This window comes from Helicobacter sp. 11-8110, from assembly GCF_003288905.1.
Classification (GTDB): Bacteria; Campylobacterota; Campylobacteria; order Campylobacterales; family Helicobacteraceae; genus Helicobacter_D; species Helicobacter_D colisuis.
In genome coordinates, this window is the sequence record NZ_NHYL01000008.1 from 1 (window position 1) to 55,819 (window position 55,819).

At 34.6% G+C, this 55,819-nt stretch carries 48 protein-coding genes, 2 tRNA genes and 3 pseudogenes; 17 read left to right on the top strand and 36 right to left on the bottom strand.

What is annotated here, in order from left to right; translation table 11 throughout:
• On the bottom strand, positions 1 to 1,446 hold a 1,446-nt coding region (locus tag CCY98_RS06860; protein ID WP_146743785.1), incomplete at its 3' end, for a hypothetical protein.
• Between the two features lie 124 nt (positions 1,447 to 1,570).
• Positions 1,571 to 2,134, bottom strand: coding sequence for a dCTP deaminase (gene dcd, locus CCY98_RS06865; protein ID WP_112057828.1), 564 nt, complete (start codon positions 2,132 to 2,134; stop codon positions 1,571 to 1,573).
• Positions 2,135 to 2,244: 110 nt separating this feature from the next.
• On the opposite strand from dcd, the gene accB reads away from it, so the two are divergent.
• Genes accB through CCY98_RS06880 form a run of 3 tightly spaced genes read left to right on the top strand, consistent with a single transcriptional unit; the run spans position 2,245 to position 4,887 of the window.
• Positions 2,245 to 2,718 (top strand): acetyl-CoA carboxylase biotin carboxyl carrier protein, encoded by a 474-nt coding sequence (gene accB / locus CCY98_RS06870; RefSeq protein ID WP_112057829.1) that lies wholly within the window; start codon positions 2,245 to 2,247, stop codon positions 2,716 to 2,718.
• Entirely contained in the window at positions 2,718 to 4,085 is a 1,368-nt protein-coding gene (locus tag CCY98_RS06875; protein ID WP_112057830.1) for an acetyl-CoA carboxylase biotin carboxylase subunit, read from the top strand. Before accB ends, CCY98_RS06875 begins: the two co-directional genes overlap by 1 nt.
• A gap of 49 nt (positions 4,086 to 4,134) precedes the next feature.
• Positions 4,135 to 4,887, top strand: coding sequence for a flagellin (locus CCY98_RS06880; protein WP_112057831.1), 753 nt, complete (start codon positions 4,135 to 4,137; stop codon positions 4,885 to 4,887).
• An 81-nt stretch (positions 4,888 to 4,968) separates the two neighbouring features.
• On the opposite strand, the gene CCY98_RS06885 is transcribed toward CCY98_RS06880, so the two are convergent.
• Together CCY98_RS06885 and CCY98_RS06890 are read right to left on the bottom strand one after the other, a co-directional pair.
• Entirely contained in the window at positions 4,969 to 5,235 is a 267-nt protein-coding gene (locus CCY98_RS06885) for a hypothetical protein (protein WP_112057832.1), read from the bottom strand.
• A gap of 231 nt (positions 5,236 to 5,466) precedes the next feature.
• Complete coding sequence (locus tag CCY98_RS06890; protein ID WP_112057833.1) at positions 5,467 to 6,657, bottom strand: aspartate aminotransferase family protein; 1,191 nt, start codon at positions 6,655 to 6,657, stop codon at positions 5,467 to 5,469.
• A 152-nt stretch (positions 6,658 to 6,809) separates the two neighbouring features.
• On the opposite strand from CCY98_RS06890, the gene CCY98_RS06895 reads away from it, so the two are divergent.
• Entirely contained in the window at positions 6,810 to 9,461 is a 2,652-nt protein-coding gene (locus tag CCY98_RS06895) for a phosphoenolpyruvate carboxylase (RefSeq protein WP_112057834.1), read from the top strand.
• Between the two features lie 68 nt (positions 9,462 to 9,529).
• Here the strand turns inward: CCY98_RS06895 and CCY98_RS06900 are convergent, their stop codons facing one another.
• The 6 genes and pseudogenes from CCY98_RS06900 to CCY98_RS06925 form a co-directional block, all read right to left on the bottom strand.
• Positions 9,530 to 10,417 (bottom strand): carboxymuconolactone decarboxylase family protein, encoded by an 888-nt coding sequence (locus tag CCY98_RS06900; protein WP_258439709.1) that lies wholly within the window; start codon positions 10,415 to 10,417, stop codon positions 9,530 to 9,532.
• A complete protein-coding gene (locus CCY98_RS08480; RefSeq protein WP_112057835.1) occupies positions 10,366 to 10,629 on the bottom strand; it encodes a hypothetical protein in 264 nt (87 codons plus the stop codon). Before CCY98_RS08480 ends, CCY98_RS06900 begins: the two co-directional genes overlap by 52 nt.
• Positions 10,622 to 10,999 carry an antibiotic biosynthesis monooxygenase gene (locus tag CCY98_RS06910; RefSeq protein ID WP_112057836.1) on the bottom strand — a complete coding sequence of 126 codons (378 nt, stop codon included), beginning with the start codon at positions 10,997 to 10,999 and terminating at the stop codon, positions 10,622 to 10,624. The genes CCY98_RS08480 and CCY98_RS06910 overlap by 8 nt, the downstream gene beginning before the upstream one ends.
• Before the next feature lie 7 nt (positions 11,000 to 11,006).
• Entirely contained in the window at positions 11,007 to 12,200 is a 1,194-nt protein-coding gene (locus CCY98_RS06915; RefSeq protein WP_220101904.1) for an aldo/keto reductase, read from the bottom strand.
• 252 nt (positions 12,201 to 12,452) lie between these two features.
• Positions 12,453 to 12,888 (bottom strand): annotated as a pseudogene (locus CCY98_RS06920) (cupin domain-containing protein).
• A 164-nt stretch (positions 12,889 to 13,052) separates the two neighbouring features.
• Positions 13,053 to 14,282, bottom strand: a complete 1,230-nt coding sequence (locus tag CCY98_RS06925) for a multidrug effflux MFS transporter (protein WP_112057837.1) — start codon at positions 14,280 to 14,282, stop codon at positions 13,053 to 13,055.
• Positions 14,283 to 14,490: 208 nt separating this feature from the next.
• Here CCY98_RS06925 and rmuC point away from each other — a divergent pair, with 208 nt between their 5' ends.
• The gene (rmuC, locus tag CCY98_RS06930; protein WP_112057838.1) at positions 14,491 to 15,834 is read left to right on the top strand and encodes a DNA recombination protein RmuC; all 1,344 of its coding nucleotides are present in this window, start codon (positions 14,491 to 14,493) and stop codon (positions 15,832 to 15,834) included.
• Here the strand turns inward: rmuC and fliR are convergent.
• The 8 genes from fliR to panC form a co-directional block, all read right to left on the bottom strand.
• Positions 15,823 to 16,593, bottom strand: coding sequence for a flagellar biosynthetic protein FliR (gene fliR, locus CCY98_RS06935; protein WP_112057839.1), 771 nt, complete (start codon positions 16,591 to 16,593; stop codon positions 15,823 to 15,825). The genes rmuC and fliR overlap by 12 nt on opposite strands.
• Positions 16,594 to 16,600: 7 nt before the next feature.
• The gene (locus tag CCY98_RS06940) at positions 16,601 to 17,242 is read right to left on the bottom strand and encodes an ABC transporter ATP-binding protein (RefSeq protein ID WP_112057840.1); all 642 of its coding nucleotides are present in this window, start codon (positions 17,240 to 17,242) and stop codon (positions 16,601 to 16,603) included.
• 8 nt (positions 17,243 to 17,250) lie between these two features.
• Positions 17,251 to 18,318, bottom strand: a complete 1,068-nt coding sequence (gene tsf, locus CCY98_RS06945; RefSeq protein ID WP_112057841.1) for a translation elongation factor Ts — start codon at positions 18,316 to 18,318, stop codon at positions 17,251 to 17,253.
• A 3-nt stretch (positions 18,319 to 18,321) separates the two neighbouring features.
• Entirely contained in the window at positions 18,322 to 19,122 is an 801-nt protein-coding gene (gene rpsB, locus CCY98_RS06950; protein ID WP_006655167.1) for a 30S ribosomal protein S2, read from the bottom strand.
• Positions 19,123 to 19,349: 227 nt separating this feature from the next.
• Complete coding sequence (locus tag CCY98_RS06955; RefSeq protein ID WP_112057842.1) at positions 19,350 to 20,216, bottom strand: PhnD/SsuA/transferrin family substrate-binding protein; 867 nt, start codon at positions 20,214 to 20,216, stop codon at positions 19,350 to 19,352.
• A gap of 3 nt (positions 20,217 to 20,219) precedes the next feature.
• The gene (locus CCY98_RS06960) at positions 20,220 to 21,353 is read right to left on the bottom strand and encodes an acyl-CoA dehydrogenase family protein (protein ID WP_112057843.1); all 1,134 of its coding nucleotides are present in this window, start codon (positions 21,351 to 21,353) and stop codon (positions 20,220 to 20,222) included.
• A gap of 14 nt (positions 21,354 to 21,367) precedes the next feature.
• Positions 21,368 to 22,555: a DUF455 family protein gene (locus CCY98_RS06965; protein ID WP_112057844.1), complete on the bottom strand. Its 1,188-nt coding sequence runs from the start codon at positions 22,553 to 22,555 to the stop codon at positions 21,368 to 21,370.
• Between the two features lie 132 nt (positions 22,556 to 22,687).
• Entirely contained in the window at positions 22,688 to 23,533 is an 846-nt protein-coding gene (panC, locus tag CCY98_RS06970; protein WP_112057845.1) for a pantoate--beta-alanine ligase, read from the bottom strand.
• A gap of 286 nt (positions 23,534 to 23,819) precedes the next feature.
• Between panC and CCY98_RS06975 the strand changes: the two genes are divergently transcribed.
• Positions 23,820 to 24,047 (top strand): hypothetical protein, encoded by a 228-nt coding sequence (locus tag CCY98_RS06975; protein WP_112057846.1) that lies wholly within the window; start codon positions 23,820 to 23,822, stop codon positions 24,045 to 24,047.
• 78 nt (positions 24,048 to 24,125) lie between these two features.
• Entirely contained in the window at positions 24,126 to 24,443 is a 318-nt protein-coding gene (locus tag CCY98_RS06980) for a hypothetical protein (protein ID WP_112057847.1), read from the top strand.
• 39 nt (positions 24,444 to 24,482) lie between these two features.
• On the opposite strand, the gene CCY98_RS06985 is transcribed toward CCY98_RS06980, so the two are convergent.
• A complete protein-coding gene (locus CCY98_RS06985) occupies positions 24,483 to 25,031 on the bottom strand; it encodes a hypothetical protein (protein WP_112057848.1) in 549 nt (182 codons plus the stop codon).
• 103 nt (positions 25,032 to 25,134) lie between these two features.
• Between CCY98_RS06985 and CCY98_RS08485 the strand changes: the two are divergent.
• Positions 25,135 to 27,594: pseudogene (locus CCY98_RS08485) on the top strand (autotransporter outer membrane beta-barrel domain-containing protein).
• A 365-nt stretch (positions 27,595 to 27,959) separates the two neighbouring features.
• On the opposite strand, the gene CCY98_RS07000 reads toward CCY98_RS08485, so the two are convergent.
• The 3 genes from CCY98_RS07000 to CCY98_RS07010 form a co-directional block, all read right to left on the bottom strand.
• Positions 27,960 to 28,036: transfer RNA gene (locus CCY98_RS07000), tRNA-Arg, on the bottom strand.
• Between the two features lie 3 nt (positions 28,037 to 28,039).
• Positions 28,040 to 28,117 (bottom strand) — tRNA-Met (locus CCY98_RS07005).
• 172 nt (positions 28,118 to 28,289) lie between these two features.
• Complete coding sequence (locus CCY98_RS07010; RefSeq protein WP_112057849.1) at positions 28,290 to 28,883, bottom strand: hypothetical protein; 594 nt, start codon at positions 28,881 to 28,883, stop codon at positions 28,290 to 28,292.
• A gap of 192 nt (positions 28,884 to 29,075) precedes the next feature.
• On the opposite strand from CCY98_RS07010, the gene nusA reads away from it, so the two are divergent.
• The 4 genes from nusA to ftsZ all read left to right on the top strand — a co-directional run bounded on the left by nusA (position 29,076) and on the right by ftsZ (position 34,356).
• On the top strand, positions 29,076 to 30,188 hold the full coding sequence (gene nusA / locus CCY98_RS07015; RefSeq protein ID WP_112057850.1) for a transcription termination factor NusA: 1,113 nt from the start codon (positions 29,076 to 29,078) through the stop codon (positions 30,186 to 30,188).
• Positions 30,189 to 30,261: 73 nt separating this feature from the next.
• On the top strand, positions 30,262 to 31,731 hold the full coding sequence (locus CCY98_RS07020; RefSeq protein ID WP_112057851.1) for a peptidylprolyl isomerase: 1,470 nt from the start codon (positions 30,262 to 30,264) through the stop codon (positions 31,729 to 31,731).
• A gap of 35 nt (positions 31,732 to 31,766) precedes the next feature.
• Positions 31,767 to 33,173 carry a cell division protein FtsA gene (ftsA, locus tag CCY98_RS07025; protein ID WP_181566567.1) on the top strand — a complete coding sequence of 469 codons (1,407 nt, stop codon included), beginning with the start codon at positions 31,767 to 31,769 and terminating at the stop codon, positions 33,171 to 33,173.
• 22 nt (positions 33,174 to 33,195) lie between these two features.
• A complete protein-coding gene (gene ftsZ, locus CCY98_RS07030; protein WP_112057853.1) occupies positions 33,196 to 34,356 on the top strand; it encodes a cell division protein FtsZ in 1,161 nt (386 codons plus the stop codon).
• Between the two features lie 15 nt (positions 34,357 to 34,371).
• Here the strand turns inward: ftsZ and glmS are convergent, their stop codons facing one another.
• The 6 genes from glmS to CCY98_RS07060 all read right to left on the bottom strand — a co-directional run bounded on the left by glmS (position 34,372) and on the right by CCY98_RS07060 (position 40,213).
• On the bottom strand, positions 34,372 to 36,162 hold the full coding sequence (gene glmS / locus CCY98_RS07035; protein ID WP_112057854.1) for a glutamine--fructose-6-phosphate transaminase (isomerizing): 1,791 nt from the start codon (positions 36,160 to 36,162) through the stop codon (positions 34,372 to 34,374).
• Positions 36,163 to 36,254: 92 nt separating this feature from the next.
• Positions 36,255 to 37,199, bottom strand: coding sequence for a thiamine pyrophosphate-dependent enzyme (locus CCY98_RS07040; protein WP_112057855.1), 945 nt, complete (start codon positions 37,197 to 37,199; stop codon positions 36,255 to 36,257).
• Between the two features lie 10 nt (positions 37,200 to 37,209).
• Positions 37,210 to 38,427 (bottom strand): 2-oxoacid:ferredoxin oxidoreductase subunit alpha, encoded by a 1,218-nt coding sequence (locus tag CCY98_RS07045; RefSeq protein ID WP_112057856.1) that lies wholly within the window; start codon positions 38,425 to 38,427, stop codon positions 37,210 to 37,212.
• A 2-nt stretch (positions 38,428 to 38,429) separates the two neighbouring features.
• Positions 38,430 to 38,828 (bottom strand): 4Fe-4S dicluster-binding protein, encoded by a 399-nt coding sequence (locus CCY98_RS07050; protein ID WP_112057857.1) that lies wholly within the window; start codon positions 38,826 to 38,828, stop codon positions 38,430 to 38,432.
• A 9-nt stretch (positions 38,829 to 38,837) separates the two neighbouring features.
• Complete coding sequence (locus CCY98_RS07055; protein WP_112057858.1) at positions 38,838 to 39,398, bottom strand: pyruvate flavodoxin oxidoreductase subunit gamma; 561 nt, start codon at positions 39,396 to 39,398, stop codon at positions 38,838 to 38,840.
• Positions 39,399 to 39,565: 167 nt separating this feature from the next.
• Positions 39,566 to 40,213 (bottom strand): HAD family hydrolase, encoded by a 648-nt coding sequence (locus CCY98_RS07060; RefSeq protein ID WP_112057859.1) that lies wholly within the window; start codon positions 40,211 to 40,213, stop codon positions 39,566 to 39,568.
• Between the two features lie 114 nt (positions 40,214 to 40,327).
• Here CCY98_RS07060 and CCY98_RS07065 point away from each other — a divergent pair, with 114 nt between their 5' ends.
• The 5 genes from CCY98_RS07065 to CCY98_RS07085 all read left to right on the top strand — a co-directional run bounded on the left by CCY98_RS07065 (position 40,328) and on the right by CCY98_RS07085 (position 48,140).
• Positions 40,328 to 41,080, top strand: coding sequence for a 3'-5' exonuclease (locus CCY98_RS07065; RefSeq protein WP_112057860.1), 753 nt, complete (start codon positions 40,328 to 40,330; stop codon positions 41,078 to 41,080).
• A 12-nt stretch (positions 41,081 to 41,092) separates the two neighbouring features.
• Positions 41,093 to 42,304 carry a carboxynorspermidine decarboxylase gene (nspC, locus tag CCY98_RS07070; protein WP_112057861.1) on the top strand — a complete coding sequence of 404 codons (1,212 nt, stop codon included), beginning with the start codon at positions 41,093 to 41,095 and terminating at the stop codon, positions 42,302 to 42,304.
• A 192-nt stretch (positions 42,305 to 42,496) separates the two neighbouring features.
• Positions 42,497 to 43,609, top strand: coding sequence for an efflux RND transporter periplasmic adaptor subunit (locus CCY98_RS07075; RefSeq protein ID WP_112057862.1), 1,113 nt, complete (start codon positions 42,497 to 42,499; stop codon positions 43,607 to 43,609).
• A gap of 12 nt (positions 43,610 to 43,621) precedes the next feature.
• Entirely contained in the window at positions 43,622 to 46,747 is a 3,126-nt protein-coding gene (locus CCY98_RS07080) for a multidrug efflux RND transporter permease subunit (protein WP_112057863.1), read from the top strand.
• On the top strand, positions 46,740 to 48,140 hold the full coding sequence (locus CCY98_RS07085; protein ID WP_112057864.1) for an efflux transporter outer membrane subunit: 1,401 nt from the start codon (positions 46,740 to 46,742) through the stop codon (positions 48,138 to 48,140). The genes CCY98_RS07080 and CCY98_RS07085 overlap by 8 nt, the downstream gene beginning before the upstream one ends.
• 26 nt (positions 48,141 to 48,166) lie before the next feature.
• Here CCY98_RS07085 and CCY98_RS07090 read toward each other — a convergent pair whose 3' ends face one another.
• The 8 genes and pseudogenes from CCY98_RS07090 to CCY98_RS07125 all read right to left on the bottom strand — a co-directional run.
• Complete coding sequence (locus tag CCY98_RS07090; RefSeq protein WP_112057865.1) at positions 48,167 to 48,889, bottom strand: SIMPL domain-containing protein; 723 nt, start codon at positions 48,887 to 48,889, stop codon at positions 48,167 to 48,169.
• 72 nt (positions 48,890 to 48,961) lie between these two features.
• On the bottom strand, positions 48,962 to 49,315 hold the full coding sequence (rplT, locus tag CCY98_RS07095; protein ID WP_006655207.1) for a 50S ribosomal protein L20: 354 nt from the start codon (positions 49,313 to 49,315) through the stop codon (positions 48,962 to 48,964).
• A 93-nt stretch (positions 49,316 to 49,408) separates the two neighbouring features.
• Positions 49,409 to 49,603 (bottom strand): 50S ribosomal protein L35, encoded by a 195-nt coding sequence (gene rpmI, locus CCY98_RS07100; protein WP_006655208.1) that lies wholly within the window; start codon positions 49,601 to 49,603, stop codon positions 49,409 to 49,411.
• Positions 49,604 to 49,628: 25 nt separating this feature from the next.
• The gene (infC, locus tag CCY98_RS07105; RefSeq protein WP_112057866.1) at positions 49,629 to 50,144 is read right to left on the bottom strand and encodes a translation initiation factor IF-3; all 516 of its coding nucleotides are present in this window, start codon (positions 50,142 to 50,144) and stop codon (positions 49,629 to 49,631) included.
• A complete protein-coding gene (gene thrS / locus CCY98_RS07110; RefSeq protein WP_258439766.1) occupies positions 50,141 to 51,961 on the bottom strand; it encodes a threonine--tRNA ligase in 1,821 nt (606 codons plus the stop codon). The genes infC and thrS overlap by 4 nt, the downstream gene beginning before the upstream one ends.
• A gap of 101 nt (positions 51,962 to 52,062) precedes the next feature.
• Positions 52,063 to 54,855 carry a cytochrome c biogenesis protein CcsA gene (ccsA, locus tag CCY98_RS07115; protein WP_112057868.1) on the bottom strand — a complete coding sequence of 931 codons (2,793 nt, stop codon included), beginning with the start codon at positions 54,853 to 54,855 and terminating at the stop codon, positions 52,063 to 52,065.
• 64 nt (positions 54,856 to 54,919) lie between these two features.
• A complete protein-coding gene (locus tag CCY98_RS07120; RefSeq protein WP_112057869.1) occupies positions 54,920 to 55,516 on the bottom strand; it encodes a thioredoxin family protein in 597 nt (198 codons plus the stop codon).
• Between the two features lie 39 nt (positions 55,517 to 55,555).
• Positions 55,556 to 55,819, bottom strand: a pseudogene (locus CCY98_RS07125) (alpha-2,3-sialyltransferase); the annotation flags it as partial.

A 55,819-nucleotide genomic window follows, 5' to 3' on the forward strand; every position in this document is an offset into this window, starting at 1 on the left:
GAAGTCTTTATTTGTGATTGCACCTATACCCACACTAGCATTAATATTAGAGTTAATCAAACTATCAAAGATACCTTGTGCTTCGTTTAGGTTGCCGGAAGTTTGCATAGAATCTGCTGTTTTAGCAGTGTTTGTAGCACCACCCATAATGCCTGTTGTGAGGAGTGCGATGTAGTTGTTCTTTTGTGCTCCATTAGAATTTTTTGTATTCTCAAAGATATATTTTGTGGTATCAGTAACCTCTATCCCTATCGCACCCATAGCCTCATCTGTGCTTAAAGAACCTTCGCCACTGCTAGTAATTTTATCAATCATCTCTTGTTTGGCTTGTATTTGCTTATTGAAATCCTCTACAACTTTCTTTTCAATCTCTGTTGCGTTTTCTTTTGCTTGAAGTAGCCCATTTATACCATTAACATCTTGTACGATTTCAGATTCCTTAGCTGCCGCTTTTAGATAATCAATCTCAAATTGCAACAATGCTTTCGTATCAGAAATCTTATCACTAAAGCCACCGCTAACAATTAAAGATTCTTTGCCATTGCTTTTATCTACACTTAGCTTATAATCTGTAAAATCTTTCACATCCATAGGAGTAAAATAAGAATAATTTTGCTCTTTTATAAAATCATCTGCAAGATTTTTATCGCTAATCACTTCACTTGCATGTTTCATGACTGACCCACTTGCTACATTGCTTGTAGTTATATCACTATTAAATTTATCTGCACTTGCAAAAACGAATCTATCTAGCACAAGACTATTTAGGCTAGTATTTCCTACAGAAATTACAGAATTTTTAATGTTTGCTTCGCCATTAATATTAAAATTTAAATAGTTTTTTCCAACATTAAAACCATTAAAATAAGTTTTATCTGCATTAAAATTTCCATTAATAGTTAAAGAACCATTGATTGTATCTAAATCGGGCATGTTTGTAGCTACAGTTACCACTGAACCAAATTCATCAGGGCTTCTATTGATTGTAATTTCACCATTACTATTAGTGAATACATCTGTCTTTCCACTTATAGTAGTATCGCCATTAATCACACTGCCTCCATAGATAGCTTGTAAGTGCATATCTTCTAGTGTGATAGTTTTAGCAGTGAAATTCACATTTCCGATATAATTGGAAAGTTGTGGATCAATAGTAGTAGCTTTAAAGATTAGATTATTTTCCCCTAAATCAATGTTTAATTTAGTTTTATCTTCGTTTTCTTCACTTGCTACATCATTGTTTAAATCGCCATTATAAGCCATATTAATGGTTAAATCTCCATTTTTATAGCTATCTTTTATACTAAGATTTTCGTTTTGATCAATATCAAAATATGTGCGAATCTCTCCAGATGAATTAATTGTAATCTCTTGTGCGCAAATACTCACACTCCCTAACGCTCCTAAACCAAATATTGCTCTTGATGCAATAAGAGATAATTTCATTCTTACTCCTTAGAAATTAAATAAAGCACTTATTCTATCCCCCCTTTTTTTATTTTTTGCTTAAATATGATTTACAAATGGTTTTATTTTTTAAGTAAATTAGCAAAACAAAAAATTTTGCTAATTAATTTTTTAAGATTCTTGGGAGTGTAATTCCAGTTTGAGATTGATATTTGCCTTTTTTGTCTTTATAACTTATTTCACAAGGTGCATCACCTTCCAAAAATAAAACTTGCGCAATTCCTTCATTGGCGTAAATTTTGGCGGGAAGTGGAGTGGTATTGCTAATTTCTATAGTAATATGTCCTTCAAATTCGGGTTCAAAAGGTGTTACATTGACAATGATACCACAACGCGCATAGGTGCTTTTGCCAAGGCAAATAGCTAGGACATTGCGAGGGATTTTGAAGTATTCTATGGTGCGTGCAAGCGCAAATGAATTTGGGGGGACAATACAGATATCACCTACAAAATCAACTACATTAGCAGAATCGAAATTCTTTGGATCGACTACCATTGCATTGATATTGGTAAAAATTTTAAATTCATTGCTTACGCGTATGTCATAGCCATAGCTTGATAGCCCATAGCTTACTACGCCTTTGCCCACTTGATTTTCACAGAATGGTTCAATCATCTTGTGATCTATTGCCATTTTTCTAATCCAAGCATCTTCTTTTAATCCCATTTTGTTATTCCTTTTAACTTTTTTTGCAAAGAAATGTGCTATTATAACAAATTAAGTTCAATTAGTCTAAACAAAGACTTTTGGGAAAATTTAATTAAAAAGGCTTAAATATGGATTTTAAGGAAATAAAAGAGCTGATTAAAATTTTTGATTCAAGTTCATTGAGTGCATTAAGCATTACTCAGGAGAATTCCAAAATTAAATTAGAAAAAGGCACCAAGAGCGCACAAATCGTAGAATCTCAAAATATGCAGGTTTTATCTCCTATTCAAATCCCTCAAAACACACCTCAAGTGGAAGTAGCAGCCCCAACTTCTTCCGCTCAAAGCTCTAAAGTTGCTCAAGGAGAAACAATAAATTCCCCAATGGTTGGGACATTTTATCGTTGCCCTTCTCCAGATGCTCCTGCTTATGTTAATGTGGGCGATAAGGTTAAAAGGGGGCAAACTTTAGCAATTATTGAAGCAATGAAAATTATGAATGAAATTGAAGCAGAATTTGATTGTGTGATTAAAGAGATTATCCCTAATGATGCACAACCAGTAGAGTATAATTCTCCTTTATTTGTGGTGGAGAAAATCTAATGTCTCCAACCAAAGAAATTAATACTATTTTAATTGCTAATCGCGGAGAGATAGCGCTAAGAGCTATCCGCACCATTAAAGAAATGGGTAAAAGGGCGATTGCAGTGTATTCAACAGCTGATAAAGATGCTCATTATTTAGATCTTGCAGATGCAAAAATTTGTATTGGCGGGGATAAATCTAATGAAAGTTATTTGAATATTCCTGCTATTATTTCAGCTGCAGAGCTGTTTAATGCTGATGCAATTTTCCCAGGCTATGGTTTTTTAAGTGAGAATCAAAACTTTGTAGAAATTTGCAATTACCACAACATTGAATTTATTGGTCCAAATTCTGAAGTAATGGCATTAATGAGTGATAAAAGTAAAGCAAAAGAAGTTATGAAAAATGCTGGAGTGCCTGTAATACCAGGAAGCGACGGAGCGGTAAAATCCAAAGAAGAAGCATTGAAACTCGCAAAAGAAATTGGCTATCCTGTGATTTTAAAAGCAGCAGCGGGTGGGGGCGGTCGCGGAATGCGGATTGTTCAAAATGAAGCAAATATGTTTAATGCCTATTTAGCAGCAGAAAGTGAAGCAATTAGTGCTTTTGGAGATGGGACAATTTATATGGAGAAGTTCATTGATAAGCCAAAGCATATTGAAGTGCAGATATTAGCAGATAAATATGGTAATGTTTTACATGTAGGGGAGAGAGATTGTTCTCTCCAAAGAAGACACCAAAAATTAATCGAAGAATCTCCAGCACCAACATTAGAGCCAGAAACGCGTAGAAAGCTTTTGGAAACCGCAATTACTGCAACAAAGGCTATTAAATATGTGGGAGCAGGAACTTATGAATTTTTGCTTGATAATAATCAAAATTTTTATTTTATGGAGATGAATACACGTTTGCAAGTTGAACACCCTGTGAGTGAGCTTGTAAGTGGATTAGATATTATTGAGCTAATGATACAAATTACCGAGGGCAAAAAGCTTCCTAAACAAGAGGAAGTGAATTTTAAAGGTTGTGCGATTGAATGTCGAATCACAGCTGAAGATCCAGTAAAATTCTATCCATCTGCAGGAAAAATTACTAAATGGATTGCACCAGGTGGTAATAATGTGCGTATGGATACTCACGCGTATGCTGGGTATGTTGTTCCTATGTTTTATGATTCGATGATTGGCAAATTAATTGTATGGGGTAAAACTCGTAATGAAGCTATTGCTAGAATGAGTAGAGCCTTAGATGAGTTTTGTGTGGAGGGTATTAAAACAACGATTGACTTCCATAAAAAAATGATGCAAAATGACGATTTTAAAAGAGGCGTTATCCATACCAAATATTTGGAACAAAAAATGGAAAATGGAACGAAAAATGCTTGATAACTTAAAAATGCAAGGAAGCAATTTTAAGCATTAGAAAGGAGATACTATGAAAATTGGAAATACACAAGCTAATGAAAGTCTAATTAATCTTAACAAAGCAAAAGAAGATGAAGAGAAAGCACTAAAGAAAATCGCTTCACCTCGCCCTATTGAAGCTACTGATGGTGCGAGTTTGGCTATTGCTAATGCGCTTTTAGCACAGGCAAATTCAATGTCTCAAGGGATTCGCAATGCTAATGATGCTATTGGTATGATGCAAATTGCAGATGGCACACTCTCTACTTTGAGTGATTCTGCTATTAGAATGAATGAACTCTCTGTGGCAATGGGGAATCCCACGCTAAATAGTTCTCAAAGAGCAATGATTGAGAGTGAAGCAGCAGCTTTAACACAATCAATGAATGATGCTGTGTCTCAAGCGACTTTTAATGGTAAAAATGTTTTTGGTGGGCAAATGGATTTTATGACAGGCAATGGATTAGAAAGCATTAACTTGCAATCTCCAAACACTGCTAATTTAAGTGTTAATAATCAGCAAAGCATTTTAAGTTTCATTGAGGATTTAGGAATGAGGCGTGCTGATATTGGTGCAGCAATGAATGGAATACAATCAGGTATTGATTCAAATATGCAAACAATTGTTAATCTTAAAGCAGCAGAGGGTAATTTACTAGATGATGATTTAGCGGAAAACTACAATGAATTAAATAATGCTAAATTAAGAGCTAATGCAGCTTTATACGCATCTTCATTTAATACACAATATTTGCAAAACCGATTAGACGCACTTTTGGGCTAGTTAGCCTTTGCATTGTTTTTAATCTTTCTAAAATTCTCCACTAAAGCAGAGAATTTACAAAATTTCTCTGCTATTGTTCAATTAATTCTTTAAGCAAAGTCCATATTTTAAAAGGATATTGGTTTTCAAACTCCCATTCATTAAAGCTTGGATTCTTGCTTGATTGTTATTTTCTCTTTTTTCTAATCGCTTCAATCGCGTATTATCATCGCTTATAAGAAGAATTAAAATATCTGTAAAATCAATCCTTTGTAAGTTTGCAGAAATATAAAAGATAATTTTAACATAAGGGGGAAGAAATTTTATAAAGGGCTTAAGATTGTCATTAGCGGGGGGGGGGGGGTGCATTATAGCGTATTTTTGGGCGTATTATAAATAAATTTAGACTCATTACATTATCATCAAGCAATTTGATAGGGTTTGAAATTGCCAAAGCCTTGTTTGCGGATGCACTTCCCTAAAGTGCTTTTTCCGCCCCCACATAATCCACTTATGCTAATAATAATGCGAGATTTTTTTTAGTTCTCTAGTGCAGATTTCATCAAGATTACTTAGCAATTCCATTTGAGTTAAATATCATTAAAAGTCCTTGAGGGAACGATTAATGCGTTCAAAACCTTCATCAATTTCTTCTTTGCTAATAGTTAAGGCAGGTAAGAATCGCACTGTATTTTTACCGCTTTTTAGCACCAAAACTCGATTCTCACAAGTTTTTTGCAAAAAGAGATTAAAGGATTCTGTATCTTTTAATCTAAGTCCGCGCATAAGCCCTAAGCCCACTTCTTGTGTAAAAATTTCTGGATAAGATTTTTGTAAATTTTGGAGTTTTTGGGCGAAGTAAGAGATTGTTTGCTCTAATCTACCACTTTGTTTCTCTTCTTTAAGAATCTCTAAAACTTCTAGTGCTGCTCTTGTAGAGAGGAAATTTCCCCCAAAGGTGCTTCCATGATCACCTGGAGAGAAAATATCTTTAAGGCTTGTCATGACTGCGCCAATTGGGACGCCACCAGCTAATCCTTTAGCGGTTGTGATGACATCAGGAGTGATTTCATAATAATTAGAAGCAAAAAGCTCTCCGCTACGATAGATTCCTGTTTGCACTTCATCAATCATTAGCAAAATATTTTTTTCTTTTAAAAATTTAGCTAGTTTTTGAATTTCTGCTTTATCAAAAGGTGTAATGCCCCCTTCGCCTTGAACAAGTTCCAAAAGCACTGCGCAAGTAACGGGGCTAATTTTGTTTGGAATATCTAGAATATCCTTGGCATACACAAAGCCATCTGGAAAAGGTCCAAAATAATGGTGCATTTTATCTTGAGCAGTGGCTTTTAGCGTGCTAATAGTGCGTCCATGAAATGAAGAATCTAAAGTAATTACTTGATAACGCTTGGTTTCTCCATTAACTTCGCCAAATTTTCTAGCAATTTTTATAGCACCTTCATTTGCCTCTGCACCAGAATTTGCAAAAAATACACGCATATCATAGCCACTTTGTTTTATAAGCTCTTTAGCTAGTTTAGCTTGGGGTTCAATTAAATAAAGATTGGAAGTGTGAATGAGTTCTCTTGCTTGCTGGCAAATAGCATTGGCTAATCGTTCATTGCCATGACCTACGCTACAAACGGCGATTCCAGCACCAAAATCAATGTAATCTTTACCCTCACTATCAAACAGCCTTGAACCCTCTCCCCTTACAAAATGTGTGTAATTGCGCGCATAAGTGTGTAGAGTATAATCTAAATCCATTTGTTTTAAGTCTTGTGTTGTCATTTGCATTGCCTTTTATAATTTTTGTGTGATTTTACAAAAAATAAATAAAAACAAGTTGATTAAAGGCATTTAAAATAAACATTATTCTTTTTTACATTATCTTTACAATAAAGCGTTATAATTTTGAAAAAATAGATTTAAGGAGTGCGAAAGTGAAAAGTAACCAAACTCAAGAAATAGAGTTTATTTTTTCATTAATGAGAGAGTTGTTAGAGGAAGTAGCACCAGAGATTAGAGAAATTTTTATCGCCCTAAAAGAAGATAAAACTGCAGATTATGCTGCTAAAAAGGAAGTGTTAAAAGAGCTAGAATCTAAAGATATTTCAAAGCTTATTAAAGCTTTTACTTTGTATTATTTGTTGCTTAATATTGTGGATGAGCGACATTTATTGAGTTTTAATTCAAAGGAGCATATTGGCTTAATGTTAGATGAACTAAAAGCCCAAAGCTACGATGAAGAAGACATTAAAAGTGTGCTTAAAAAAATCAGATTTTATCCCGTCTTTACTGCGCATCCAACAGAATCACTACGACGAACTTTTTTAGAGAGTTATCATGAAATGTATGATGATTTAAATCTTTGGTTTGGATTTGGAGAGAGTGCAGCTAAAGAGCATTTAAAATATCGCCTTAATTTACTTTGGCATAGTCATATTGTAAGAAGTGAGAAGATTGAAGTGCTTTTTGAATTAGACAATCTTTTGTATTTTATGGAAAGTTCAATTTTACAAAGTGGAACTAATATTTTAGAAGAAGTGCAAAATGCCTTGCAAACACCACTTAAAAAATCTCCCATTAGGCTTGGAAGCTGGATAGGTGGAGATAGAGATGGGAATCCTTATGTTACTAATGGAGTGATGCTAGAAGTGATGAAGCGACAGCATCAGACGATTATTGAGCATTATTTAAAACAAATTGATAAACTAAGCCGAGAACTCTCCATTGCTCAAGAATACGCCAATCCCACACAAGAATTGCTAGAGAGTTTGGAAAAAGAAAAAGATCATCTTGATGAAATGGCAAAAAAACTTTTTTTGCAAGAACCTTTTAGGGCTAAATTAACTTGTATGCGACAAAAATTGCAGAATCGAATTATGGCTTTAAATCTCCCACAATCTGCGCTTTATGAAAATAAGCCTTATATGTATGAAAGCCCAAAAGAGTTTATTAAAGATATTGATATGATGTTAGAATCGCTAGACAAAAGGAGTGGAATCTATCTTAAAAAGCTTAAAAATCTCGTGCTTTTAGCAGGATTTCATTTAATGCAATTAGATTTTAGGCAGCATCGTGATGTATTTTGGAGGGCGCTTGCTGAAATTTTTTCATTATTGGGCTATGTGCAAGGAGATTTGTTGTTATTATCCAAAAAAGAACAAGCAGAGATTCTTAACAATGCCCTTGCTGCGCCACTTTTAGATCTTAATTCTTTATATGGGAAGCTAAGCAAAGAATCGCAAGAAATGTTGATGGCATTTATGAACTTTAGGTGGGCAAAAGATCGCATTAGTGATAATATTATTGATTCGTGTATTATCTCTATGTGTCAAGGAGCAAATGATTTATTGTGTGTGCTTTGGTTTGCAAAGCAATCAGGGCTTTGGAAGCAGGGCAAGAAAACTCGTATTTGCATTGCGCCTTTATTTGAGACAATTGGGGATTTAGAAAACGCCCCAGTGATTTTGCGTGAATTATGCTCTAATCCACACTATACAGAGTATTTGCAATCGCGCAAAAATCATCAAGAAATTATGATTGGTTATTCTGATTCAAGTAAAGATGGCGGTATTTTTACTAGCAATTATTCTTTGCGTAAAGCAATTAATAATTTAATTGTTTTAGAAGAAGAGTTAAAGATAAAATTTCGTCTTTTCCACGGGCGTGGAGGGAGTGTTAGCCGTGGAGGTGGAGCGCTAGAGGATGCCTTGCTTTCTGCGCCAGATAATAGTGTGGCAGGATTTTTGAAAACAACTGAACAAGGAGAAGTGATTAGTGAGAAATATTTGAATCCCAAAAAGGCGGAATTTAGTTTTGCAAGTGCTTTGGCAAATTTGTTAAAAAAATCGGTGTATGACAAATATGGAACAAATAAGCAAGTTTGCAATCGTGATTTTGAGGGTATTATGCAAAAGATTAGCGAAGAATCATTTAAAGCTTATAGGAATCTTGTCTATGAAACAGAGGGGTTTATTGAGTATTTCAAATCTGCAACGCCTATTGAGTTTATCCAGCAGCTAAATATTGGATCACGCCCATCAAAGCGCAAGAATACACAAAATGTAGAAGATTTACGAGCGATTCCTTGGGTGTTTGCTTGGACGCAAAATAGGGCAATTATTCCAGCGTGGTATGGGCTTGGAAGTGGGTTAGAGTTAGCTAGTGCAAGGTTTGATAAAGAAATTTTGAGAAATTGTTATAAAGAAGATTTATTTTTTAAAACTACAATTGATAATATTTCACAAGCTTTTTTAAAAGTGGATTTAGAGATTGCAAAGTATTATAATAAGTTTGTGGAAAATAATGAGCTTAGGGAGAAAATTTGGCAAAAGATTAAAAATGAATATCATTTAACGCTGAAGTGGTTGTTGTATGTGCGTGGAGAAGAAACATTGCTTGAAACACAAAAACATATTCAAAAGTCTATTTTATTACGAAAATCTTTTTTAACAAGTCTTAATTTTTTTCAACTTTATTTAATGGAGCAATACAAAGATGCGACTTATGTAGAACAAAAACAAAGGATTGCTAAACAAATTATTACTACCATTGTAGGAATTGCACAAGGCATTAGAAATACAGGTTGATTAAAAGTAGCTAAAATCTATTTTAATAGATTTTAGCCCTTTTTTATTTTGCTATTTCATCAATGGCATTAAGGGCATTTAAGCTTTTTGGATAGCCTATGTATGGGACTAAAGCAGTGACTACTGCGGAGCTTTGTTTTGTCATTTCCCATATTTAAATTTCCTTGTATATGGGCTTTAACTTGAGGTTCTACTCCCCCCATAGAGATTAGATAAACAAAGGTTATAAGCTCTCTAAAAGCCAGATCCAATCCTTTTCGCGTGTAATAATCGCCAAAGCAATTTGCACTTAAAAATTCATTGATATGTTTTTTATGAACAGGTGTGGAATCATAGCTTTTTTCTATGGCTGCACCAAAGATATTTTTTTGTATTTCAAAACCTTTTTCTCTGCGATTTTGTTGGTTAGTAGTGCTTTGAGATTCTAAAGGTAGTTTTACTCCTTGTTGTTTAAAGATTTTGTTTGTAATGACTAAAGCATCTGCTACCTTTGCTATCCCAACATAGGGGGTGGCTTGGTAAATAATTTCTTTAATTACTATGGGATTTATTTTACTCTTTAAAGTTGCCTTTAACATAATCTCAAATTCTTCTTTTGCAGATAGGGCTACTAGAGAAGCTAGAATAAGCAAAAGTCTTTCATTTTCTTTTAAATTTGACTTTTGCCAAACTTCATCAAAAGCAAAATTGGCATAATTGGTAAAAAATTCTAAATCCTCTTTTGGTAAGGTACTAGTGCCAAAAAGTTTTTGTAAATTTTCTTTAGCTTGTGGTGTTAGGGTATTCATATTCTCTCCTTTAGATAAATTTAAAGAATAATTTCTTTCTTTAATTTCTGTAGAAAAAAGATGTGTTCCTAAAGAACTCAATGCGGTTGCACCAAGTAAAATTTTACTTGAAGTCTTTAAAAAGTCTCTACGCGATTCTTTGTTGTCTTGTTTTGTTTGATTTGGCATTGTTGTTTCCTTATTGTTGTTGTTTCTAAGAATCCTATTAAACAATGTTTTCTTCGCTCTCTTGCTTTTATATTTTTTGTGCTTGATGGTTTCCTTATAATATCTTGATAAAATGAAAATTTTATAAGAGAATAAAGTAAAGCAATGACAATTTCACTTTGGAAACCATTAAAAAATTCTGTATAAACTAATGGTATCTCAATTTTACTCATCAATATTTTTCTCCAAAGCCATTTGTGGATTCAAGGCTTTCATTGGAATAAATTTTAAATCCCTTATCATATGCAAAGTGCTTTGTTTATAAAGTTGGAAATGCGGACTTGTTATGTGATTTTCATAGCTTTGTTGGTCTTTATATGCTTCTATGATGCTAAATTGACAAGGATTATTTTCGTGTTGCATAGCATAGAGCATAAGAACCCCATTTTCTAATTTTACACTTTGTTTGCTCTCTGTTTGCAGAATATTCTTATATTCCTCAAGATATTGGCAATCTATTAGAATTTCAGAAATTTTTACTAAAGGCTCTTTTGATAGTGCTAGGGTGCATACTCCCAATATAATACTTAAAATTTTTTTCATATATTTCTCACAATCCAACACTTTTAGCTTGATCAGACCCTATAGGGTAACGCTCCCCAACTATTTTTATTGTTTTTATTTTGGAATCTATTTGCATTAATTCTTCTTTGCTGAATTTTATCTTCAAAGAATCTAAATTTTGCTTTAAGTGGGTAATTTTTGTGGTTTCTGGAATTGGCATTATAAAGGGTTTTTGTGCTAGTAACCAAGCTAATGCAATTTGTGCAGTAGTTGCTTCCTTGCCATCTATTTTTTTATTTTTTGCTAATTCTCTTACATAATTTATGAAGCTTTGATTTGCTTTGAGTGCTTCTGGTGTAAATCTTGGAAAAGAAGATCTCATATCAAGTGTTGGATGAAAAGTTGTGTTTTCATTCATTAGACCCCCTAAAAATCCTCTTTCTAAAGGTGAATATGCGGTGAAACCTATACCTAACTCCTCGCAAGTTTTTAGCACATCATTATCTTCAACTTCTCTCATCATCATTGAATAGTGGCTTTGTATAGAAGTAATTGCACAAACTTTATTGGCTCTTCTTATTGTGTTTGCTCCTGCTTCACTTAATCCATAATGCCTAATTTTACCCATTTTTATAAGTTCATTCATAGTGTCAGCCACTTCTTCGATGAGTATGTCAGTATCTACTCTATGTTGAGTGTAAAGATCTACATAATCAGTATTTAATCTTTTTAGGCTCTCATCAATGGCTCTTAAAATAGATTTTTTGCTTGAGTCTTGTTGTTGTTTTCCAAAGGGATAATAAAGTCCAAATTTAGTTCCAATTATTACTTTATCTCGTCTATCCCTAAAAGCTTTACCGAGCAATATTTCATTGGTATGTGGTCCATAAATTTCAGCTGTATCAAAATATCTCACTCCAAGTTCATAAGCTTCATGGAGTAGTTTTATCATATCTTTTTCTTGTGGGGGTATTCCATGGTTTGCACTCATTCCCATACAACCTAATCCTAATGCTGAAACTTCTAAGGCTGCATTTCCTTTGCCTAAAATCCTATTTGGCAGTTTATTCATATTCTCTCCTTTAGATAAATTTAAAGAATAATTTCTTTCTTCAATTTCTGTAGAAAAAAGATGTGTTCCTAAAGAACTCAATGTGGTTGCGCCAAGTAAAATTTTACTTGAAGTCTTTAAAAAGTCTCTACGCGATTCTTTGTTGTCTTGTTTTGTTTGATTTGGCATTGTTGTTTCCTTATTGTTGTTTCTAAGAATCCTATTAAACTAGGATTTTGTATTATAAAAGATGAGAGTTAGTCTAAGTCAAGAGAAAAGAGAATAAAATTAAATACAAGAATGTAAAAATAAAATGAATATTAAGTTAGATAAGGAACTAAAAAAATATTCTTTTTATCATTAAATTGTTTGGCAATGAATCAAGGAAAGGCAAAAATGGCTTAGAATCCTATTTTGGTTACCATTTGCCTACGCTTGTATTTATTGTTTGCTTCTTGCCTCATTGAGAGCTTCTTGATATTCAACATCGCTAACGAGATTTTCCCAAGTTACATTTTTGCCATTTTTTTTCTTGAGTAAGTGCGATATGTGCTCCCTTGCTACTATCAGTTGCTCCGTGGAAATGTCGCACATTTGGGGGACAAGAAATCACATCTCCTTTTTTTGCGATACTTGCTTTTTGTCCAGGGACTTTAGTTAGAATTTCTCCATCTGTTACAATAAGTGTTTGCCCTGCTGGGTGTGTGTGCCAGGCACTTCTAGAGCTTTTTTTAAATTCTACTAATGCTCCTCCAAATTCTCTCCAAGTTTCTGAATTAAATAGCATAGAAACTTTGACTTTACCGCTAAAGATTGTAGAATTTCCCTCAAAACTTCCTAACTCTCCACTTTTTATGATTGCTTGTGAATTTGCCATAATGAAACCTCCTAAGAAAATTAAACTAAATAGTGTTTTTTTCATTGCTTCTCCTTATTAAAAATATTAAATCTTCAAGAAGAAGATTTTAAAGAAAGATTATAAAAGATGAGAGTTAGTCTAAGTCAAGAGAGAAAGAGTTTTTTTAATGGTTTTTTACAAAATTATTTTAAACCCCATTGTCTTTTGTATTGCTTTATTCTTTTTGCGTTAAGAAGGAGATAGATTCTACAAGCAATGATGAGACATGTTGTAATAATGAATGCTAAAGGTAGTGGGCTATTTGCTTCTAAATAACTTACAACAAAGGAAATTCCTCCAGCTAAAGTAAATTGAATCGCGCCAAGCATTGCAGAAGCACTACCGGAATTTTCTTTGAATCTAGCCATTGCTAAAGTGGTGGTATTAGGGATAATAAATCCAAGCATTCCAATCATAAAAAAGAGTAAAATCTCAAAAACCAAAAATCCTAAATCAAAAAAACCAGCAATGGTAAGTAAAAGTGCGATTCCAAACATTGTAGTAAAAGAAAATGGCAAGACATAATAAGGCGAATAGCGACGCACGATTCTAGCATTGATATTGGCAAATATCATAAAGTTTGCTGCGTTGATACCAAAAAGAATCCCATAGCTTTTCTCACTCAAACCATAATAATCTATAAAAACATACGATGATCCAGTGATATAGGCAAATATTGTAGCCATAGCAAAGCTAGAGGAAAAAACATAGATTTTAAAGCGACGATCTTTGAGTATTTTGATATAGTTGTTAAAAATTTCTTTAGAGTTAAATTTAAGAGAAGCTGTATTTTCTTTTATGTTATTAAGTCCTAAAAAAATAAGAAGAAGCAAAAAGATTCCAAGCCCAAACAATACCGCAAAAATACTTTTCCACGAAAAATAATCTAGCAAAATACTTCCAAGTCCTGGTGAGAGCATTGGAACTAAAGAAGAAATAACCATCATAAGAGCAAAAACGCTTGCAGCTTCTTTAAGTTCGAAGTTATCATTCACAATTGCCCTTGCAATAACTACACCAGCGCAACCCCCTAGAGCTTCTAAAAAGCGAAAAAAGATAAAGGTGTAAATGGAATCAAAGCTAATACACGCAAGGCTTGAGAGTATAAAAAGTAAGATTCCAAAATAAAGCGGTTTTTTGCGTCCATAAATATCGCTAAGCGGTCCATAAAGTAATTGTCCTAGTGCAAAAGCAATGAAAAAACTTGCTAAAGAAAGCTGTGCGTAAAAAGAGTTTGTAGAAAATGATTTTTGCACTTCTCCTAGGGCAGGCAAATACATATCCGTAGAAAGAGGTGCAAGAGATGACATAAATGCCAAAATAATAATAAGATTAAATTTCTTAAATCCCTTTAAGCTAGTTTGCTTTTGCATAGTAATCCTTTTTGAAGTTTATAGGGTTTAAAAATGAGAAAATATAAAAACAGGGTTTATAAGAATAAGCTTCACAATTTTAGGTTAAATAATATAAAATTATAATTAAGTTTGCTTTGCAAAAAATAAGTAAAATATCCATAAGTTTGGCGCTAGAGAAATTAGCATTAGCAAAAGCAATAATAAGAAAATAAAAGAGGATTAGCAGATGGAGTATGTGGTTTTAATACTTGTTGTGACACTCGTTGCTTTGGTGGCGTGGGTTGTATTTCAAAAATATCATTTAGGTAAAGAGATTTGGAATCTAAAGACTCACTTAGAAGCTTTACAGAATCTTGAAGGGGAGCAAAGACAAAAGCTAGAAGCAATCACTCAAAGTTATTATGAATCTTTGCGAAACAATACAAAACTTCAAGGGCAATTAGAGCGAATGGAAGATTTGCAAAAAATCAATGTAGAACAAAAAGAAAAAATAGAAGAAATGATAATCCTTTATCAAAATACACTCGCCAAAAAGGCAGAAGCACAAACTCAACTTGAATCTCAAACAAAGCTTTTAAATTCTCTTGAACAAAAATACGCACAAAGCCTTGCTACTCTTAAAGCCGAGTTTGAACAATCAATTCAGAATCAATCACAGCGAATGTTAGAACAAAATAAACTTCATCTTATGGAGGATTCTAAAAAGATACTTGATTCCATCTTTTCTCCCGTGCAAGAAAGTCTAAAAGAGTATAAAGAAAGTTTGGTAGCCAATGAAATAAAACTAGAGACAAATATTAAAAATATGTTTGCTTATAGTCAAGAAATAGGGCAAAATGCTGATAAACTCGCGCAGATTCTAAAAGGAGATAAAAAAATCCGCGGAAATTTTGCAGAGATTCAACTTAAAAATGTGCTAGAGCATAGTGGATTAATAGAAGGGGAGCAATATAAACTTGAAGCACATTTTGTGCATGAGGGAAGTGGGTATCGTCCTGATGCGGTGGTATATTTGGATAAACAAAAGAGTATTATTATTGATTCTAAGTTTCCTTTGCCTAATGGCTTTAGCTTTGAATCGCTAGATAGGAGTGTGTGTCAAGAGATTGCCCAAAATCTTAAAAATCGAATTGATGAACTTGCTAAAAAACCTTATGCTAATTTTGAGACTTACACTTATGAATTTGTGCTACTTTTTATCCCTTATCAAAATATCCTTGATCTTGCACTAAGCGTGGATAATGGAATTTATCAATATGCTTATTCAAAAAAGGTTTATCTCACTACTCCACATACGCTTTTTATGGCATTAAAGACCATTGAAGTTAGCTGGACTTACATTGAAAGTGATGAAAAAGTCATGAAGGCTTTGGGGGATATTAGAAACTTCTATGGGAAATTTGAAGGGATTGTGGAGGATTTTGAAAAGCTAAAAGCGCTCATTGGAAAACTGGGAAAACAAAGTGATGAAATGGAGGCTAAAATGATAAGTGGGCGAGGCAGTCTTGCATCAAGATTTCAAAAGCTTGGGGAAGTGGAAAAAAAGATTGGCAAAAAATTATTGGAATAGAATCGTAAGTGCATCAATGGCGCTTAAGAATTCTTTCTTAAAGTGAATCATAATGGCAGGAACAATAACAATTAAAACAGCAAAGGCAACAGCGATTTTTACAGGAAAACCGATGGCAAGAAGGTTAAATTGAGGGTGAGCTTTCATAATCATTCCAAAAATAATATCAGAAAGTAAAATGAGGGCAATAATAGGAAAAGACATAGTTAGTCCGATGACAAAAAGATTAGAAAAAGCTTTTATGATATAAGAAATATAATTATGAGAATATAAAAAGCCACCCAATGGAATCTCTTTAATGCTTTCTCCTACAAAATACAAAAATAAATGATGATAATCAAGTGCTAGAACAACCATCAAAGCAAGAAGTGTGAGAAGTTGCCCCACAATTGGTTTTTGTGCGCCTGTTACGGGATCATAGGCATTAGCAATGGTTAATCCCATAGCAAAAGAAATCACTTCTCCGCCAAAAGAAATCATTCCAAAAACAATTTGTAAGGCAAAGGAAGCCAAAAAACCTAGCATAATTTCGGTGATTCCTGCGATAATAAATTCTAAAATAGATAGATTGCTTGGTGGCATTGTTGTTACTAGTGGAAGAAACAAAATAGTTAGCCAAAAAATAAAAATACCTTTGATTTGTGTGCTAATGAGTTGATTTTCAAAAAAAGGAAAAAAGGCGATGATACCAGCAAATCGCAAAAGAAGCAAAAGGAAGTTGATAACATTCCCTTCAGTAAGATAGGCTAAAAACTCCATAATTGGATTATTCCAAAGTTTTTAGAGTTGCATTTTCTAGTTTATAGGCACGGGAGGCTTTATGCGCCAAAAGGGGATCGTGGGTAACAAAAATTAAGAGTGAATGATTGGAGCGCACATAAGCAAAAAGTGATTCCATTACATTCATAGCTGTTTCTCTATCAAGATTGCCTGTAGGCTCATCAGCAAAAATAATTTGTGGCTTTTTAGTTAGGATTCTAGCAATGGACAATCTCTGCTGTTGTCCGCCACTCAAAGCGCCGATATTGTGATCTAAAACCTGTTCAATCCCAAAGAGTTTAAGTAGGGATTTATCAATTTTTTCTCCACTTAAAAGCGACGCAACTTGCAGATTCTCATAAGCACTAAAGCCTAAAAAAAGATAGTGGGATTGAAAAATAATACCAATTTTTTTACGCCTTAGGGCTAAAAGTTCTTTTTGTGGGAGAGAATAAATGTTTAAATCAAAGAGAGAGACTTCACCATTTTGAGGCTTTAAAAATGAAGAAAGTAAGTGCAAAAGAGTGCTTTTTCCACTCCCACTTACACCCATTATGGAGATAATCTCACCTTCTTTAGCTCGGAAGTTAAGATTCTCTATAATTGGCTTTTCATAGCCAAAAGAAAGATTTTTGGCTTCTAACAACATTGTAAAGATTAACCAAGCTGTGCAGCTACTTCATCAGCAAAGTTGCATTCTTGCTTTTCGATTCCCTCACCCAATTCAAATCGCACATATTCAACTACTTCAATAGAGTCGCCAAGTTCTTTACCTTTTTCTGCTAAAACTTGCGCGATTGTTTTTTTGTCATCCATTACAAAGAATTGTCCAAGTAAAGTTAATCTTTGATCAAGTAAAGTTGAATCAGCTTTAAAGCGTTCAATTTGTCCAGGAAGGATTTTATCCCAAATAGCTTCAGGCTTACCTTGTGCTTTTAGGTCTGCCTTGAGTGCTTCTTCTTGCTTTGCGATAATTTCATCAGTAAGTTCTAGCTGACTAATGTATTGTGGGATTTTGTGAAGCGGCTTTCCTAAGCGTTTTAATTCTTCGTTTTCTTTTTCAAGTTCTGCAATGAGAGCGGTTTTTTCGCTCTTGATAAAATCCATATCAAAAGAATGGTAGCTAATTACTTGTGGCTTCATTGCCGCAGCGTGCATACAAAGATTTTTAGTTAGATCTGCTAGTTTAGCTACATTATCTTCTTTTTGGCATTTAAGAGCAATGATAACACCAACACGACCATTGGAATGCACATAAGCATTGACAATTCCACTGCCTTTGGCTTCTACTTTTGCGATTCTTCTAACAACGATATTTTCACCGATTTTTGCAATTTGCGTCTTAAGATATTCTTCAAATTTTGTGCCATCTAGATTTAGAGTGTGTAATTCCTCAGCACTAGAAACACTAGAATCTTGAATTATAGCAATAGTTTTTGCACTTAGCTCTTTAAAGCCTTCGTTTTTAGCCACAAAATCGGTTTCAGAGTTAATTTCTACCATACTTGCTTTTTTGAAATCAGGTGAAACTTGAATGCTAATACTCCCCTCAGCGGCTATTCTATCTGCCTTTTTAGCGGCTTTGCTTAAGCCTTTTTCGCGTAGGTATTCTACAGCTTTTTCTAAGTCTCCATTGGTTTCAACTAGGGCTTTTTTGCAGTCCATCATTCCTGCATCAGTCATTTCTCTTAGTTGCTTGACAAGTTGGGCACTAATTTCTGCCATTTTTTACTCCTTATTTTCAGTGTTTTCTGTGAAATCTTCTTCTTTCATTGCTTCTTCAATTACTTCTTGTTTTTCTTTTTCGCTTGCAGGCTCAGAAACTTCATTGTTTTCTGGAATCTCTCCACCCGCGATAGCTCTTCCTTCAGTAATTGCTTCTGCAATTTCTTTACAGAAAAGTTGAATAGAGCGAATTGCATCATCATTTCCAGGAATTGGGTAATCTACCATATCAGGATCACAGTTTGTATCAAGTGGTGCTACTACTGGAATCCCAAGTCTTCTAGCTTCTGCAACAGCAATTTTTTCTTTAGCCGCATCAATTACAAAAATCATATCAGGTGCTTTTTTAAGTTGTCTTACTCCGCCAAGGTATTGAGTTAATTTCTCTTTTTTTCTTTGAATCATTAACTTTTCTTTTTTGGTTAGCAAATCAATTTGTCCGCTTGATTCCATTTCTTCAATGATTTCAAGTTTGCGAATAGATTTTCTAATAGTAGAGAAGTTAGTGAGCATACCACCAAGCCAACGATAATTAACATAAGGTGCATTCACGCTTTCTGCATATTGTTTAAGTGTTTCACTTGCTTGTTTTTTAGTTCCAACAAACATAATAGTTTTGCCTTCAGCTGCAGCATCTCTTACGATATTGTAAGTGTAGCGAAAATAACGCAAAGTCTTTTGCAAGTCAATAATGTGAATATTTTTTCTTACACCAAAAATAAATTTTTTCATTTTTGGATTCCAGCGTCTTGTTTGGTGCCCAAAATGCACACCACATTCTAAAAGATCTTTCATTGTTACCATATTTTTCTCCTATTTAATGTTTTTGGTTTTCCCTCCACGCCCCTTAACAAAGTCCAAAAATATAAGGAATTTGCAACCTCACTTAGGATTAGCGTGTGTGAGTTGATAAAAATAAAAGCCTAAAATTATAGCAGAAAAATTTTAAAAAGAGAATAATGAAAAAATATAAATTTGAATTTAAAAATTAGCAGACAATAGCCCTAGATTCAAGAGAATCTAGAGTGATTTTAGAGATTGATGAGATTTTGTTCTTGCATAGCTTGAATAATATGATCATATCCACTTAAAATTTGTTGATCACATACCACCCATTGATTAAGCCCTTCAAGCTTCATCATTTGTGAGATTTGTGGATCATTTTTGAGAGTGTTTTGCGAGAGCATCATTGATACAAAAGTATTTTTTAAATCTTCATCAAAGCCCTTAAGGGTAGTGAAATTACAATGGCAGTAATCTTCACTAGCATAAAAGCTTGAAATTTCTGGATAAGTCCCTTCTTGTAAGATTCTAGCCCAAGTCGTTGAGCCAATTGCACCTGCATCAAGGATTCCTGCTTTAATGGCTTCTAATACATCAAATTCGCTTCTACCTGTATCTCCATGCTTGCCAACATCGCTATTATAACGAATAACAGACACAGCTTCATTGGAAGTTTGCAGGGTTGATAAATTTTGCGCTAGTGATTCTTGAATCTTTAAGCCCTCTTTTTGCAAATAAAAAAGAGGCATAATAGCAGCTTGTGCAGAATCTAAGCTTCCAAGTCCAAACTTTTTGCCTTTTAGGGAATGTAGATTGGATATTTTTTCTTGGCTAACAAAAATACTTTTAAATCCGATATCTGTATCACGCATTAAAATGGCTTCAACATTATCTTTTGTGGCAAATTTAGAGCGTATGTAAGCAACATTGGTATTCCAAGCAATATCAATTTTTTTATTAATAAGCCATTCCACTTGTCTTTCATAATTGCTAAAAAGCACATAATCAAGGCGAATCTTCCCTCCAAAGTAATTATTTGCATAATCTCTAATGGTATCCCAAATAGGCACAATTTGGGGCGCATAGGCTACAGCGCCAACTAAAATATTTTTCATTTTTTATCCTTTATTTGTGATAGCATTGCCAAGCCAAATTTTTAAGACATCTAAGCTTGGTGCCATAACTTGACTAGCCATTGCATCTCTTAAGTATTGTTCTAATGGTAAATGTTTGCTATAAGCCTTACCCCCACCAAGTCGCATTGCAAGTTCGCAAATTTCCATAACAAGGTGAGTAGCATTGATTCTGCAAGCAAATACTTTCATAGGAGCATCACTTGCCCCACTATCAAATGCTCTTGCGGCTTCTCTAACAAGTGCAATTTGGCTTTGTGTTTTAGTATAGAGTTCTGCTAAATGTATGCGAACTAATTCATTATCAGCTAAATCTTTACCATCAGAATATTTTCTTGTTAAACAATGTTGTAGAACGCATTCATAGGCTGCCATTCCTACTCCACTATAAACTGCTCCTAAACCAGTTACGAAATACATTGCTACAAGATTGATTTGATTTTCTCCATCGCCCTCAGATCCAAGGAGACAATCTGCCACTTCTAGTTCCACTTGTTTGTATTGCACGGGCTTTGAGACATTTCCTCGCATTCCAAATCCATTCCATACGCCTTCTTCATGCGTTAGAGAAGGATGATTGCTAGGGACAATCCAATTGTTTTTCTTGCCTTGTAATTTACAAGAATTTGTGTAGGTGAGATAATAATTGGCTTGTTGCGCAGAAGTTACAAAGCTTTTTCTGCCTTCTAAAATGCGCTTTTCTCCTTTTTGTGATTCTGTAATGTCGGGATTCACAAAGTGTGTCCCAGAACCACTTTCGCTATAAGCTAATGCAAAGGTTGCTTCACCTTTTGCAATTTTTGGTAAATACAGAGATTTTTGATGTGCGGTGCCATAGTGAGATACACAGGCAGTAGCAACATTGTGCATCATATAACAAAGTGCAGTTGAGGCATTAAATCGTGCTAAGTTGTAACATACTTCAACATGATCTAGATTGCCACCTTGCAAACCACCATATTCTTTAGGCACAAGCAGCCCCATAAAACCTTGCTGTTTAAGCGCTTCATAGGCTTCTTTAGGGAATCTCGCTTCTTGATCAATTTCCTTTGTGTAGGGCAATATAAATTGCTCACCTAATTTTTGTATTTTTTCTTCTAAATTTTGTAAAGTTGGCATTATTTTCCTTTTAATTACATAAAATTTGGTGTGTGAGAGCGACTAAGTTCTCTTGCTAATTCTTCATCAATCCCACATTCCATTAATCTTTTGGTTCGGTTTTTTTCCATTTTTTGTTTTAGATTGACTACTGCTTCAAATCCGTGCGAAATTTTTTTCTCTTCTTTAGCATAGAGTATGGCTAATGATTCAAGCAATAAAGAGGATTCATCACTTTGATTATCAAGATAATTTTTTCTTCTAAAGACTGCTTCTTTGAGAATCTCTATTTTGGCAGGATTTTGAGCAATAGCACTTCTAATGTGATTCATTCCATAAGCAACATGTCTAATTTCATCTCGTCTAGCTAGATTTAAGAGTTTGGCACTTTGTAAATCCCCTAAGCTTTCAAAGCAATTTCCAAGGAATTTTAAAAGATCGATAAAAGTCCCTTCTCCCATAATGTGGAGTAAAAAGCTTGATTTAAAATAGTCTTTTTCTTCCCATAGGCTATAGAGACTTTGCTGTGTCGTTAGAGTTGAATATTGCACTCCAAGTCCTGTGGCATTTGCTCTTTTAATAAAAGATTCAATATGTCTTCCTTCATCGCCTATAATGCTTGAAAGCACCAAAGGCACAGCCGTGAAAAAAGGAGAAATTTGCGCTAAAAAGCGGCTGGGGATATAGAGTGCTGAGAACTCATTTTCAGTTAAATAAGTCATGATTTGCGCGATTGCAAATTCTAATTTTGGTTCAAATGCTGGAATTTCACTCCAATTAATATCAGTTGTGGCATTCCATTGTGCTTTTTTTGCTTCTTCATAAAGTTGCTCCATATTGCCCGCATAAATTTCATTTTTATTATTTAATGGAAAATGATATTGTGGGCTTGCTAATTCTATGGATACTCCTTTTGGAGCGAGTCCTTGATGAGGTGGAGAAAGCAAAGAATTAGGATCAAATGTCGCAAATTTAGTTGGAGATTCTTTTTGCATGATATAAGCAAAGCTTGAATCATTCTTGTTATGGAGAGGAATCTTTTTTAAAAACAATTCTCCTTTGAAGCGACACCAAGCAATTAAGTCATTTTCTAAATTGTCATATTGACTGATTACTTCTATGATATCGCCATTTTGAGAAAGCAAAAAAGCATTTTCAAGCCGCATAAAAAAGAGCTGTCCTGTCTGGATGTTGCCCATAAAAACACACGATTTTTGTTGCATTAGATAACCTAAAATCAATTAAGTTACACCAAGATTATAGAAGACTTGTTGCCTTTCACACGGAAAGCTTTATGAAAGAGATATGTTATAGCGACTTTGCTTAAAATTTAGTTAATCTAAACTTTGGGGAACCTATAGCCATAAATTGTCTAATAATCGCACACCTTCTACTTTTGCTACTACTAGAATTAATGTAGAATCTTTTTGGATTCTTGGAATTTCTTGAAGATTTTTATCAACAATGACAAAATATTCCACTTCTAAGTCTTGCAAGATTTCTAAAGCGGCTTGTTTGATTTTTGTTGATTCTATCTCTCCAAGCATAATCATTTTTGTTACCATATTTAAAGATTGAGAGATTTTTAGAGCCTTTTTCTTGCCTTCTTCACTTAAATAAGCGTTGCGGGAGCTAAGTGCTAATCCTTCTTGAGTGCGGATAATTGGACAGGGTATAATTTCTATAGGCAAAAATAAATCTTCTACCATTTTTTGGATAATGAGCAGTTGTTGGGCATCTTTTTTGCCAAAAAAGGCTTTATTAGCTTGTGTGAGATTAAAAAGCTTATGCACGACTTGTAAGACACCATTGAAGTGATTAGGGCGTGTTTTTCCCTCTAGTGTGTTTGCCATTGCACTTGGTGCATTAAAGGTGGTTTGAAAATTTTTATCTAAAGGGTAGATTTCCTCAATCTCAGGCATAAAAACAATATCTACTTTGGCTTTTTGGCAAATACTTAAATCAGCTTCTTTTTTGCGCGGATATTTATCAAAATCTTCATTAGCACCAAATTGCGTTGGATTAACAAAGATAGAAACAAGGGTGCAATCACAAGATTCTTGACTAGCTTCTATTAATGATAAATGCCCGTTGTGCAAAGCGCCCATTGTGGGAACTAGCCCAAGAGTATGATGTGGATTTTGTTGTTTATAATAGCGAATAAAATCGCGTAATTCTTTTGTTGTTGTAAAAATTTCCATTTGGGTAGTCTTTATAATGAGGTAAAGCGGAATTATACTACAAAGTTTTCTTGATTGACTTAAGATTGTGTAAAAAGAAAGCAGTAAGAATGATTTTAGAATCTCGCTTGGCTTTTGTGCTAAAAATACTCAATACAAAGATTTATGTGTAAATTTTTTTACAAATACTTTAATTAATGGGACATATTATTTTTTTGGAGAGATGAATTTAAATGTAAGTTTTATAATTTTTTTTATTAATGTATTTTTACAATTATGTAAATAAAAATATTGCTCAGGAGTAAATATGCATTTTTATCTAATGCTTCCAGCTTTAATTATAAGTGCAAATTTAGCCAGTGCTTATGATACTAACATTATTTATAATGGAGATAAACCTATTTTCAAACTTGATTTTTACAATAAAGGAGAAAGTGTAACCTTTTTTGGGGAAACCCAAACCTCTCCTTATACTTTAAGCGAAGTCCAAAAAATGAGATCATTCGTGCAACTCAATTTTGGGCTAATATTATAGGTTCTCATGCAATTAACTCCGAGCCTATTCCTATAAGTGTAAGCACTGATAATATTGCTAATGCTAATGCATCTTCTTATGATTTCTTTCCTAATCCTAATATTTAATAGAGTGTTGCAAGGAGAAAGCATAGATGCTATCAGACAAGAGCTATTAGATGGTAGATTCTCTAAGGATGATGTAGAATATATAGGACATATCAATATGGGAACACTTGACTGGTATATAGCTTCACATCCTACTACTCTACCTAAAAATGGAGATCAATTTGAAACTTTCTCAACTTTTACTCACGAGCTTTTCCATGCCTTGGGTGTGTTATCCTTGACTTATGATGAAGAGACTTCAGAAACCTTTTTTCAAGATTCTTTAAATAGTTTTAGTAGTCACTTATAAGAATTCTAGAATTCCCTAAAAGCTGGTGATTTTAGAAAATTATATCTTAATGCTATTTGCCATATCTTGATTTTGATGAAGGACGCTAGCTTGTTTTTTGGCTTTGATTAGTTTAAATGCCACCCAGACAATCTGAATAGGCAAGAAAAGACCCCAAAAAATACCAAGAACCGCAAGCTTGATGATTTTTATAAGCCACCAGCCACCAGCATTTGTGTGTAGCATAAGGGCATCATGCGTCTCTCCAGCCAAGCTAGTAAAAGTACCTACAAAGATTTTTAGTATATTTGCCACACACCAAGTGCCTATCATAGCTAGCCCTGCTGTGTCCCTATTTTCTGCCGTGTAATATACATAAAGCCCCACCACAAAGAAAACAGCCAAATAAACAAGCTGTATGCTAAGCCACCTGACCTCGCCTTTTGCGTTGCTTGCTTGCGCGCTTGCTTCTTTTTTAGAGCAGTTTAGACAAATAGCTTTATTATCTCTTGTATAAAGTGCGTTTTGAACGCAGTCTTTACAAAGTCCTACCCCGCAATCAACGCAAGTCGCCACAGCACCTATATTTTCGTGATAAAAACAATTCATTGTTTTCTCATTTTAACTAAAAATTCGGTGCTATTTTAGCAAAAAAATAAGTCAAGAGTTTTTTAAAAGATATTTTGAATAATTAAATAAAAAAGCCTATGATATTAATGGAGTAAAGGCTCAAGAAGAGATGCGAATAGTTCAAACCTAAGAAGAGGTAGAGGAAGCTGGCAAAAAAGAGATAGTTTTCTTGGCTGATGGAAACTCTGTTAATAATGATAGCCTTAGCAATGCTTCGGGTCATGCTTATTTTAAAGGAGAAAATGTCGCAGAAGTTATTAAAGATGTTATGCTAGGTTATGATAAAGTAAATGGCATACCCATTAATGGATGGGAGGCGGATGATTTAGATATGAGTCATATCGAACTTGATAATTCTTTGATGAGTCATCAAAATTGGCGCAATTACCTTTTTTATATGGAAGCAGAATTAGCCTTGCTTCAAGACCTAGGCTATGAATTTGATAGAAAGCTTTACTATGGAGATTCTATTTATGAAAGCAATCTAAATTGGCAAAGCGATCATGGTTATTATGCTAGACAAGATGGCAAATGGCTTGTAGGGGAATATAATCCAACAGAATATGGAGTGGGTTTGCATATTTATGGTAAAAATAATACAGCCACTCAAAGCCATGATATCCTATCTAATGGTATAGCTGCAAGTGGTATTCGCATAGATGGAGCTAATAATGCATTGACTATAGCCAGCGGCACTAAGGTTCATGCTTTGGGCGATTATTCTAATGCTTTGTTAGTTGCCTATGGTAAAAACCATATTATTAATCATAATGGGGAATTAAAAGCCACAGGTAAAGAGGGTATGGCTATCAATATAGATTTTGGGGGTAACATTTTGGACAATGTTCAAGAATATCGTGGTTCTTATATGCATCAAATATCTGGTAGTAATCAAGACGATCTTGCGCGTTACAATCTAGATGGAGCCTTAGTTAAAAGCTTAAATCTTAGCTCTAATAGCTCTACCATAGGCTCTTTAGCTTCCATTTATATAGCTGATAATGCTTATGTAGAAAACATTAATATAAGTCAAGGAGCTAAAGTAGAAGGGGATATTATTTCTAATTGGAATCCTAATAATGATAAGTTATCAAACGACAATAAAGGTAAGTATTATACAAATCTTAATTTTGGTTCCACTAACTTATCAAGAGCTACTTTCAATGCCTTAGATAATGCTTGGAATATTAAAGCCAATATTTTAGGCTATGATAGCTTTAAAATGAATGTTAATGAGAATGTTAATCTACAGGGTAGTGCCTTTGTTTATGATTTAACAAATAAAGCCCATTTCGCTTTGTTAAGCAAAGATAATGTTAATCCTTCTGTGTTGTATATTTTAAAAATGATTTTACACAAAATCAAAATGCCGCTCTAACCGCAGGTATTAATGCTAAGGGGCAAAGCCAAGTATATGTGGGAGGTAATGCTAATTTAGAAAGAATTAGCAGTAATCCGAAACTACACTCCTTATGCTAAAAATTCAGGCGATATTTCTTTAGGCTATGCTTTGAATTCTTTAGCGCAAAATGGAAAAGATGAAGATATTGCTTTGCTTTTTGAAGAACTAGACTTTGCTAGAGATGCGCAAATTATTTCCCAAGGTTTAAATAATCTGAACGCTAATGTTTATTTAGATAGCGCCAAAATTTCTCTAGATTTCCAAGAAGAACTTAATAAAGAAATTTTAGGTGATATAAGAAGGGAATACTCCAATGAATGGCAAAGCTTGGTAAGCCCATTTGGAAGCTATCAAAGCTCAAGGGCTAATGGGGATTTTAATGCTTATAAGGGCTATGGAAGTGGAGTAAAAATTAAAGCTATAAAAGAATTTGATCAATCTATTTTAGGGTTTAATGTAGTGTTAAATAATAATGATATAGATATAGATGATACTTTGGCTAATACAAAAACCACAGGGGTTTATGCAGGTGTTTTTTCTAAATATGATTTAGAGGATTTTTATCTTTTGGGAAGTTTTAGAGTGGGTTATGAACACACTAAGCTTAACAGAAATGTAAATATCGGAGCTTTTAATTCAAGTTATGATTCTAAGTTTAATTCTTATCTTACTAGCGAAATGTTAGGCGTAGGTAAAAGTTTCAATTATCAAGGAATAAGCTATGGACCTTTGGTATATATAGAACATAGTTTTTTGCATCGCTTAACTATTGATGAAGAAAATCAAAGTTCTACAGCTTTAAATATTGATTCTAAAAACTTCAATGCTTTAAATTCCTTTATAGGGTTTGATGTAAATTATGAAAAAATTATCAGCAATAAAGCCATTATGAATTTTTCTTTCTTGGGTGGTTGGAATCATTATTTCTTGGATTATTTAAAAAATAATGCTAGTTTCAAAGGCGCAAGTTCAAATAAATTCTATGCTAAAAGCAAACTAAGCAATCAAGATTCTCTATACTTGCAAGGAGGAGCTGATTTTACTTATAATCAATTTTTCTTTACAAGATTGATGCTTTCAAGTGATATTAAAGATAATACAGACTTTAACACCAAGCTTGAAATAGGGGTTAAATTTTAAAATATAAGAAAATAAAGCCTTAAATAAAGCCTTATTGGGCTTTATTTAAGGCTTTAAAGCTCAAATGAATATTGGAATATTTGGAAAAATAAGAGAGAATCCAAATATAGTGGCTCTCTACAAGTTAGGATGCAATTTATTAGTCAGACTCTCAAACTCCCACACTTTAAGGTTAAATATCCAAATAACACGAAAAATTTATTGATTGATATATAGGTATTTTAATTATTTTTGATGCATGACATAAAAGTAATACGATAAAATGAATAATGACTAAATAATTAATAAAATTCGCAATACCTTGCTAACTATTAATTTATTTCATAAGCTCTGATTATGGAATTTTATTTGTTGAAATTAAGTAGTGGTACGCCCAAGAGGATTCGAACCTCTGACCTACGGCTTAGAAGGCCGTTGCTCTATCCAGCTGAGCTATGAGCGCATTTGGTACCAAAGGGGGGACTCGAACCCCCGACCTCCGGCTTATGAGACCAGCGCTCTAAACCAGCTGAGCTACCTTGGCATACCAAATAAAAAAGAGATGCAATTATACTCTTTTAATTTTAAAAAAAAATTAATTTTTAAATTTAACAAGAGTATTTTTAGATTTTTTATAATGGTGGTTTTGGTTATTTAAGGTTTGGGGGTGGGGGATATTTTTTGAAGTTTGTGGTGTAAATTTTGTATCAGTAATACTAACTCATTGTATCAATTTGAAGATTCCCTAGATGAATGGCGTGAGAAAATTCTCGCAAGATTCTTTGGGTTTTGGCATCTTGATTTTTTTGCATAATATCATTGTAGTTGGAGGAGAGATTCTTATTGTAACTTTTTGTGTAGATTCCATCGAGATGATTGAGATTGTTTTGGAATTCTTGTGCGATTTCCCCCCATCCCTCTTGTGTAATTCCTAAAAACCATTGAATTTGATTTGATTCTTGGGAGTTTTGTAGAGTCTTTTCTCTTTGTTCCACTCGCTCTACACTTGCACTTAGATTCCCCGCTCTTGTTAGGATTTGTGCTACAGAGATTTTTTCATTAGGGGACATTCCCGCAGTTACTCTCTCAAAGGCTAAATATTGCTCATCACTCATTAACTCTAAGCTTATCATTCCGTAAGTAACACGCTCTTTTTGTGATAATTCCTCATTGTTGTTTTGAAAATCGCTTTCTCTAGATTGTATTTTTTGAGTAGCACCTATGGTGTTAGAATCGCTAAGTAAGCGATTAGCCTCATTAATAATTCCTCCTAAATTTCCTAGATTCCCTAAACCTTGATTGATTATCACTCACAAAATCCTTACAATTTTTTTGTAAGCAATTCAAGCAAAAATGATTCCAAAAGTTATTTTTGGGCATTCAAAAAAGAAGTTTTTTAAAATTTATTTTTAGTAAAGCACCTATAAAGGAATTTTAATTTATTATTGCAAATAAAATTTAAGCTTTTGAAATTCTTTCAGGACATTTTTAAGGATAAGGTTTTGGAAAAAATACTAGATATTATTGAGGGAATTTCCTATGAAAAAGGACTCCCTATTGAAAGTGTTATGGAGGTTGTCAAAGAATCGGTTATAAAAGTCGCACAGCAGACTTTAGATTCAAAGATTCTCTATGATGCAGAAATTAATAAAAAAAATAAAACTTTGCATTTATACCAAGTTATTAGTGTTTGTGGCGATGATGATGAAACAAAAGAAGACAAAGAACATTACATTCCACTCTCAGAAGCTAGGAAGCATGATGGTGAGATTAAGGTGGGCGATGAATTGCGTTATGAGTTGAGTTTGGAAAATATGAATCGCAGTGCTGTTAATACGCTATTTAGGGAGCTAGAATTTAGAATCCAAAGATTAGTTGAGACACAATTATTTGACAAATACAAAGCGCAAATTGGCAAAATTGTCAGTGGAAATGTGGTTAGAATTGATGATCTTGGAAATACTTTTGTGGAGATTGATGAGATTCGGGCTGTTTTGCCTAAAAAGAATCGGATTAAAGGTGAGGAGTTTAGAGTTGGTCAAGTTATAGGTGCGGTTTTGAAATATGTGGGGATTGATAAGCAAAATGGTATTAGCATTGAACTTAGTCGCACCACGCCCAAAATGCTTGAAGAGCTTTTAAGGCTAGAAGTTCCAGAAATCAAAGATGGTGAAGTGGAAATTGTGGCTTGTGCGAGAATCCCTGGAGAGAGAGCAAAAGTTGCTTTAAAAACTGATTCAATGAAAGTTGATCCTGTTGGGGCGACTGTTGGTGTCAAAGGTGTGCGTATCAATGCAGTCTCCAAAGAGCTAAAAAATGAAAGCATTGATTGTATTGAATTTTCAAACCAACCTGAAATTTATATCGCAAGAGCGCTCTCACCTGCTTTGATTGTGAGCGTTGTAGTGGAGGATAAAAAGGCTGTTGTAAGTATTTCTAGCGAGCAAAAACCAAAGGCTATTGGTAAAAATGGAATTAATGTGCGTTTGGCTTCTATGCTGACGGGCTATGAGATTGAATTAAAAGAAATTGATCATGGCGCTTTGGCTGATGGGCAAACAAAAGAGCCTGAAAAAAGTAATTTGGATATTCTTTCTTCTTTATTTAAAGAATAAGTTTTTACATTATTTTTAAAGGTTTTATGCGCTAGAATCGCATACTAAGACAAAGTATTTTAAGGTTTTTTAAATGATTAGTTTTATGCAAAAACACAAAAAGTATCTGGTGATAACTATTTGGGTAAGCACGATTGCTTTTGTTGGTGCTGGTTTTGTGGGTTGGGGGAGTTATGATTTTTCTTCTACAAGCAATGCCGTAGCAGTTGTAGGGGAGAGTAAAGTTTCTATCAATGAAATGCAACGCGAATATTCTAGACTTTATGGTATTTATAATCAGCTAGTAGGTGGCACACTAGATGAAGAACAAGCCAAAAAAATGGGGATTGAAGAACAAGCCCTAAATAATCTAATCGTTAAAGCTTTAATGTTGAATTATGCCTATGATTTGGGACTAAGAGTAAGTAAAGAAGAGATTATACAAGAAATCACTTCCACAGAAGCATTTCAAAATAATGGGCAATTTGATGAACAAGTTTATAAGAAAATCTTACAGGAAAATCAGCTTAAACCAAAGGATTTTGAACAGAGCATTAAAGAAAACTTAATCCTAAAAAAACTTGATGCACTTTTAGATATACCACTTACACCCCTTGAGATAGAGACATTAGGTGCAGTGTATTCTATGGAAGATTTGGTGCATATTCAAGTGATTGATAAAAAAACTATTAATGTTAATCCAAACAATGAAGAGATTAAACGATACTGGGAAGAAAATAAAGATATTTACCAAACAGAGCGAGGATATGAGATTTCTAGTGTGTTTATTCCTTTGGATTCAGTTAAGATTCAAGAGAGTAATTTAAAAAGTTATTATGAAGATTTTAAGAATCAATTTTTGGATTCTGAGGGGCAAATAATCCCTTATGAGAAAGCTAGAGAGCAAGTGAGTGAGAAATATAAAGATGCTCAAGCCCAAAAAGAAGCTCTAAAAGAATATATTGCTTTGCGAAAAAATGAAAATCCTAAGGCAGAAAATTTGATTATTTATGAAGGAAATGGAGATTATGGTGCGGAGTTTATCAATCTTTTAAGTCAAGCTAAAGATCAAGAAACGCTAAAACCTATTAAAATCACTAAGGATAAGAAAAGTGGCTATATTACTGCTAAGATAACTAAAATTATACCTAGCAAACCCAAGCCTTATGAAGCAGCACAAGCTAATGCTAGAGAGGATTTTGTTAATGCTGAAAAAGTGCGCCTTTTAGAAGAGAAAGCTACTCAAAGTCTAGAGTCTTTTAAGGGTGTTGATGTGGGTTATGTTGGTTATGGAGAAACAAAAGCTTTAAAAGGTTTAACCAAAGAAGAATCGCAGGAATTCATTCAAGAGCTTATGAATAGAAAGGAAGAAAAAGGCTATATTTTGCTAGGAAATAAAGCAATTTTATATAAAATCTTTGATCAAAGGGTGAAAAATTCTGCTATAATTAGCCAAAATTTAGACTTTCTAATACAAAATGGGGTACAAATTAAAGCAAGAATGGTCGAAAAAGAATTCTTGGATTATTTATCAAAAACTTATAAAATAGTTAGAAAAATCTAAGGAAAATAATGGAGACGAATTATAAAGGAAGCGAATTGGAGCAGGTCATACTAGGAATCGACATAGGTTCTACTAAGATTTGTGCTGTAATTGCAAATTGTAGGGAAGGGATTCCGCATATTATAGGGACTGGATTTCATAAATCGCAAGGCTTAAAAAAAGGGACAATTACTAATATTGAACAAGCGAGCCGAGCGATTAAAGAGGCCGTCAATGATGCAAAGCGAGTTGCAGGAACAACTAATAACAAAGCAATTGTTTCAATTTCAGGTGCTTATACCAAAAGCACAGATAATTCTGGAGTTGTGAATATACCTAATAACGAAATTGGAATTAAAGAGATTAATCGCGCTATTCAAACGGCTCTCTATAATGCAACGATTCCTAATGAATATGAAGTGATTCATATCCTGCCTTATAATTTTAAGCTTGATGATCAAGATTTTATTGATGATCCTATGGGAATGACAGGAAGCCGATTGGAAGTTTCTGTGCGAATCATTACCGCACAAAAATCTAGTCTAGGAAATCTTAAAAAAGCTATTAAGGCAGCAGGAATTGAGATACAAAATATTGTGCTTGCTTCTTATGCTTCTTCTATTGCTGTTTTAAGCGAGGATGAGAAAAATCTTGGTGTAGCATGTATTGATATGGGTGGAAGCACTTGTGAAATGATGATACATGTTGGAAATTCATTACGCTACAATGACTTTTTGGGGGTAGGTTCTAATCATATTACTAATGATTTGGCAATGGCATTGCACACACCACAAAGTATTGCAGAACGCGTTAAGATAGAGTATGGCGGATTGTTGAGGGCGGAAGAAGAATCGGGAAATTTAATTGAAATACCAAGCATTGGTGGAGATGACAACTCAAAACATCAAGTTTCTCTATCAACTGTGTATAATGTGGTTTATGCGCGAGTGGAAGAAACGCTAATGATTCTTGAAAAATCATTAGAAAAAAGCAATCTTAAAGATCAGCTTGGAAGTGGGGTTGTCTTAACAGGTGGTATGGTGCAGTTAGAGGGCTTAAGAGAGCTTGCATCAGCTTTGTTTGGAATGCCAACAAGGATTGCCAAGCCAGTTGAGATAGATGGACTTTTTACGGATTTAAGGGGTCCGGAGTGTTCTACAGCCATTGGACTTATTTTATATGCCTCGGGAAAATATACAAACTATGAAATTGATTCAGAGAAAAGAATCCGTTATTGCAATGAAAAGCTAGAAGAGGGTGCAGGGCATTTTCACGATGGTATTAATTTGATGAATCCTCTAAGGGATAAAGCACATACGCCTAGCAGTCCTGTTAATAGTATTCCTAAGAGTGCTGCGGACATTAAGCAAGATCTTTCAGGAATCACAGAGATTAGAAAAATCACTACAAAAAATAACAATATTTTTGTGCAAATTTGGCAAAAACTAACACAAATGTTTTAATTTTGGGAAGGAGTAGATAAAGATGGTTGATGTTCAAGAAGTAAAACACGATTTTAATGCAAATATCAAAGTAATAGGTGTTGGCGGAGGTGGAAGCAATATGATTGGGCACCTTATTGCAACAGGTACTTATGATGGGATTGAACTTGCTGTAGCAAATACTGATGCTCAAGCAATTAGCACTTCTTTAGCGCCTGTAAGAATTCAGCTAGGTGCAAAACTCACTAAAGGTTTAGGAGCAGGCATGAAGCCACAAGTTGGTGAAGATGCAGCTTTAGAGAGTTATGAAGAGTTAAAAAAATTTTTAGAGGGCACGGATATTGTCTTTATCTCTGCTGGACTTGGTGGAGGAACAGGGACAGGAGCGGCACCTGTAATTGCAAAAGCCGCAAAAGAGGTGGGAGCTTTAACTGTTTCTATTGTGACTAAACCTTTTAGATGGGAGGGGCGCAAACGATCTGAATTAGCAGAAGAGGGTTATCGGAAGTTAAGAGCAGAGAGTGATTCTATTGTGGTGATTCCAAATGACAAACTTCTGTCTATTATTGACAAGAATCTTGGTTTAAAAGATAGTTTTAGAATTGTTGATGATGTTCTTGTAAGAGCAGTTAATGGTGTGAGTGGGGTGATTTTATCACATAGTGCAGGGGATATTAATGTGGATTTTGCTGATGTAAGAACCGTGATGAATCACAAAGGACTTGCCTTAATGGGTATTGGAGAAGCAAGCGGTGCAGATGCTGCTAAAGAAGCAGTAAAAATTGCCATTGAATCTCCTTTGTTTGATAATATGTCTATTAGTGGTGCAAAAGGCGTTTTGGTGCTTTTCTATCTTAATCCAGACTATCCAATGACAGAAATTTCTAATGCAATGGATGTGGTTTATGATAGCACTGATCCAGAAGCAGAAGTTATTTTTGGAACAACTACAGATGCAGCGGTGGAAAGAGATAAAGTAAGAATTACCATTGTGGCAACAGGCTTTGAAAAGGAAACTTCTCAAGCACAGACTACAAACAATGATGATAGCTCAACTTTAAAATTGGTAAATCCCAAGGATTTAAGTCAAAAAATCAATCAACAAACTTCGTTGGTGAATGCTAAAAAGAAAGTAAGTGGTGATGACTTTGCTAATGAAGAATATCTAGAAGTTCCTGCCTTCTTAAGAAGACAAATGGATTAAAGGAAGTTTTTTCCTTTATTCCACTGTTACGCTTTTTGCCAAGTTTCTTGGCATATCCACATCATTTCCTAATCTCACAGAAATTTCAAGTGCAAAAATTTGAAGCGCGACCATCATTTCAAAGAATTCTTCCATATAATGGTGAGATTTGGAAATTTTAATCCAATCATCGCAACCCTCATAATATTCTGCGCTTAATGCACAAATCATCGCATCTCTAGCGCTTAATTCTTCAATATTGCTTTTGATTTTGTCATAAAGTAAGTTTTTTGGCATTAATGCAACACAGAATAATCCACTATCGGCTAAAGCAATAGGACCATGTTTCATCTCTCCACTAGGATAACCTTCTGCATGAAGGTAGCTAATTTCTTTGAGTTTGAGAGCCCCTTCAAGCGCAAGAGGATAAAAAATATCTCTCCCAATAAAAAAGAATCCATGCCCATGTAAATAGCGCCTGGCAAGTCTTTTGATGCGTTCGTGCATTTTTTTATTAACTTCAGTTAAACGAGTGGCGTTAATCATTGTTTGGGCTTGTTGTTTGCATTCTTCTTTAGAGAGTAGATTTTTGGATTGCGCCAAATAACAAGATAAAATCCACAAAACCATTACTTGTGTAGCAAAAGCTTTGGTGCTCGCTACCCCTTTTTCGATTCCTGCTCTTGTAAGCAAACAAGCATCACTCTCTCTTACCATACTGCTATTATCAACATTGCAAATGCTTATGGTTTTTAAATGGTTGTTTTTTGCTAGTTTTAGGGCTTCAAGTGTATCTGCAGTTTCACCACTTTGTGAAATAACAATAAATAGCTCATCTTTGTATAAAATAGGATTTTTATATCTGAATTCACTTGCAATTTCAACTTTGGTTTTGATTTTTGCTATTCGCTCTAGCAGATAGCTTCCCACAATAGCAGCGTGGTAGCTTGTCCCACAAGCACAAAGTGTGATGGAAGAAATATTATTGAAATCAAATTGATTAAGTTCTTCAAGGCTAAAGCTATCTTCACTAACTCTCCCCATCATAGTTTCTAATAAAACTTTATGTTGCTCATAGATTTCTTTTTCCATAAAGAAAGTAAATCCATCTTTTTGAGCAGAAAGTTTGTCTCCAGTTAGCTTTTTAATATTATGAAGCATTGAGAAGTTGTGAATATCCATTACACCTAAAGTGTTATCCTCAAGATAGCACACCTCTTTTGCAAGTCCTATTAGTGGAGCATCTGAGGAGGCAAAAAAGATTTCATCTTTTTCTCCCTTTCCTATGATAAGTGGCGATCCATTTTTGGCGTAAAAAACTTTATCGGGTGCCTTTTTTGTAATCAATAAGATAGCATAGGCCCCTTTTAAGTCAGCAATGGTTTGTTTAAAAGATTCTAGTGGATCGTCGTTTTTTTCTAAGTAGGATTCAAATAAATGCACGATGACTTCGGTATCAGTTTGTGAAATAAAATGATGCCCTTCTTTTTGAAGTATTTCTTTGATACTTTGGTAATTTTCAATGATTCCATTATGCACAACATTACTAAATTTTCCAAAATGAGGGTGCGCATTGGCTTCTGTAGGTTTGCCATGAGTAGCCCAGCGTGTGTGTCCAATGCCCACTCCAAAACCTGTTGAAGTGAAATTTTCACATTTTCTTTCTAAATTAATGATTTTGCCTACAGCCTTAAAAGTATGTAAAACTCCTTGTGAAAGCACAGAGATTCCAGCAGAATCATAGCCTCTATATTCTAATTCTTTTAAGCCATTTAGTAAAAGTGATTTTTTTTCATTATTGCCAATGTATCCAACGATTCCACACATAATTATTCGCTCCCAAAATTAAGTATTTTATTGTGCCATAAAATGTGTAAATATAAGATAAAGAGAGGAAAGACAAGAAAGGGGAAGAGAGGCTAAATTTTTGCCTCTTCTCTTCTTTGAAGGTATTCCCAGCGTTCATTAACATCTTTTTGCCACTGCTCGATAATATGCTCATTTTCAGGTTTAAAAAGATGCTTGAATCTTGCTTGAGCACCAAGGTAATCACGCACAGGAACGATATTTTTAGGGCGATAAGTGATTCTTAATTCGCGTCCATTGATGATTTCATAGAGAGGAAAAACTAAAGAATCGGTGGCTAAATCGCTCATTTCAATGGTTTGATTTGAAGGGAATCTCCATTCTGTGGTGCAGGCACTCATAGCATTGATAAAAGTTGGTCCTTCTGTCTCAATGGCAGTTTTGATTTTTTTGCTCATATCTTTCCATTTATTAGGGGCGACTTGCGCAACATAAGGAGATCCGTGTGCTGCCATAATAGAAAGTAGATCTTTTTTCTTGTCTTTTTTTCCGTAGCTAACGCGCCCTGCTGGAGTTGTTGTTGTAGAGGCACCAAGAGGTGTTGATCCACTGCGTTGTCCTCCTGTGTTGGCATACACTTCATTATCTAGGCAGATATAAGTAAAATCATGCCCTCTCTCAAAACAGCCACTAATGAATTGAAAACCAATATCATAAGTTGAACCATCTCCCCCAAATGCTACGAATTTTGGTTCTTTATCGCTATAAAGACGATTTTTTCGCTTTAGGGCTTTATACATTGCCTCTGCACCTGCAATGGCAGTGGAGCTATTTTCAAAACCAATGTGAATCCAAGGAACATCCCAAGAAGTGTAAGGATAAACAGCTGTGCTAACCTCTAGACAGCCTGTTGAAGTTGCAATTAATAAAGGATAGTTAGTAGCATTTAAAACTTCTCGAACAATGATTCCGTGTGCACAGCCCGGACAGAGTAAATTAGCACCTTCAAATCTTTCAGCTGCTTTTGAAAATTGTTTTAAATTTTTAATCTCACTCATAGTATTCTCCTTAGTTATAGCCCAATTTAGGACCTCTAAGTCCAATAAATTGTTGTGTTTTGTGGGTCAATTTTCCTGCTTTAGCATCACAATCAAGCTCTTTAAAAATCTCTTCTAAATGATTTTGTGTCAAATCTCTACCCCCAAGTCCGTAAATATAATTGCTTACAATTGGCTTTTTATCCATTGCATAAAGTGCTGCTACACCTTCATTAAAAAGCATTCCCATAGCACCAGCAGGCAAACTTCTATCTAAAAATGCAACAGCCTTGCAGTTTTGAAGAGCCTTGCTGAGTTGTTCATAAGGGAATGGTCGTAAAACACGAATACTAACAACACCTGCTTTGATGCCTTGTTCTCTTGCTTTTTGTGCAGCGATTCTTGCTGATTCCACGGTGGTTCCAAGAGCAACAATGATAACTTCTGCATCATCGGTTTGGTATTGTTCTACGACATTGTATTTCCTGCCTGTTAAAGCTTCAAATTCCTTGAAAGTTTTCTCGATAATAGGCATAGAATTCATAATGGCATTATGAAGTTGAGCTTTGTGTTCAAAATGCCAATCTTCTTCTGTTTGCGACCCATAAGTTGCGGGTTTGCTAAAGTCTAGCATCGCATTTTTTGGTTTATAATCCCCAATAAAACGATAAGCTTCCTCATCTTTAAGTGGGCGCACACTTTGAGCAGTGTGAGAGCAGATAAAACCATCTTGATGCACCATTACAGGTAGCCTCACTTCATAATCTTCAGCAATTTTAAAAGCCATAAGGTTGAAGTCATAAGCTTCTTGTGGATTGTAAGTGCAAAGATTAACCCAACCTGCATCACGCCCTAGATACATATCAGAGTGATCACCATTAACATTCAATGGGCTTGCTAGGGCTCGATTAACAACATTTAAGACAATGGGCAATCGCATACCAGCGGCTTGATAAAGCACTTCAACCATTAGCGCAAAACCTTGAGAGCTTGTTGCAGTTGCTACTCTGCCTCCTGCAGCTGCAGCACCAACACAGCCACTCATTGCAGCATGTTCTGATTCGACCATTACAAATTCGCCATCAATATAACCATTTGCAAGGAAACTTGCATAATTTTGAACAATAGGGGTTGATGGAGTGATAGGATAAGCAGAAACTACATCAATTTGTGCTTGGCGCATTGCGTGGCTTGCAGCCATATTCCCATCCCATACTTCAATTGTTTGTAATTCATAAACTGCTGCCATAATTAATCCTTTTTCTTTTCTTCTTTTGCAGGCCATTTTGCCAATGCCGCTTCGTTAGTTTCATAGTCGTTAAACATTAAAAGCGATTTTGGATTGGTGGGGCAGACATCAACGCACACGCCACAGCCTTTGCAATGGACATAATCCACTCCTGTCATTTTTTCATCACGAACTAAAATGGAAGAATCGGGGCAATAAACCCAACAAAAATAGCAGTTGATACAATGTTCGTTATTATAAACGGGCTTTTCAACTCTCCAATGAGCCACACTTGCCTTATAAGAGCTATCGGGGCGATAATCTCTTTTGTCTGCGTGTTCTTGGACGATTTCATCACCTTTTGTTTCAAAAGGGAATAACACAGAGCCAATTTCAAATTCATTCCAGCCTTTATATTCCATAGTTTCCTCCTATTTCACTTCGTTGTAGGCTTTTTTGATGACTTCCATATTTGCATCAATAATTTTTTGAGGAAGTTTTTTGCCTAAGACTTTTTTAAATGATTCTAAGAAAAATTCTAACTCTAAAGTTTTAGAGACTTTGAGAAATGCCCCAAGCATTGGCGCATTTGGAATAGATTTACCAAATGCTTCTAGGGATAATCCAATGCAATCTAGCGTATAGATTTCTTTTCCATTTAACTCAGGTTTGGTTTTAAGAAATTCTTCTTTGCTTAAATGAGTTGTGATGATATATTTAGTATTTGCTTTTTCATTGGCGCAAATATCAGTGATATAAACTAATCCTGGGTCAATCACTAAAACATAATCGGGATTCATAAATTTTTCGTGATTCAAGATAGGTTGATCATCGATGCGGTTGTATGCAGTCATTGCTGCACCTCTTTTTGCAGATCCATAAAAGGCAAATGCTTGAACTTCTTTTCCTGTTCCTGCAACTACATCGGCTAAACCTTTAGCGCCCGTTACCGCACCTTGCCCTGCACGACTATGCCATCTAATCTCTAGCATGCTATCTCCTAAAATTTTATTACACCTTAAATTATAAGGGAAGCGCACTTAAAATGACTTTTAAAATTTTGGCTTAGTAAAAGAAAGATTATCTTTTTGGAAAATGATATTGAATCTTGGGTGGAGAAATTGAGTGAAAAATTTAAAAATTTCACTCCCAAACATCCTTAAATACTTTGTATAATGGAAATTGCCTCCAAAGAATCACGAGCAATCTTATCTGTATATTTTTGTAACACGCTTAAGGAAGCATAGCCACTTAATACCCCAAAAGATTGAATATTTGCTTCTTTGGCTGCTAGGATATCTAAAGGCGTGTCTCCAATCATATAAATATGAGAATTTGAAATCCCTTTTGGCAGAGCTTCTAGCGCCTTTAAAATAGGTTCTTTATTGGGTTTTGGTTTGGTTACATTTTCTCTTCCAATGATGCAGTGGAAATATTGTAACACATTGAAGTGTTGAAGTAAATCTTTGGAATACAATCCTGTTTTGGTGGTTACAATTCCCAAATAAGCAAATTCATAAGCCTTTAGAATTGATTCTTTTGCATTTTCTAATAGAATCGTTTTTTTATTGCAGATTTGTCTGTAATGCTCTTTGTAAGCTGTGATATATTGTGAGCATTCTTTTTTTTCTATTCCAAGGGCAATGAAAATGTCTTCTAAGGTGTAGCCAATGAGTTTTTTGATGCTTTCTATATTGGGAGTATCTTTGTTAAAAGCTTTAAAAGCGGTGCAAAAGGATTCGTAAATGGCTTGAGTAGAATCAATAAGTGTCCCATCTAAATCAAATAAAACAATTTTATTTTTCATTATTTTAAGCCTTTGTTATTTTGATGTAAAGTGGATAAATGGAATTTTATCTGTAATTACTTTAAGATACAAAAAGCTAAAATTCTAATTTTAATTTAATATTTTTGGAGTTTAATGCCTCATCGTTATGACAGAATCATCACTAAGCTTACAAGGCGCCCTTTAAGTCAAAATGAATTTTTACTCCTACTTGATGAGGTTGGTGGGCTTTTTAGTGAGAGAGAAAGTGAGTTAGAAATTATTAAAGGTTCTGGGATACCTTTGGTTTTTGCGCATGATAAAGTCTATCTTAAAACGACTTTAACTCCTATTTGCGAAGAAAGATTTTGCATTGTGGATATTGAAACTAATGGGCATAATCCTTTTGTGCATCAGCCCATTGAGATTGGGGCGATTGTGTATCAAGGAGGAAAAATTTGTGGAACTTTTCATTCTTTTGTATTTTGCGAGGAAATCCCTGAATATATCACAAAACTAACAGGAATCACATCCCCTATGCTAGAAAAAGCACCTAAGATTCATCAAGTTTTAGAGACTTTTAAATTATTTTTGGGGGATTGTGTTTTTGTAGCGCATAATGTTAGTTTTGATTATCAATTTCTAAGTAATGCACTTTATCGTTATGGTTTTGGGTATCTTTATAATCCACGACTTTGCACGATTAAACTTGCTAAAAAAACATTCACTTCCCCGCGCTATTCTCTAGAATTTTTAAATGAATTTTTAGAAATTAGACATTCACCCTTACATCGTGCATTAGAAGATTCTAAAGTAGCTTTAGAAGTATTTAAAAAGTCACTTGAAAGTTTGGATAAAAAGATTTACACAAGTCATGATTTGATAAAATTTACAGAACATATAGATTAGATGGAGGAAATAATGCAAACCCAAAATTATCCTAAGAATTTTGAAGCAATTCCAAGCCCTTGTTATGTGCTAGAAGAGGACAAGTTTATTAAGAATCTGGAAATTTTAGATTCTATTCAAAAAGAAAGTGGAGCAAAGGTTCTTTTGGCTCTTAAAGGTTATGCGCTTTGGAGAAGTTTTGATATTGCCAAAAAATACTTGAGTGGAATCACTGCAAGTGGGCTTTATGAAGCTAGGCTTGGTTATGAGACTTTTGGTGGTGAGATTACAACCTTTAGCCCAGCTTATAAATATGAGGAGATGCAAGAATTAGTTAAAATCTCTGATCATATTATTTTTAACTCTTTTTTGCAATGGCAGACTTTTAAGCCTCTGATTGATGAAGCAAATCAATGGCGTGAAAATAAAATACAAGTTGGTTTGCGAGTTAATCCTCAATATAGCGAAGTTACTCCTGCAATCTATAATCCTTGCATTAAAGGATCTAGACTTGGGATTACACCTAAAGAATTTAAAAAAGGAGTAAAAAAATATGGTTTAGAAGGTATTAGTGGATTGCATTTTCATACACATTGCGAACAAAATAGTGATGCGTTAAGAAGAACTTTGAAGTATTTTATTCAATATTTTGGGCGATATATTCCACAAATGCAGTGGATAAATTTTGGTGGAGGGCACCACATTACACGCAAAGATTACGATAGAGAATTGTTAGTCAAGATTATTAAAAAGTTTAAAAAACGATTTGAAGTGGAAGTGTATTTGGAACCTGGAGAAGCGGTGGGTTGGCAATGTGGATTCTTAATTGGTAGTGTGATAGATATTGTGCATAATGGTGTTGATATTGCTATTTTAGATGTGAGTGCTACTGCGCATATGCCTGATTGTCTTGAAATGCCCTATCGCCCTATGGTAAGAAATAGCTATCTAGCTAAGGCTATTTCTAAAAATGGCCATTTAAAGCTTAAAGGAGAGCAAAAATATGCCTATCGCTTTGGTGGTCCAACTTGCTTAGCAGGGGATATTATTGGGGATTATAGTTTTAAAGAGCCGCTAAAGCTAGGCGATAGAATCATCTTTGAAGATATGGTGCATTATACTATTGTAAAAAATAATACTTTCAATGGTGTTCCTTTGCCAAGTATTGGTATGATTGATAAAGAAGGGCGATTTAAACTTTTTAAATCTTATTCTTATGAGAATTACAAAGATAGAAATAGCTAAAAGCCATAAATAATAAAGACTAGAGTAGAATCTGCCTTTTAGATTTTTTTAAAACAAAAAAGACTATAATGAAGTCTTTTTAAAGTGTGTGTAATTTAAATTACACAATGAGAAGCTTAACAATGAGTTTGTATTTAAAGTCAATATTAATGCTTCTCGAGTGAATTTAGTAAATTGCAAGGAAGTTTAACAATGAAAGGTTATAGCAAAATATTATTGGGAGCATTTTGTAGTTTGGTAATGTTTTCTGGTTGCTTTGGTGAAAAAGATTCTAAGGCACAGCAACAAACTATGGTTATTCCTGTCAATATTTATAAAGTTGCTTCAAAAGACATTCCTATTTCTTTTGAATACCCAACGCAACTTACAAGTCCCCAGAAAGTAGAAATTTATGCTAGAGTGGAGGGGACACTTTTGGAGCAGAATTTTGTAGAGGGAAATGTGGTAAAAGAAGGGCAGAAGCTTTTTAAAATTGATCCTGCAAAATATCAAGCCAATGTCAATGTTGCTAAAGCACAATTGCTTTCAGCTCAAGCAATTTTTAAAGAGGCTTCAAGAGATTGGGAGCGTTCTAAAAAACTTTTTGAGCAAAAAGCACTCAGCCCAAAAGAGCGTGATCAATCTTTATCGACTTATGAGAGCGCACAAGCAGGGGTTGCTAATGCAAAGGCAAACTTAGATAATGCGATGATTGATTTAGGCTATACTGATGTTGTTGCAACCGCAACAGGAAAGACAAGTTTGACAAACTATGATTTGGGAAATCTTGTTGGATCAGCCTCAAGTAATAACGCACTTGTTACGATTACTCAGCTTGATCCTATTAATGCAGAATTTTCAATTCCAAGCAAGGATTATTATTTTTTAAGAACGCTTAGTCGTAATAATTTAAAAGTTTCTTATATCCTACCAAGTGGAAATGCTTATAGTAAGGAAGGGAAAATAGATTTTATTGATAGTGTAGTGGATTCAAGCACGGCGACAATCAAGGCAAGAGCGGTTGTGGAAAATAAAGATTTTCTTTTGATACCTGGAGAATTTTCACGAATCAAATTAGAAGGATTAGTTGCCAAAGATACCATTGCGATTCCGCAAAATACATTACTTCAAGATTCTCAAGGAAGTTATGTTTATAAAGTGGTTGATGGCAAGGCGATTCAAACAAGAGTAGTTTTGGGACAGAGTGTGGGCAATAGTTTTTTAATTCAATCAGGATTACAAGAAGGCGATATAATTATTACTGATCAGCTTATTAAACTTCGCCCAAATGCACCTGTTAATATTATCAATAGCCAAGCACAATAAAAGGGAAAATCAATGTTTTCTAAATTTTTTATCAATCGCCCAGTTTTAGCGATGGTAATGTCTATTATTATTGTCATTGCGGGAGGATTATCTATTGCTTCGCTTGCAGTTGAGGAGTATCCGCAAGTTACACCACCGCAAGTTGTGGTTCAAGCAACTTATCCTGGTGCGAGTGCGGAAGTGATTTCTTCTAGTGTGGCTAGTATTTTAGAAAATAGTATCAATGGGGTAGAGGGAATGATTTACATGCAGTCTTCTTCTACTTCAAGTGGTAGTTTAAGCATTAATATTTATTTTACAAATGAGACAGATCCTGATCAAGCAACTATTAATGTTAATAATCGCGTCCAAGCTGTTATGAGTTCTCTACCTCAAGAAGTGCAAAGACAAGGAGTAACGGTAGATAAACGATCTTCTACTATTTTGGCAGTCTATTCACTTTTTTCTGATTCTCCTGCTCATGATACCACTTTTATTGCCAATTATGCGGCGATTAACATTTTAGAGGAATTAAAAAGGGTTCCAGGAGTGGGTGATGCAACACTTTTTAGTCGTCAAGAATATTCTATGCGGATTTGGCTCTCCCCTGATAAACTCACTAAATACAATCTAACTCCAGCAGAAGTTATTGCTCTTGTGCAAGAGCAAAATTCACAATTTGCCGCAGGATTTTTTGGTCAAGAACCTGTTAGAAAAGATTTGGATTTTACTTACACGGTAACAACTCAAGGAAGATTCACAACTCCTGAAGAATTTGGAAATATTCTAGTGCGCACAAATCCTGATGGATCTTCGCTATTGCTTAAAGATCTAGCAAGAATAGAGTTAGGAGCAGAAGATTATAGTGTGAATGCGTTTTATAATGGGCGTCCTGCTGTTGCCTTTGGATTGTTTTTGCAGCCTGGAGCAAATGCTTTGAGTGTTGCTGAGGGAGTAGCAAAAAAAATAAAAGAACTCTCTCAATCTTTTCCAGAAGGGTTGCAATATGCAATTCCTTATGACACGACTTCTTTTGTTGATGTTTCGGTAAAGGAAGTAATTAAAACCTTTATTGAAGCCATAATTTTGGTTATTATTGTTATTTACTTCTTTCTGCAAAATTTTAGGGCAACTATTATCCCTGTGCTTGCGATTCCAGTCTCAATTATTGGGACTTTTGCAGGAATGTATTTGCTTGGATTTTCAATTAACCTTTTGACACTTTTTGGCTTAATTTTGGCTATTGGGATTGTGGTAGATGATGCGATTATTGTAATTGAAAATGTTGAGAGGCTTATTTCTGAAGAGAATCTTTCAGTAAAAGATGCCACCATTAAAGCAATGGAGGAAATAGCAAGTCCTGTTGTGGCAATTGTTTTGGTTTTATCAGCAGTTTTTATTCCTATTGCTTTTATTGGGGGGTTTAGTGGAGAGATTTATAAGCAGTTTGCTATTACCATTGTTATTTCTGTGGTTATTTCTGGATTTGTAGCTTTAACTCTTACCCCTGCTCTTTGTGTTTCTATTTTAAAAAAGATTGAACCTAAGCCATTTTGGATTGTAAAGAAATTTAATGATTTCTTTACTTGGCTTACGCATCAATTCACTGATAAGGTTGCCCATGCTATTAGGCGTGGAGTATTTTATGTGATTTTGTTTGTAGGATTGCTTGCGGTAACTTATGGTTTATTTACAAGAGTGCCAACTGGACTTGTTCCAGCTGAAGATAAGGGAATGCTTATTGTCTCTATGAAACTCCCACCTGCAACTGCTCTAAGCAAAACGTCAGATACAGCTTCTTTTATGGAAAGCACCATTCGAAACAATCCTAATGTAGAGGCGGTTATGGCATTGGCGGGTTATGATATGCTTTCAAGTGCGGTGAGAACCTTTGGAGGAACTGCTTTTGTAAAGCTTAAAGATTGGGATTTGCGAAAAGAAGAAAGTCAAAAATCTCAAGTATTAGCACAGAGTTTAACAGGGCAGTTAATGCAGAATCCTAATGCGGTTATTTTTGCTTTAAATCCACCTCCAATTATGGGGCTTAGCTTGACAGATGGTTTTGAGATATATATTCAAAACCGCACGGGAGGCTCAATTCAAGATTTGCAAAAATACACGCAAATGGTTTTGCAAGAAGCACAAAAGCGCCCTGAATTAACCGGAGTAAGAACGACTTTGAGCGTGGATATTCCACAATACAATGTTAAGCTTGATAGGCAAAAAGCCAAATCACTTGGTGTGAATATTGATGATGTATTCTCTACGCTTCAAGCGACTTTTGGCTCTTATTATGTGAATGATTTTAATCTTTATGGTCGAACTTTTAAGGTAAGTATGCAATCTGAAAGTGCCTTTAGAGAATCACCGGATAATTTGCGTGATGTTTTTGTTCGATCTAATAATGGTGATTTGATACCCATTAGCTCGTTAGTTACTTTTGAGAGGATTATTGGAGCTGATGTGCTAGAGCGCTTTAATCTTTTCCCAGCAGCAAAGCTTATGGGAGATGCAGCGCAGGGTTATTCCTCAGGGGATGCGCTAAAGGCAATTGAAGAAGTTGCTAATCAAGTTTTACCCCAAGGGTATTCTATAGCGTTTTCAGGTAGCTCTTATCAGGAGAAAAATGCAGGTGGTACAGGTGCAATTGCATTTATTTTTGGATTGATTTTTGTTTTCTTGATTCTTGCAGCACAATATGAGCGGTGGTTGATGCCATTAGCAGTTTTAACAGCTGTGCCTTTTGCTGTTTTTGGTGCGATTTTGGCTACTTGGTTAAGAGGATTAAATAATGACATTTACTTTCAAATTGGACTTGTAATGCTTATTGCACTATCAGCTAAAAATGCAATTTTGATCATTGAGTTTGCAATGGAAGCAAGAGAGAAGCATGGCAAAAATATCTATGATTCTGCAGTGGAGGCAGCAAGATTGCGATTCCGTCCTATTGTGATGACTTCTTTGGCTTTCACCATAGGTGTTTTGCCACTTGTTGTAAGTAGTGGTGCAGGAGCTGCTAGTCGTCATGCTATTGGAACAGGGGTTCTTGGTGGAATGTTGGCAGCGACTTTCATTGCTACTTTTTTTATTCCTCTTTTTTATACTTATTTTGCGAGATTTGGAGAATTTCTTGGTAGTTTAAGGAAAAAGCATGAATAAGACAATATTAGTTTGGATTGGTTTGGGACTTTTGATTGGTGGTTGTTCTTTGTCTCCCAAATATGAACAACCAAAAGCAAATTTACCACAAGATTTTGGCGTGGAATATTCTAACGAAACCATTAGTCAAACTTGGTGGAAAGACTTTGGCGATGAATATCTTAATGGTATTGTTGAAGAAGCCTTAAAGAATAATTATGATCTTGCCGTTGCAATGGAAAGAGTTTCTCAAGCAAGAAGTTCATGGGGATATGCAAGAAGTGATAGATACCCTTCTTTATCTGCTCAAGGTGAAGCAACAAGAAATAAGAAAAATCCAAAACAAGGAGAGTTTGACAATTATAATAATTTTTCCTTGAGCGGTATTTTGAGCTTTGAGTTAGACTTGTGGGGTAGGGCTAGAGATGCTGATAGAAGCGCTTATGCGACTTTGTTAGCTAGTAAGGCTAATCGCGATACGATTCGATTGAGTTTGATTGCTAATGTGGTAGAGAGTTATTTTGGAGTATTGACTTTAAATAATCAAGTGCAAATCTCTCAAAATACGCTTTTAAGCCGAGAAGAGAGCTATCAATATCGCAAAAAAGAATTTGAAGCTGGAAAAATTTCAGAAATTGATATGCAGCAGGCAAGATCAGAAATGGCGTCGGTTAGGGCACAACTTCAAAGTTTGCTAATGGAGAGAAATGCTGCGCAAACAGCTTTGATGATTTTGCTTGGTAGAGATCCACAAGGAATTTTTAATGTGGCACTTCCTATGGAATCGCAAATGCTTCCTAAAGCCCCTAAAGTGCCAGTTGGATTACCTTCGACGCTTTTAGAGAAAAGACCAGATATTGAAGCAGCAGAGCAGAATCTCAAAGCGGCTAATTTTTCTATTGGTGTAGCAAGGGCAGCGTATTTTCCAACTATTTCTTTAACGGGGCTTATTGGCTATGCTAGTCCAGAATTAAACGAATTATTTAGCAATTCTACTTCAACTTGGAATTATGGTGGAAATTTTGTGAGTAATGTGATTGATTTTGGGAGAACCAGCTCTAATGTGGAGCTGACAAAATCGCAATATAGAGAAATGCTACTCAATTATGGTCAGACACTTAGACAAGCTTTTGGTGAGGTAAGAGATTCGTTGTATAATCATAGTATGAGTTTTGAGCGTTTAAATAGCCTAAATGAACAAGTTGAAGCATTAAGGAGAACATTAGTGTTAGCAGAGTTGCGTTATAGGGAAGGTTATACTAATTACCTTGAGGTTTTAACAACACAAAGCAATCTTTTTGCAGCAGAGCTAACTCAGCAAAGCGCGAATCTTGAAAATCTTTCTTCAGTGATTAATATTTATAAGGCTTTTGGTGGTGGCTGGGATAAAATCAAATATGCAGAAGAGGAATAATCAAAATCCTTTTTGTGGATTTTGATTTATTTGCAACTAAAAATAACTTTTCCCCTAGCTATTTTTTCTACTTCTTTACCTGTTGGCATGACAATATCTTCTAGGCTATTAGAATCTGATTTTGCAAGAATTGCAGTGCTATGAAGTGGCATATTCTCCATTTCCGAAATTAATCCTAAAGAAATTTCTTTAATTGTGCATCGTTTGTCTAGATTTTTAGAATAATCTTGAGCAATTGTGTTGGCTTTATCAAGCAGGGCTTGGTTAAGTTTTCTGTCTATTTTTTCTAAATCACCTTTTTGAATGATTTTGGTGATTCTTGGAATGGGCAAAAGCAAATAATCATTGGAAGCAACTTGTTTTTGAATAAAGTCTAGGATTTTATTAAAATCTTGAGACTTTTCATCTTTAAATTCACAATTTAAGCTATAACTACTCTCAAAACCTTTTTGCTCTCTTGTATTGTTTTGATATTCATAAAAAGGGCTAATATCAAAACTTCCACCTTTACAAATCGAATTGTTTTTTAAAAAAGTGTTAATGGAGTTATAGGTTTGGATGATTTTATTTTTATTTTCTAGTGAGAGATTTTTCTCCTTATGGAGTTTCTCACTTCCAATGATTTGAATAACAGAAGAATAAGTTGTGGGAGATATTTTTGTGTGAATAGAGAGATCTTGCTTAATAAGCATTTCATTTGCATTTAAAGAGAGAGTGGCAAAAAGTAAAAGTAAAGCCTTTTTATACATGGGAATCCTTGTAATTTAAGATATTGGTATTATATCTTAAATTACAAGGATTCAAAAAGAATCCTTGCCTACTTATAACGCTTTTTTGGCGCTTTCTACAATTTTTGTAAAACTTTGTGGCTCGTTCATAGCTATATCTGCTAGAATCTTACGATCTAGTGTTATCCCTGCCTTTTTTAGACCAAACATAAATCTAGAATAACTGATCGCATTGATTCTGCAAGCTGCATTAATCCTTACAATCCAAAGTTTTCTAAAGTCTCTTTTCTTTTGTTTTCTATCGCGGAAAGCATAACATAAACTTCTTTCTAATTGCTCTTTTGCTTTTCTGAAATGCTTATGTCTTGCACTATAAAATCCGCGTGCTAATTTTAAAACTTTTTTGTGGCGTCTTCTTCTAACGACACCTGTTTTTACTCTTGCCATTTTTTATTCCTTTACCATAATGTGGTGTGGTATTTCTACCAAACTTGCCCTAATTTAGGGGAATGACATACTAATGTATGAAACTTTAAATTTTTACGCCATGCAAAGCATTTTTTTAACTGATTCGCTATTGGCGCTATGAACATATTTGGGTGCATTAAGATTTGCAATTTTTCTTGGGCGCTTTTTAGTTAAGATGTGACTTTTAAAAGCTGAACCACGCTTGATAAGATTTTTTTTGAGTTTAAATCTTTTTGCGGCACCACGATTTGTTTTCATCTTTGGCATTGTTTTACTCCTTTCATAAGATAAATTATTTTTTTGGTGTTACTAACATATTAACATACCGACCTTCAATTTTATAGTCTTTGTCAATATTAGCAACATCTTCTAGCATTGCTGCAACTTTATTAAGCACTTCAAAGCCAACTTGAGGCTCACTCACTTCTCTTCCGCGCAAAAATACACGGAATCGAACATGTTTATTTTCTTTTAAAAATTCTTTGGCGTGTTTAACTTTATAGTTAATATCGTTAATTGCAATTTTTACAGAAAGTTTGATTTCTTTGATTTCAATTTGTTTTTGTTTCTTTTTTGCTTCTTTTTGTCTTTTTTCTTGCTGATAACGGAATTTTCCATAATCCATAATCTTGCATACAGGAGGCTTAGCATCAGGCGCGATTAACACCAAATCCAAACCTTTGCTTTCTGCAATTTTTAATGCTTCATCAGAGCTAATTAAGCCATATTGCTCACCATCATCGCCTACACAGCGAATCTCTGGAAAATCAATTTCCTCATTGAGGACTACATCAACATTTTTACTCAAAAGCTAACCTCATGCATTTTCTCCTTTGAAAATTTAATAAATTCATCAAATCCCATTGTGGATTGTTTTTTCTCCCTTCTGTCTCTGATAGCTATTATTCTTTCTTTTTCTTCCTTTTCTCCTAGTACGACAATCATGGGCACTTTTTGCTTCTCGGCATTCCTAATGCGCTTGTTGAGAGTTTCATTTTTGCTATCAATCTCTGCATATACATTGATATTTAAGAGTTGGTTGCGCAACTCTTTGGCATAAGATTCTTGAGCTTCTCCAAGGGGAATAATAATAATCTGCGTAGGTGCGATAAAAAAGGGAAACTCACCTCCAAAATGTTCAGTTAAAATAGCAATGAATCGTTCAAAGCTTCCTAAAATAGCTCTATGAATCATCACAGGTTGTTTTGAAGAATTACTCTCATCAGTGTATTCTAGTTTGAATCGTTCTGGTAAATTCATATCAATTTGGATAGTTCCGCATTGCCATTTTCTGCCAATTGCATCGGTGATTTTAATATCAATTTTAGGTCCATAAAATGCACCACCACCCTCATCAATTTTATAAGGAATATTGCAAGTCTCTAAGGCATTTTTTAGAGCTTGTGTGGCTTCTTCCCAAACTTCATCGCTACCAATAGATTTTTCAGGTCGTGTGGAAATCTCCATTTCATAGCTAAAATTAAAAGAATCCATAATTTTTTTAGTAAAATCAATAATATTTTCTACTTCTGTTGCAATTTGGCTAGGGCGACAGAAAATATGAGCGTCATCTTGCGTAAATTCTCTTACACGCAAAAGTCCGTGCAAAACTCCACTTTTTTCATGTCGATGCACAACTCCATATTCATAAAAACGCAAAGGTAAATCCCTATAACTGCGTAAAGTGCTTTGATAAACTTTGATATGTCCAACACAATTCATTGGTTTGATTCCGTATTCCACTCCATCAATTGTCGTAAAATACATATTTTCGCCATAATTACTATAGTGCCCACTCGTTTTCCATACAGCACTTTTTAGAATCTCTGGTCCCCTTACAGGCTCATAGCCTCTTTGAATCAAAGCTTTGGTTAAAAGTTTCTCAAGATTTCTGCGGAGACGCGCACCTTTGGGTAGCCAAATAGGTAATCCTGCACCAATTTCTTCATCAAAAGTAAAAAGCTCCATTTCGGTGCCCACTTTTCTATGGTCGCGCTTTTTGGCTTCTTCCATTTGTCGTAAATACTGATTAAGACTTTCCTTATCAGCAAAAGCGATACCATAGATTCTAACAAGCATTTCTGCTTTTTCATCACCGCCCAAATAAGCTCCAGCAATTTTAGTGAGTTTAAAGGCATTTAAGAGCTTTAAAGTAGGCAAATGAGGACCACGGCAGAGATCTTCAAAGTCACCTTGTGAATAAATGCTTAATGTCCCATCACCTTGGGGGATTCTGCTAATAACAGCTTGTTTTAAATCATCACCCTTAAATTTTTCAATAGCTTCTTGGCGTGGCAAGTGGTATTTGGTGATTTGCTCACCTTTTTTAGCAATTTCTTTCATTTTAGATTCAATTTTAGCCAAATCCTCTTCGCCAATTTTGTGATTTACTCTAAAATCATAGTAAAATCCCTCTTCTACAACTGGACCTACAAAAAATTGGGCTTCTGGATAGAGAGATTTGATCGCTTCTGCCATTAAATGTGCGCAAGTGTGACGCATAATAGCAAGTGAATCAGGGGAATTATCAAAATAAATTGGTTCGCCTTCTATTTTTAATTCAGAAGCAGTTTGTGTATCATAGATAGTATCGCTTGTTTTAAACCCAATAATTTGAGACATTATAGTTTGCCCTTTTAAAAAATTGGCTAGGATTATAGCAGAAAAAATAGAAAATATGGCTTAATCTATCCCAAAAAATAAAAAGCTTTTTGGGATATGAAAGTTTAGAAATTTAATTTTGGCGAATCTAAGTCACTTTTTCTAGCAGCGAGTAAAATTAAAAGGAAAGTTGCAGCAACAAAATAGTATAAAAATGCGGGGACAGGAATTGGATCTCCAGTAGCATAAGAATGCAATCCCGAAAGATAGAAATTAACCCCAAAATAAGTCATTAAAATTGAATAAAATGCCACAACAGATAAAGAGGCAAAAATGTAGGGATTATCACCCTTTGGCAAGAATCGTGTGTGCAAAACTATAATATACACAACAATAGAAATTAATGCCCAAGTTTCTTTGGGATCCCAACCCCAATATCTTCCCCATGATTCATTTGCCCAAACTCCACCCAAGAAGTTTCCAATCGTTAGCATTGCAAGACCCAGAATCATCGCCATTTCATTGATGGTATGTAAGGTCAGAATAGTTTTGTCTATTTGGGGATATTTTTTGCTCCTAAAGATAAAAAGCCCCAAAGTGATTGCGCCAAGCATAAAGCAAAGCCCTAGGAATCCATAGCTTGCTGTGATGATAGAGACATGGATATTAAGCCAATAGGATTTTAAGACAGGGACTAGGTTACCAATTTGTGGATTCATAAAACCTAAATGTGCCACAAAAAGTGAGATTCCTGCTAAAAAGCTTGAAGTAGCTAGGGCTAGATAACTTCGTTTAAAGAAAAATACTCCAGCAAATCCTGCTGCCCAAGCGATATAAATCATTGATTCATAGGCATTACTCCAAGGTGCGTGTCCGCCCACATACCAGCGAAGTGCAAGTCCAATGGTGTGGCATAAAACTAAAAGCGCAATAAACAAATGGAGCATTTTTGTTGTTAAGATATCAGAGTTTTTATTTCTAAAGATTTGCACCAAAACAATGATAAATAAAATGATTCCTGCCAAGATATATAAAAGCGTGAGATTATCAAAGATATTATAGTGATTTAGAAAAATTTCTAAGTCAATTTTACTAGGACTTGGGAGCAAGTCAGCACCAAATTTTTGCTGCATGTGATCTAAAGCCTCAATAGCTAAATTAGCATTTTCCCAATTATTTTCAACTAAACCTTGATGAAAGCTTGCAAAATAGGCTCTAAAGAGTTTATGAATTTGTTCTCTATCTGTTTCACTAAATCCCACCATAGCTTCTGTAGGTGCATACCAAGTAGAAGTTTCTTGGCTTAAATCAGGAATAATTCTTAAAGATTGTGCAGTGTAGATGAGATAGGCAGCATTGATTCGTTCATCAACTTCAATAATATCTTTATCAAACTGATCTCTCATAGCAGGTTTTTTGCGATTGGCTTCTTCAAGCAGGTTGAGAAGTTTGTATTGGTCTTTGTGGAATGCATCATCAAAGGCAATATATTTTTGATTCTCATCTACTCCAACAAGCTTTTTAAGCTTAGGAGTTTTAATCGCAATCATTTTAACTTTTTTAAACTCATTGGGATACATCATCATTCCTAGGAATAACTGCATATTGCTAAGCCCCAAGAAATTATCTTTTTTAGTTATTTTATGGATATATTCCATAGCAAGTGTGTCTATGGGTTTGACCCTGCCACCAAAATCTTGCACAAGAAGTTTTCCAAAGATTTTAGAATGTTGATTGGAGTTTTGCTTAAGAGTAGAAATCAAATCCAAAATACTCTCTTGTGTAATAGGGGGTAAATCTTGTTCTTGTGTGGCATTAGCATCTTTAGCATAAAGTGGTGTTTGGAGACTAAGAGCACCAAGCGCTAAAGAAGCAATAAGGGCTAGATTTTGAGCTTTGAGATAGCGACTAAGTTTATAGAAGCGACCATTTTTAGCAAAAAATGACCACAAAAGCCCTAAAGTTAGCATTGCATAGCCGATGTAAGTGGGGATTTTACCTGGGTCTTGATTCACTGATAGAATTGTTCCTTGCTCATCTTGGTCATAAGAAGACTGAAAGAATCTAAAATTGCCATAATCTAAAACATTATTCATAAAGATTCTATAAGGAGTTTCAGTTTTATTGGCTTCATCAATTACGGCTATCTCTGAAGCATAAGAAGAAGGACTCATAGAGCCTGCGTATCGTTCTAATTGAAAATCTTTTAATTCAATACTAAAAGGCAAAGTAATAGGGCGTGTTCCCCATTCTAATGCAAATTTAGCATCGCCTAAATCAAAGGGAATAGGAGTGTGATCCATAACATTTTTGACTACTTCAATAACTTCTTTGTTGTCTTGATAGCTCATTTCAACCTTTAAAATTTCTGGGCTTATTTTATCCTGCGCAGGAATGTATTCTAAGAATTTAATTTCCAAATTATCATTTCCAAAAGGCAGTTTATAATCAAATTTTTGTTGCACTAAGGGGCTGATAGTGGTTGGGAAAAAAGCGCGGTAGAATTTATCATCCATTTTAGCTAGGATAGTTAAAAATTCCTCTCGGGATTGTATAATATTGCTTTTCTCACCTTCGCGAATATGCATAATGCCCTCAAAGCCATAATAGCGAGTGATTGCAGCGCCGATAAAAATCACTACTAAAGAGGAGTGAAAAAGGAAACTCGCATATTTTTTTCGTTGCCAAGCTTTTGAAAGAATGAGTAATCCAACTAGATTTAAAACTAAAAGTAAATGCAATAAATCAAACCATTGTGTGTCATAGATTAGTGCTCTTGCAGAAGGTGTTCCATAGTCATTTTCTATGAAAGTTGCTACTGCACAAGCAGTGCCATAGCTGATTAACAAAATAAATGTAACCCAAAAATTACAAAATCCATGAATAACGCTATTAAGGAGTGTTTTTATTTGATTCATATTTGCCTTTCTGTGGAGTAAAATTGTAATTTTACTTTATTTTTAAATAACCATTGGTAAATCATTAGATATTTTGAGTTTGAAATAACTCTTGCAATTCTTTAGCAATCTCCTTCTCATCTTTGTTGTCAGAGTTTTGAGATTTGATAAATTCTAATGTCGCTAAAAATCGCTCTTTTGGCATATAGCCTGGATAAACAAAGAGAGTTTTTCCGTGAGGAGAGACAAAAACAAGTGTTGGAGTTGGCTTAATGTTGTAAAGGCGCGCTAGTTCGGAGGTTTCTTGGGCATCTTTTAGGAAATCTACAGAATGAGATTTTGAATAACTTAAGTTGATATAATAAGGTGAGTAGCTATTTTGCAAGATAGTTTTAACCTTACTATCATCGCGAATAAGTTCTTTAAGCTTATCACAATATATACAACCATTAGCAGCAAAAACTAAAAAATAGGGCTTGTTGTCTTTAGTTGTGATTTTTTGTGTTTCAAAAAATACATCAGCTACTTCTTTATAAGAATTTTTATCAACATTTTGCAAAGCATCAAGTTGTTCTTGTGTGTTTTTTGCACCACTTGAAATAATATTTGAATCAAGCTTTTCTTCGCAGCCAATCATTAAAAATGCTAAGACTAAAATAGAGAGTAAATTTTTGATTTTCATTTTTTTCCTTTCAAGTTATTTTTATAGTTACTTCTTAACTTACGCACTTCTTTTACAAAGTTGAAGTAAGCAAGGGGTAATTTGAATAATTGTGCCCCCCCCCGCAGTGTTTGCTTTAATAAAAGCTTCTCCTAGTTTATAAGTAAGACATTCTTTTTCTTTTAAAGATTCTTGATAATCGGGATAAGATTCTAGATTAGGGAGTTTAAGATTAGGATTCTTTTTAATAGCTTCTTGGTATTGTTGTTGTTCTTGTTTGTGTTTATCTTTGATATAAGATAAAACATAAGGCATTCTAATATA

Excerpts from the sequence above, each read along its gene's own strand:
- dcd (WP_112057828.1), bottom strand. The coding sequence starts at position 2,134 with ATGGGATTAAAAGAAGATGCTTGGATTAGAAAAATGGCAATAGATCAC.
- accB (WP_112057829.1), top strand. The coding sequence starts at position 2,245 with ATGGATTTTAAGGAAATAAAAGAGCTGATTAAAATTTTTGATTCAAGT.
- CCY98_RS06875 (WP_112057830.1), top strand. The coding sequence starts at position 2,718 with ATGTCTCCAACCAAAGAAATTAATACTATTTTAATTGCTAATCGCGGA.
- CCY98_RS06880 (WP_112057831.1), top strand. The coding sequence starts at position 4,135 with ATGAAAATTGGAAATACACAAGCTAATGAAAGTCTAATTAATCTTAAC.
- CCY98_RS06885 (WP_112057832.1), bottom strand. The coding sequence starts at position 5,235 with ATGCACCCCCCCCCCCCCGCTAATGACAATCTTAAGCCCTTTATAAAA.
- CCY98_RS06890 (WP_112057833.1), bottom strand. The coding sequence starts at position 6,657 with ATGACAACACAAGACTTAAAACAAATGGATTTAGATTATACTCTACAC.
- CCY98_RS06900 (WP_258439709.1), bottom strand. The coding sequence starts at position 10,417 with ATGCCAAATCAAACAAAACAAGACAACAAAGAATCGCGTAGAGACTTT.
- CCY98_RS08480 (WP_112057835.1), bottom strand. The coding sequence starts at position 10,629 with ATGAGTAAAATTGAGATACCATTAGTTTATACAGAATTTTTTAATGGT.
- CCY98_RS06910 (WP_112057836.1), bottom strand. The coding sequence starts at position 10,999 with ATGAAAAAAATTTTAAGTATTATATTGGGAGTATGCACCCTAGCACTA.
- CCY98_RS06915 (WP_220101904.1), bottom strand. The coding sequence starts at position 12,200 with ATGCCAAATCAAACAAAACAAGACAACAAAGAATCGCGTAGAGACTTT.
- CCY98_RS06925 (WP_112057837.1), bottom strand. The coding sequence starts at position 14,282 with ATGCAAAAGCAAACTAGCTTAAAGGGATTTAAGAAATTTAATCTTATT.
- rmuC (WP_112057838.1), top strand. The coding sequence starts at position 14,491 with ATGGAGTATGTGGTTTTAATACTTGTTGTGACACTCGTTGCTTTGGTG.
- fliR (WP_112057839.1), bottom strand. The coding sequence starts at position 16,593 with ATGGAGTTTTTAGCCTATCTTACTGAAGGGAATGTTATCAACTTCCTT.
- CCY98_RS06940 (WP_112057840.1), bottom strand. The coding sequence starts at position 17,242 with ATGTTGTTAGAAGCCAAAAATCTTTCTTTTGGCTATGAAAAGCCAATT.
- tsf (WP_112057841.1), bottom strand. The coding sequence starts at position 18,318 with ATGGCAGAAATTAGTGCCCAACTTGTCAAGCAACTAAGAGAAATGACT.
- rpsB (WP_006655167.1), bottom strand. The coding sequence starts at position 19,122 with ATGGTAACAATGAAAGATCTTTTAGAATGTGGTGTGCATTTTGGGCAC.
- CCY98_RS06955 (WP_112057842.1), bottom strand. The coding sequence starts at position 20,216 with ATGAAAAATATTTTAGTTGGCGCTGTAGCCTATGCGCCCCAAATTGTG.
- CCY98_RS06960 (WP_112057843.1), bottom strand. The coding sequence starts at position 21,353 with ATGCCAACTTTACAAAATTTAGAAGAAAAAATACAAAAATTAGGTGAG.
- CCY98_RS06965 (WP_112057844.1), bottom strand. The coding sequence starts at position 22,555 with ATGCAACAAAAATCGTGTGTTTTTATGGGCAACATCCAGACAGGACAG.
- panC (WP_112057845.1), bottom strand. The coding sequence starts at position 23,533 with ATGGAAATTTTTACAACAACAAAAGAATTACGCGATTTTATTCGCTAT.
- CCY98_RS06975 (WP_112057846.1), top strand. The coding sequence starts at position 23,820 with ATGCATTTTTATCTAATGCTTCCAGCTTTAATTATAAGTGCAAATTTA.
- CCY98_RS06980 (WP_112057847.1), top strand. The coding sequence starts at position 24,126 with ATGATTTCTTTCCTAATCCTAATATTTAATAGAGTGTTGCAAGGAGAA.
- CCY98_RS06985 (WP_112057848.1), bottom strand. The coding sequence starts at position 25,031 with ATGAATTGTTTTTATCACGAAAATATAGGTGCTGTGGCGACTTGCGTT.
- CCY98_RS07020 (WP_112057851.1), top strand. The coding sequence starts at position 30,262 with ATGATTAGTTTTATGCAAAAACACAAAAAGTATCTGGTGATAACTATT.
- ftsZ (WP_112057853.1), top strand. The coding sequence starts at position 33,196 with ATGGTTGATGTTCAAGAAGTAAAACACGATTTTAATGCAAATATCAAA.
- glmS (WP_112057854.1), bottom strand. The coding sequence starts at position 36,162 with ATGTGTGGAATCGTTGGATACATTGGCAATAATGAAAAAAAATCACTT.
- CCY98_RS07040 (WP_112057855.1), bottom strand. The coding sequence starts at position 37,199 with ATGAGTGAGATTAAAAATTTAAAACAATTTTCAAAAGCAGCTGAAAGA.
- CCY98_RS07045 (WP_112057856.1), bottom strand. The coding sequence starts at position 38,427 with ATGGCAGCAGTTTATGAATTACAAACAATTGAAGTATGGGATGGGAAT.
- CCY98_RS07050 (WP_112057857.1), bottom strand. The coding sequence starts at position 38,828 with ATGGAATATAAAGGCTGGAATGAATTTGAAATTGGCTCTGTGTTATTC.
- CCY98_RS07055 (WP_112057858.1), bottom strand. The coding sequence starts at position 39,398 with ATGCTAGAGATTAGATGGCATAGTCGTGCAGGGCAAGGTGCGGTAACG.
- CCY98_RS07060 (WP_112057859.1), bottom strand. The coding sequence starts at position 40,213 with ATGAAAAATAAAATTGTTTTATTTGATTTAGATGGGACACTTATTGAT.
- CCY98_RS07065 (WP_112057860.1), top strand. The coding sequence starts at position 40,328 with ATGCCTCATCGTTATGACAGAATCATCACTAAGCTTACAAGGCGCCCT.
- nspC (WP_112057861.1), top strand. The coding sequence starts at position 41,093 with ATGCAAACCCAAAATTATCCTAAGAATTTTGAAGCAATTCCAAGCCCT.
- CCY98_RS07075 (WP_112057862.1), top strand. The coding sequence starts at position 42,497 with ATGAAAGGTTATAGCAAAATATTATTGGGAGCATTTTGTAGTTTGGTA.
- CCY98_RS07080 (WP_112057863.1), top strand. The coding sequence starts at position 43,622 with ATGTTTTCTAAATTTTTTATCAATCGCCCAGTTTTAGCGATGGTAATG.
- CCY98_RS07085 (WP_112057864.1), top strand. The coding sequence starts at position 46,740 with ATGAATAAGACAATATTAGTTTGGATTGGTTTGGGACTTTTGATTGGT.
- CCY98_RS07090 (WP_112057865.1), bottom strand. The coding sequence starts at position 48,889 with ATGTATAAAAAGGCTTTACTTTTACTTTTTGCCACTCTCTCTTTAAAT.
- rplT (WP_006655207.1), bottom strand. The coding sequence starts at position 49,315 with ATGGCAAGAGTAAAAACAGGTGTCGTTAGAAGAAGACGCCACAAAAAA.
- rpmI (WP_006655208.1), bottom strand. The coding sequence starts at position 49,603 with ATGCCAAAGATGAAAACAAATCGTGGTGCCGCAAAAAGATTTAAACTC.
- ccsA (WP_112057868.1), bottom strand. The coding sequence starts at position 54,855 with ATGAATCAAATAAAAACACTCCTTAATAGCGTTATTCATGGATTTTGT.
- CCY98_RS07120 (WP_112057869.1), bottom strand. The coding sequence starts at position 55,516 with ATGAAAATCAAAAATTTACTCTCTATTTTAGTCTTAGCATTTTTAATG.